The sequence below is a fragment of the Paenibacillus sp. V4I9 genome (genome assembly GCF_030817295.1).
Taxonomy (GTDB): Bacteria; Bacillota; Bacilli; order Paenibacillales; family NBRC-103111; genus Paenibacillus_E.
The window spans coordinates 7915243-7972913 of sequence record NZ_JAUSZE010000001.1 but is presented as its reverse complement, the minus strand read 5'-3'; the positions used below and the strand labels follow the sequence as shown (position 1 = coordinate 7972913).

The following is a 57671-nucleotide window of genomic DNA, read 5'->3' as shown; positions in this document are numbered from 1 at the left end:
GGTGTGAATTCAAGTCCTAACGCCTCTGCTTCCTTCCGATCCCGCTCAGTTAGAATACCTAGAATTGTAGCCGATGCAGCCGCACCAATCGCCGTGCGTTCAAGCAGCTCTTTGCCCCGTGTGAAAGAATCCACAGCAGTCGCTAGACCAGAAACCGTGCAAGCACGACCGCGAAGAGCATCCGCATCTTCATTCATAATCAATTTGCCGTTATCGATAACCAGCACGTGCTCGAGCAATCGGCTAACTTCGTCGATGAGATGCGTGGAGAGAATAACCGTCCGCGGAAAATCGGCATAGTCTTCAAGCAAGCGATCATAGAATAGGATTCTTGCCACAGCATCCAGACCCAAATAAGGCTCATCGAAAATGGTTAATGGCGCTCGACTAGCCAGACCAACCACAATACCAACAGAAGAAAGCATCCCTCTGGATAGCTTCTTTATTTTTCTTTTCAAGGCAGACGGAAATCTTCAATCAAGGCGTGCGCATAAGCATGATCCCAGTTCGGGAAAAGCGATCTCGCAACTTCAATTACATCTATGACACGGAAGCTATCTGGGTACTTCTGGCTTTCTTTAATGAAGCAAATTTGATTGAGCACACGGCTATTCTCGTAAGGTTCTTCCCCAAATACCTTCAACTCGCCGCTTGTAGCGAACTGCTGAGACGAGATCATATGCATGATCGTTGTTTTGCCTGCACCGTTTCTGCCTAGCAAGCCATAGATTTTATTCGCTTCAATCGTGAAACTAACATGATCTACTGCCGTCACTTGGCCATAGGACTTGGTTAGTCCTTTCACTTCCACAATGTTGGTCATCACGCTTTCTCCCCTCTGCGTACCATTTCCGTCAATTGCTCTACGGTAATCCCGAGCTTCTCGGCTTCTTTCACCATCGTCACCACATATTGCTCATAAAATAGTTCTTTCCGCTTCTCCATCAGCTTCGTTCGCGCTCCCTCCGCTACAAACATGCCAATCCCTCGTTTCTTATACAAAATCCCTTGGTCCACCAACAAATTAACACCTTTCGCTGCTGTCGCCGGATTAATTTGATAAAAGGATGCAAACTGATTCGTAGAAGGCACTTGCGATTCCTCCGGCATTCTTGCTTCTATAATGTCGTCTTCAATACGTTCTGCGATTTGCACAAAAATCGGGCGGCTATCGTCCATCATTAGTCCCATTTCTCTCACCACCACATTAGTTAGTTACTCATGTAATTAACCATATAACCAACTCACTTAAAAGTCAACACCTAAAGTGATATTTGGGCTGGGCGGCAAAATAAATAAATTCCCTTGGAACTGGGAATACCAATAGGGTGCGTGTTAAGCGAAGATGCGCATATTTGTGAATCAACCAGAGATGGTTTCTGTTCTGAGTAACCCTAACTTGCTGCCACAGATAGCAAAGTTGTACTTTGTACAACTTTGAGTGGGCGAATCCGCGATTTCTCGACAAATGTTGTAAAAAATACAACAATTTAGTCCAAAAATAGCTGAAGAAAAGCTATTTTGTTGTACAAACTACAACAATTACTTGGTGAGAAAAAATGGACAAAAATGTTGTACACCCGTACAACTTCCCCTCCTAAAAGTCGGGAAAAGCCGGGGAAAGACAGGGAAAGACAGGTACCCTGACTTCGGTTTCTATTCGTTCACTCCTAAACAGAAAACAAAACCAGAAACCCATTACCAGAAAGAAAATCACACTAATTGAACTTGAATGTTTCCACAATCTCAACAGCACAATCTATCACTAAGCAAGCTAAATAAGGACAACCGACAAGTCTAATTGGAAGGTGCAATGGAAATGAAATCTTTAAATCTGCGAATACTTATTCTTAGTTTTCTTCTACTGTTGACCCCAGTGCGAGGCACAACCTTTGCTAGCGACAAGGTGGAACAGCCGCTGGCTGCACCTTTGTTTTCGTTCTCCGTGATGAGTGATGTTCACATCACTTCTTACGACCAAGTCGCTCAGCTGAGGCTGAGTCAAGCGCTGGCCGATCATCACGCGCTGCGCCCAGACAGCAAGCTGCTCGTCTTGAACGGCGACCTCACGAATGGGAGTGAGGCCGACTATCGCAGCTTGCTGGGGCTGCTCGGCCGCCAGCACCATGCCCCTGTGCATGCGACCATGGGCAACCACGATTACTACGGCGTATGGCGCACGCCGGAGGGCGGGTTGGATACATCGAAGATGAATCCAACATGGTCAAGTAAGCAAGCGGTCGCGTTATTCGACCGCATGATGGGTTACGATAAGCCGTATCACGAGCTTATCGTGGAGGGCTACCGCTTCCTTTTCCTTAGCGGGGAAGCGTACAGGGACGTGAACGCATCCTACGGTGAGGATGCGTTCCTCTCGCCCGAGCAGCTCAGCTGGCTGCGCGAGCGGCTAACGGCCGCGGGCTCGGCGGACGCCGGTAAGCCCGTGTTCGTGTTCCTCCACCAGCCGCTGCCGCAGACGCTGGATGGCACGGATCTGGAGCTGGGCGTCGTCCAGCACGAGGAGCTGCGGGCGCTGCTCGATGCGCACCCGAACGTCATTCTGTTCAGTGGTCACACCCACTGGAACCTGGAAACGACCAGACAAGTGAAGCAGCTAAAGTTCCTTGCCGCTTCCAGCGCCTCCATCCGGGAGGTATGGAACGCGCAAAACGTACCCGAGACACAGGCAATAAGCCAGAGTCTCGTCGTGGACGTCTACAAGGACCGCGTGGTGATCATGCGTCGCGAACACTTCAAAAAGCGATGGATTGAGCCATCCATCGCCAAAGGATACGACGTGAAATAGGCATCTGCCGTCTCCGCAGCTGCCTCTATAAAAAAAACCGAAAAGACTGCCGACGAGGCTAGAAATAGCCAAATGTCTGACAGTCTTTTTGGTTTAATCCTTTTCATATCTATTCTCTTTATATCATTCCTATTTAAATTGCTTAATAAGGCGCTTAGCCGTCCCATTCGGTGTCTCAATTACTTCGTACATATTGACGACAACGCCAGAATCAACCTGCTCATTTTTCAAACCGGTGACGACGACTTTTTGCTTGCCGCTGGTTAATTTCCCGGTACCCGTCAGTGTTGCTGTTTGAGTGCCAACAATGCGGCCAAGGGAATCGACCATATCGAATTCAATTTTTGAGAAGTTCGAATCGATAATCACCTGATCTTCATGGGCAATGTCCAAATCCAGATTAAGCTGGTAAGAGTAAGTCCCGCTGTTATAAAGCCAGCTTATCGAGCTGTCATTCACTTTGAGTGAGAAAGGATACAAGGCAAGCGTATCGCTTTCCGTCTCCTTCTGCAGCGCTACCCGATAGGTTCCGACAGAAACATATCCCTCGGATACAGACTTATCGTCATAAACGTTCAATGCGAATGTCTCATCATCTGATTGTGATTTATTTGGAAGCAGGTAGGAATAGCTCACCACATAAGAACTTCCCGGTGTAATTTGAGTCGCAACTGCGCTTTGGCGAGAGCCCGTGTAGGTATTGCCATTGCTGTCGATCAGCTCGTTTTGAAGCTCGGGAAGGGCAATCGTACTTGTTCCATTGTTCGTAATTTTGTATTTGGCTACGGCTGTTTTGTATCCTAGATCATCGTTCTCGTGAGCATGCAGCTCCACTAAGGAGACATCCAGATTTTTGTTGACAACAGAGCTATTGTTGAAAATCAGTTTGCTGCCAAGTTCATAGTTCACAGCTGTTGTAAAGCCGCTTTGCGCTTCACTTGCCCCCTTAAGCAGGAAGACGGCAACAGGCATTTGACCGGTCGCTGCTGCTCCACTGCTGCCAGACGTTGAGCTAGCAGAGGACCCCGCCCCTGAGCCTGTCGATGTTGTTCCAGAAGCTGCACCTCCGCTCGATGTACTTGCTGACGAGCCAGATGCCGAGCTGCCCGAGCTGCTCGCCGTAGCCGTCTGCCACAGCACCAGCTGAGCCGCATTCGGATCAACCCCCGTTGGCAGAGTAGCGTTGAAGTAGTACGAAGCCGTCTCCTTTGGAGCCAAGTATCCGCTGCGGGCGGTGTTATCTGTCGATGTCACGGACGTGTCGGCGTCGCCGAATTGATAAGAAGCAGAGAAGTATGGCACGGAGGCGATCGCCTCGCCGTCATTGCTGAGCGTGACAACGGTCTGCACATGTACACCGTCTGCTTGAATCGAATACGTCGACGTATTCGCCTTCACGGTGACCTGCTCCCCCTCCTGCTGCCCAGCATACACTTGTTTGGTGCCAAGCGCTGCTGTTTGAAGCGAAGCGTTCAGACTTAGCGTGCCAAGCGAGACATCCTCGCTTTGATTCAAGTAATAATATTCCAGCGAGAGGCCGCTGGTCGGCATTTGCCGGGAAACGAGTGTTTTGAACGTCATCGTATCCGATTGATTCGGCAGGAACGTTGTATCGGAACCGCTAGCAACCGCCGCTGTGTATTTCAGTCCGTTAGCATCCACAAGTCTAACTTGTAGACCGGAAGGCAGCTTAACACTGCTCGAGCCTAAGTTTTTTGCTGAAACTTGCGTGTACATGTACCATTTTCCATTCTCCGTTACGCGAACGCTTTGGCCCAATTGAAAAGCAACGGAGGCGTCATTTGAGAGCGTACTGTCGAGTGCATGCAAATTAATAATTTGCTCAGGCACCTTTATCTGTCCCTCCTGCACGACCGAGGAAACAGGAAGATCGCCTAGATGATTCATGAAATCGGCTTTGCCGAAATCCCAGCGGAACACATCAACCTTTAGTTGATCTGCTGTTTCACCTGCTGGCAGGTTAGCGTAGAAGCGGAAGCTTTGATCCTGCCCAGGGAGGACACTCGCACTCTTTTTCTCACTTAATTTAGCCGTGTAGCTATGTCCTGCTTGATCCGTAACCCGTACCCCATATTGGTTAAAATCTATCGATTGGCTTTCCCCGTTATGTAAAAGAACGGAAAACTGAAGAGAAGAGGACGAAAGCGCCGCTTGGTTTAACGTAAAATAGGAGGAGTTCGAGATATATATCCCCTCCGATGCCGCATGAGCAGCGGGAGCCATCCACGATGCAGCTGCAAAGCTGCCAGTTAACAGCAGGGCGAGACTTGTATGTTTGAGTGAAATTGATGATAATTTGCGAATCATGTTTTCATACCTCCTGTGGACCTAATCAAAACGCAGTGCGTCGATAGGTTTTAATTTCGATGCTTTGTTTGCTGGATATAATCCGAAAATAACACCAACCAAGGCCGAGAATAAGAATGCGTAAAGCCCTATATTTATAGACAAACTTGTTTGTTGACTAGGGTTGATATAAGGCCACGCTAGAGATAAGCCGATACCCAGAATCAATCCGATCAACCCACCCATTCCGCTAATCAGCGTAGCTTCAACCAGGAATTGCAGCAAAATGTTTCTCCGCTTCGCGCCAATCGATTTACGAATCCCAATTTCCCGGGTGCGCTCACTCACGGTTACGAGCATGATGTTCATGATGCCGATCCCGCCTACCAGGAGGGAGATCGCCGCTACCGCGACTAGCTGATTGGTCAGTGTGCTGGATGCCGTCTGTCTGGCGCTAATTAATTCGGAAGAATTCAAAATGTTATAACCCGTTGTACTTTTAAATTTATTAAATAAATACATTTCTAACGTTGTTTGTACCCGGGTCACATCATTGCCAGAAGCCGCTTCGACGTAAGCGGTCCGAATGTTACCCAGTTTAAAATCCCTGCTCATGGTAGGGAGAGGCACAAAAACCGAGCTATCGAGCGACGTTCCGCTTGTATTGGAGCCTTTCGTTTTGAGCACACCGATAATCGTGTACATATATCCGTTCACATTAATTTCTTCGTCAATCGGGTCATCCGTACCGAAAAACTGCTTGGCCACATCACTGCCTATGACCGCAACGTGATTGCGGAAGTCCAGATCGGCTTGAGCCAAGAAGCGGCCGCTAGCGACCGTCCCCTTTTGCAAACTGAGATATCGATCATTAGTCCCAATGACATTGTAGGTCTCTGTTGTCCGGTCGTATTTGATACTGGTACTATTTCTAGTCATCGTTGGCGCAATTGCACTGATTCCCGATGTATTCTCAAGCTGCATAACCTCATCATAATTCAGCTGCGTGGCGCGTCCGTTCCCCATCAGGTTAACCGTCAGCAGGTTCGTTCCCAGCCCTTCGTACTGCTTTTCAATCGCCTTGGACGTGCCTTGACCTATCGAAACTAGCGTAATAACTGAGCTAACGCCAATGATAACGCCAAGCATGGTCAGCACCGTACGAAGCGGATTCGAACGCACTGTGGCCAGCGCCATTTGAAAAAGCTCCCAAATTCTCATGAAACCGCCCCCTCTAACTTACGTGCAGGTGTGGGCAGCATTTCGTTTCTTTGATCGCTAATAATTTCTCCGTCACGTAGTGTCACGACGCGTTTGGCATTGTCCGCAATGTGATGATCATGGGTGATCAAAACAATCGTGTTGCCTTGCCGATTCAGCTCCTTAATCAATTCCAGCACCTCAATGCCGGTCTTCGAATCCAGTGCGCCAGTCGGCTCATCTGCTAGAATTAATGACGGTGATATGGCCAAAGCTCTGGCAATGGCTACCCGCTGCTGCTGCCCGCCAGACAATTCACTGGGCTTGTGATGTCCTCGTTCACCCATCCCCAGCTTCTCCAGCATCCGCTGCGCTTGTTCTCTCCGTTGTTTAGCTGGAATGCCTGCATAAATCATCGGCAGCTCTACGTTCTCCGTCGCAGTAAGCCTGGGCAGCAGGTTGAACTGTTGGAAAATAAAGCCGATTTTCCTATTGCGCAGCTCAGCAAGTCCATTGTCTGACATCTTCTCGGTCGCAACGCCGTCTAACGTATAGGAGCCAGAGGTAGGACTATCCAACAGCCCAATTGTATTCATTAACGTTGACTTTCCCGATCCACTGGGACCAATGATGGCAACAAAATCTCCTTCCGCAATATGCAGGGTAATGCCGCGCAAAATTTGCAATTCTTCTGCACCCCGAGCATAACTCTTCGTTACCTCGTTTAGTTCAATGATATTCATCGAATCACTCCTCTCCGTAGGGGCTAGCTCACGGCTAGCGGGCCGTGCCTCCACCATTTTGCGTTCCGCCACCGCCTGTGCCACCAGCTCCACCAGGGAAGTTGCCTCCTGCGCCACCCGGAAAACCACCTGCACCCCCAGGGAAACCTTGCTGTTGTTGATTCGTCGTTGTCGCTCTGCGCACCGGCATCACGACCTCGTCGCCTGCGTTCAAACCGCTTAACACCTCAACCTGCGTCTTGCTGCGAATACCCACTTTGATCTCGTGCTGCTCTTCGACGGTGCCGTCTGCTTTCTTCAACGAAACGGTAGACTTTCCTCTGGTTGTTGTCACCACTTGGATCGGAAGAACGAGAATATCTTTCTTATCTTGTATAAAAATTTCAGCCGTCGCCGTCATCGCATATTTCAAATCAATCTGATCGGTATTCGGAATCGATACAACAGCATCATACGTTGTGACCCCATTCGTCGTTGTTCCTACATTGGAAACGGAAGTCACTTCACCTTGGAACGTCTTGCCGGAGATAGCATCAACCTTCACGGTCACTTTCTGCCCCACTTTCACGCTTGTTAAATCGAGCTCATCTACGGCAATAGCCAGCTGCATCGTGCTTAGGCTTGCTACGGCTCCTAACGTTGTGTTGGCATTAATTTGCGCACCTACCGGATAATTGCGAAGTACATTGCTTTTACTATTGGCAAAATCAGCCGAGAACACGCCATCGAACGGCGCTTTGATCGTCAATTGATTTACTTTCTGCTCCGCATCGTTCACACGGATTTTCTGGCTTTCGATGGCAGATTGCTTGCTAATGATATTGTTTTGAAGATCGTCATTGAACAAGGTAGCGACCAAATCGCCCTGTTTCACCGCTTCACCATCTTTAAATTTCATGCTTTTAATCGTACCACTTGCCTCGGCGAAAATAGGAGATGTGCGCACATACTCAAGTGCCACCTGCTCGGACGAGTCGATTTTACCATCGCCGCTGCCGATGCTGCCCTTTACCTTAAGGCCCGCCGAAAGCGTTCCATCATTGCTAACCAGAACCTCCACCGTAACCACTTTGTTCCCGTTAGCATCCGCTTTAATTTCACGGCCTATCGTATCCACGGCTCCGACTTTGGATAGTAAATAGCCATCAACACTAAGCTCTACAGGGTCACCTTTTTTCAGCTGCACAGCTTCTTGCAGGGAGAATGGCAGCTTCACTTTAAACTGCGATGTATCTGAAATCGTGCCGATCTTCGTTGTTTTATTGACTTGACTGCCTACATCAAGATTGGCTGCTAATGTAATCTTGCCAGACATTAAAGCTGTAACACTCATATGATTTTGTTGGTCCTGCAGCTCTGCAAGCTCCTTCTCAAGCTGCTGCAAGCTCACCTGGGCTTCCTTGAGAGTCGTTTCCGTTGAAGGCACCGACAGCTCGACTAGCACATCGCCTTTCTTGACCGCCTGATTTTGCGTCAAATTCATCGTTTTAATGATACCATCAACCGGGATCACGATATTTTGCTTGTCCTTTGCATCCAGCTGAGAAGTTCCTGTTACCGTCGATGATATTGCTCCTTTGGTCACTTTCATTGTTGTTTGCTGTGTTGCTGCAGACGCTGGTTGCGCCTTGTTATGTACATAATAGTAAGTTCCCGCTCCACATAGAATGGCAGCTAGGGCCACAATGACCCATCTCTTCTTCCAGCCTAATTTCATCCTTTATGCCCCTCTCCCAGTTACCCAGACTACCCACTGCCTAGGTCATAACAATCTCTACTAGACTTAGTGTAAATGGGATGGCTGAAACCTGTCTGAGCGTAGGCTGAATGTAAGTTGAACATAAGCTGAGCGTTTGCTGAAAAAGATTAGGTCGCGCAAGTCGTTGACTGACGGCTGGGCGGTGTGAGCTCAAGTAGTATCTAGCGGCCAACTTACTCATCGTTTAAGCACGTTTTACATCGCTAAAGAAAAGTTCAAAAGTTCTTCCACCACCTGCACACTTTAGCAATGCAAAATCATCACTACAGCGCGAAATTCGGACACATTGGTACCTCACTGGGACGGCAAAAAAGCCGCCCGCATAGCGAGCAGCTTCCTCAAATTCATTTTCAGTTCGTTGCAGCCGGAGCTGGTGTTGGTGCTGTTGTATTGGCAGACGGTGTGCCTGCTGGGCGCTTACGATCAGTGCCTTTTTGCTCAACATGCTTCTTAATGGAATCCGTCATTCCGTCTTTGATTTTGCTAACGAGATCATCTTCACTGATGCCTTTAGCTGTAGCAATATCCAAGATCGATTTGCCCGCTTCCAGTTCCGTTCTCAGCTCATCTTGCGTGATGCCCAGAATTTGTGTCAATACCTCAGGGTTTCCGAATTGACCGCCACCTGGGCCGCCATGACCGCCGCCTCTACCTTCCCGACCACCTTCAGGACGCGTGCTTTGCACTTGTTTCGTCAATCGGTCAGATAAGCCCGACAACATTTGGTCTGCTTGCGCTTGCGTAATCTTCCCAGCTGTAACCTCAGCGTTGATAGCTGTTGTTTCTGCGGCAACTAACTTAACTACATAGTCTGCTTCCGTTAAACCTTTTTCCACTGCAAAAGCCGATAATGTTTTACCAGCTTTCAAAGCATCCTGCACAACACTTTGCTCTACGCTTAGAATCGTTGCTGTTTGCTCTACCAGATTACCTCCGTGACCTTTGCCCATGCCACCGCGACCGCCCTCTCCGCCAAGGAATCCGCCTTTGAACCCATTCGCTTCAATACGCTTCGTCAACTGATCAGTTAGACCTTTGAGAACATTATCAGCTTGCAATTGCGTTATTTTGCCTGCTGTTACATCAGCTGTAATCGAAGCGGTCTCTGCTGCGACTAGCTTTTGCAAAAAGTCTGCTTTCGCAAGTCCTTTTTCCTCAGCAAATGCAGCCAATGTTTTGTCCGCTTTCAACGCGTCTTGTACGACGCTTTCCTCAACGCCCAGGATTGTCGCTGTTTCTTTTACCACGTTTGCGCCCTTGAAGCCACCGCGATCTCCGAAATCTCCACGACCTTTGCCTCCTGGTCCTGCATTTTGAGTTGATGCGCTCGTTGACGTGCCTGTCACCGTATCTGCAAATGCTTGATTATGTAAGGCTCCAACAAAACCAACTCCGAGTACAAAAGAAGCTACCAATGAACCTGTAAGAATTTTTCTACCGATGTTTTTCATAATTTGTTTCCACCTTTTTCTTTATTTTTTTTGTTTCTTCCTTACAAAACCAAGTATAGACGCCTAACCTGAATCTCATCTGAGTGTAAACTGAAGGTTGGTTGAGAGATTTCTGAGGATTGGCTGAAGAGGAAAACGCCTATAAGGTGGCTCGCAGATGTAATTTGGCTTGTTATCATCGACCAGCTACCATCACTTACCCCGAAACCAAATAAGAGTCTCTGGAGACTCTTATTCCCCACCTTTAGCCACCTTTTTGCGAAATAGAAGCTTCTGGAGGCCCTTATTTTCGCGGAATAATCCACACACGCCGTGTTCAGCACCAAATAAGAGCCTCTGGAGACTCTTATTCCCCACCATTAGCCTCATTTTGTAGAAATAGAAGCTTCTGGGGGCTCTTATTTGCGCGGAATAATCCACATACACCGTATTAAGCACCAAATAAGAGTCTCTGGAGACTCTTATTCCCCACCATTAGCCACCTTTTAGCGAAATAGAAGCTTCTGGGGGCTCTTATTTGCGCAGAATAATCCACACACGCCGTGTTCAGCACCAAATAAGAGCCTATGGAGACTCTTATTCCCCACCATTAACCACCTTTTTGCGAAATAGAAGCTTCTTGGAGCTCTTATTTTACATTCTTATAAAATAAAAAAAGCCCTACCCCGACATCACGTCGAGATAAGACTCCTCACATTCTATGGAAGCAGCAGCACTTTAAATGTACTGCCTTCACCTACTCTGCTATGAACCTCAATCGTTCCGCCATGCAGCTCCACAATGGAACGGGTAATGGATAATCCCAATCCTGCACCGCCACTCCTTCGTGCCCTAGAAGAATCAATTCGGTAGAACCGATCAAACAAATGAGGGAGATGTTCAGGTGCAATACCTGGCCCATTATCATGAACAGCAATTTCGACACCTGCGTCAGTCTTTGCTAATGAAAGCCCTAATTCACCGGTCAAAGGATGCGTATGCTGAACTGCGTTGTGAAACAAGTTGAGAATGACCTGCTTGATTTTATCCGGATCATACAGACAACGGACCTGGGGCTCCAGCGTAAAAGTAACTTTTCTGTCTCCTGCCAGTAGACGAAGCTGGGGCTCCATCTCATGCAGCATCTCATCGAGCAGACCTTCCGACTTCTGAAAAGATGGCGTACGATCTAGCCGAGCAAGCAGCAGCAGGTCTTCAACTAGCTTATTAATGCGTACAGATTCGCCGTGCATGCTCTTCAGCGCTTTCAGCAGTTGTTCCGGTTGTTGATACGCTCCACGAAGCAGTACTTCCAGAAAACCATGAATGGAGGTCAGCGGTGTACGAAGCTCATGCGAAGCATCCGCAGCAAAGCGGCGCATTTGTTCTTTTGCCTCTTTTTCCGCCTCAAAAGAAAACTCCAGTCTCTCTAACATACTATTGAAAGAAGTCGATAACCGGTCAATCTCCACTTGCCCCTGATGCGCAGGGAACCGCTCGCCCAGATTACCTGAATCGATCTGTTTCACTGTATCCACCATATTAGAAAGTGGCACCAACGTCCGCCTTAACACGGGCAGAAATCCAAGCAGCCCTACAACCAATGCTGTCATGGACAATAGTAGAAAGGTGAACAACTGACGAAGCAGCAAATCTTTAATCGGTGCTGTATTTGTATTCGCTTGAATTATTCCTTGTACGCCTTGGGATCTCTCTCGAACCTGATGAAAGACAATCAACTGTTCATTGCCATCCTTATCCTTCAAGATTCGGTAGTTCAGCTTCTCTTTCGATTTCAATAATTCCTGATAATCCTCCTTCGTAAGCTGCAAAGGGGAGGATCCACTTTCTGAAGACAACTGCTTGTAAGTCCCTTCACTATCGATCAAAGCAATGGATAAATCAGGAACAAAAATTCGGGAAAACTCTCCTCCCGTATTGTCCGAATGGTTACCACCGCTAGTTTCTCGTCTTGGCATAAAAGGATTCTGGCCTCGATCTGGAAAGTCCCCTGCTCGCTGCCACGTATTGGGAGGTAACGTCGCAAGCTGGTTGCGAATCGTTTCCGCCTTGTTCTTATACAGAAATTGCTGCATGAAAATATATTGGAATACACCAATCAGCAGCAATAGCACGGACATCACCAACAAAGACCGCGAGAGTAACTGGAATTTCAGCGAACCGGTAACAAAATGCTCGGCAAACCGGCCCCACCTTTTCATGTTAAATCCATCCGATAACCGGCGCCGCGAATCGTGCGGATCAGCTTATGTTCTTTATCGCCAAGCTTATCGCGCAAGGAGCGAATGTACACCTCGACGATGTTCTCTTCGCCACCAAAATCGTAACCCCATACTTTATCGAGAATCATCGATTTGCTTAATACAAGTCCATGGTTAATCGACATAAATTTAAGCAGCTCATATTCCGTAGGAGATAGCTCCAGCACGTTGTCATGCAGGCTAATTTCCTTGCGCCGGTCATCCATGCGAAGCGGTCCAATGATCACTTCACCGAACAAGTTCGGGAAATGATTACGAATCCGCGCATAGATACGGGCAAGCAGCTCCTCAAAGCTGAACGGCTTAATCATATAATCATCGGCCCCAAGCGTGAGTCCTTTGACCCGGTCATCGACTTCATCCTTAGCCGTCAGCATGATAACAGCGACATTTTCCGTCTTCTTAATCATTCGACAAACCTCGAATCCGTCCATCCCCGGCATCATCACATCCAGAATAGCGATATGCGGCTGAAACTTATTGCATGCTGTAATCGCACTAATCCCGTCCTGTGCCGTCATTACTTCAAACCCTTCATTCGTCAAACCTAACTCCAGAAATTCTAGAATATGAGGCTCGTCATCGACAAGCAGAATTTTGATACCTTTTAATTGGCGCATAGTTTTAGTCCCCCCGAAGTTCATTGTACACGTTTTCTACAGTCAGTATCCCATATCCTCCCTAAAAGCAATCTGAGCGGTTGCTGAAAGGTTGCTGAATGTTCGACTTCCAAACGAATAAGCCGGACCCTGAGCGGACCGGACTTTGTATCCCTGCCTATTTCATTACACGACTCGCCTCCGCAGCATTTCTTTGGGCTGTGCTTTCGTCGCTGGCAATATGCGGGTACCCAATCCCGCTGCTGGTATGACGGCTTTTTTAATTTTCATCTTATACCACTCCTTCATACGATCCTCTTGATTCTTCGTTCTTTTTTCTTCATGCCGTGACAATCGCGAACGATATATAAAGGGCGGCCTTTGGATTCATCGTAAATGCGTCCAATGTATTCACCGACTAGACCAAGAATGATCAGGATAAAGCCGCTGAAGAAGAGCTGCATAATGGCAATTCCATTCCAGCCAGCCACAGCGCTTTCTGTGAATAGTTTGAGATAAATGATGACCACTAAGTAAGCCAGCCCCGAAATAGAAAGCATACCTCCAAGATAGGTAGCCAACTTCAATGGTTTGATCGAAAAAGAAGTGATACCGTCCATGGACAGCTTGAGCATTTTCTTTAGTGGATACTTGGTTTCCCCAGCGACGCGCTCATCTCGCACATATTCGATGGCTGTTTGGCGGAAGCCGACCCAAGAAACAAGGCCGCGGACGAAGCGGTTTTTCTCCGTTAACCGGCTCAATTCATCGCAAACTTTGCGATCCATGAGGCGGAAATCGCCTGTATCCACAGGGATGGCAATATCCGTAGATGCCTGTAAGATGCGGTAGAACAAATGCGCCGTCTGCTTCTTGAAGAAGGTCTCACCCTTGCGCTGCGTACGCTTGGCGTAGACGACGTCATAGCCCTCTTTCCATTTCGCAATCATCTCTAGGATGAGTTCTGGCGGATCTTGGAGATCGGCATCAATGACGATGACCGCATTTCCGCTTGCATAATCCATGCCCGCTGTAATGGCGATTTGATGACCGAAGTTACGGGAGAAATTAATGAGTTTTACGCGTTCGTCTGTTTCAGTGATGCCTTGGATGATCTCGGCTGTATGGTCGCGACTTCCGTCGTTGACGAACAACAGCTCATATGAAGCGTCGGTTCGATTCATCACTTGCTTCAACCGCTGATACGTTTCTTGAATAACAGCTTCCTCATTGAACACAGGAATGACAATAGAATATCGTACATACTCAGTCATAGTGTTTCCTCCTTCATTTTTGCTTTGAATTATAGGGAATCAACATTGATTTCGTAGAGCGTTCCGGAGCCATTCAAGCCACCGCCCATAGGTCCGCCTTGTCCGTCTCGACCATCTTGACCATCTCGGCCTTGCGGCGTTTGTGTAGTCTCCGACTGGTACTCACTCTTCGGAACTTCGGTACTGTGCTCTTTGATCCATGCCGTTAATTCCGAACTGGTACCACCGCCGCCACCAAAACCGCCAGAAGAGATCAGGAAGTATTTAATTTCTTTGTTCTGAACCATTTCTTTCAGCTTATCTACCGTGAGAATGGGGTCGGAGCCTGAAAAGCCGCCCATCGCCATCACCGCTTTGCCGGTTTGTATAATATAAGAAGAAGCTTCTGTCGCTCTAGAGACAGCGAACAAATACTGCTCTCCTGTGTTGTTTTTGGTCACGTAATCTAACAATTGTGTATTCACTTCGCCTGATCCCCCCAAACGGGAACCGCCCATTCCTGAGCCTTGCTTCAAGCTCGGTCCAGCTTCAGGAAGCATGCTGTTTCCGCCATAAAGGAGCGGTGTCGCAGCCCAATACAGAGGCGCTTGAAGCAGGGCCAACAATCCGAGAATTGCTGCCGTATGAGCGAGCTTTTCTTTCTTAGCAGCGAGCACAAGGATCAGGGCTGCAGCCGCTCCGGCCACGCCTACACCGATTGCCCATCCAACGCCAATTTGACCATTATAAGGCGTGATAATATACAGTTCGAAAGCTGTCGTCACCGCGATTGCTGCGGGTAACAGCCACATTGAACCATCCGTTCTGCTGCCGTCTTGGGTTAAATTATCGCCACTTGCTGCATTCATTCCATCTTGGGTGCTGCCATCTCCTTGCGGCATTTGACCACCGTCCGGTCTAGCGCCACCTCCGCCCCCACCTGGCCCTTGATTACCCGTCAAGCGGGATACACCGTTATAACCAAAGGCAAGCTCCAGCACAGAGTTCGTCTGACTGCTTCCCATATAGGGACGTTTGTCCGCCGGGATCGAATCTACGATGACTGCCCATGATAACGATAGGGCGATAAGTGCAGCCGAAGCGCCTGTAAGTACCTTCAGCTTGCTTTTCCAGTTCACTTTACTAGCAAATAAGTAGAACAAATAGAAAGCCGGAATGACCATGTAGGCTTGAAGCATTTTCATATTAAAAGCCACACCAATCATGCCAAAAGCCGCTACAATCCACCCCCACTTGCTGCCGTGAATACCGCGAAACAGCATCCATGTCGCTAGTACGAGCGTGAAAACCAGCATACTGTCCACATTATTCGTACGGCTAACCGCCGCGGCGATCGGGGTACAAGCAAAGGCAAGAGCGGCCAATCGGGCTGACATTTTGCCAAATGTAGGTTTAATAAGGAAGTACATCAAAAGCACCGAACCAACACCCGCCAACGCTTGAGGCAAAATTACACTCCAACCATGCACCCCGAATACATAAGCGCTTATCGTCTGAATCCAAAACGTAACCGGCGGCTTATCCACCGTCACATATCCGGCCGGATCGAAGGAAGCAAAGAAAAAGTTATGAAAGCTTTGCAGCATACTCGTTACAGCCGCGGTGTAATACCCATTCACTGTCTGGTCCTGCCAAATGTTAAACATGTTCAGAAAACCCGCTAATAATGCTATCGCTACGAGGATATAATCGATTTTTCTGCTTTTTGGTGTATTCATCTTTTATTGCACTCCCCTTTATAGCTTCGTCGATGGAATCGTCTTCCGTGTCCCTCGTTTACAGGTACAACTTTACCCACCCATCCTGAATTCCAGCTGAATGCGCACTGAGCGTTTCTTGAAAGCATTCTGAGACATTGCTGAATAAGCCAGATCGCAGCGTTATAGGCTAGCGTCTAGCTTGATTTTTCAGTAATCTTTCAGCCAATTATCAATTGAATCTCAGTTAACGCTTCTATAATAGGTTCATAACTACAGGACACGAAAGAAAAGAGGAAACCTTATGGAGCGTATCACACAGTACTTGCATCCGTTTCATTTCCAAACTAGGGAGTCTAATATCGAGATGCTGCTCCACTGTGAAGAGAAAGATAGTACTCTCATTAAGAAGCTGGCCATGGATTGGTTTCGAAGTGTGGAAAAGCGTTTCAGCCCTAATCTCGCCGACAGTGAAATCAGCCTACTGAATACCTTAGCCGGTGAAAATTGTATGGTTTCTTCTACGATGTTAGAGGTGCTTTTTCTAGCTGAGGCTTATCAAGAAATAACGAATGGGAACTATATTCCTCTCCTGCAAAAAGGTGCGCCTATGGGCCTTGAGAAAGCTGCCACATTAGAGTGGGAAGTAGATCCGGCTATGAAATCAATTAAGCTTCCCACTCATACAAACATGGATTTAAGAGGGATCGAAAAAAGCTGGTCTATTAAACGGTTAGCTGAATATATGCAAAAGAACATGTCGCTTGATCAAGGCCTAATCTTAGCTGGAGGGGATATCACGGTATGGGGCCGCAGCTCTCAGAAACTTGACCCTTGGGTCATCGGCATTCAAAACCCTTGGAACGCGAACGCCAAACTGGGCGCCATCGCCATACCGGAGGGCTCCCTTTCCACTTACAGTCCATTTGAGGATAAAACGTCGTCCACCCCCGGCAGCGATGTCGTCCAGTGCACCGTTGCTGGCCAAGATATGGTTGAGTGCCAAGTGTGGGCAAGAACACTGTGTATTCTTGGCGTCGAAGATGGGCTTGCATTGCTTGCCAAACGTACCTCTGATTGCGAGGCTGTTGTGCTCTCTACGAACCAGGAGCTGCACTACTTTGGAAGAGAAGCATCTCTTAATAGAAGATGGCTGGACATGCACATTGACCATCATCACTATCAGGACGTGGCGTCTTGAGGTATTACGAGTAAACACACGTCCCTGCCATTATTTTTTTCGATTCCGCCCTTTGTCCACATTTAAATGCACTTTATCCACAGAACCCTTACAATTTATTCACAAAATAGTCTGTTTTATCAACATGTTATCCACAACCTGTGTGCATCTTTATTTTAATTTCTTGTTAAAACCCATATAAGCTCAGAATATCCGCTGCAGCAGATGCAGCGTAACGAACAACAAAGAGCTCGAACATTGATTATGACAACATAGAGCGTCATAATCGATGTTCGAGCATGTCCGTTCGCAATATCCGAAATCAACGCATCAATTGAAGAATACGTTTCATTAAACCTTTAAACACTCTGCTTCTACCGATTTTAGATATTCCTTTACAGCCATAACGGCATCTTCGATCGTATTTGCTTTAATATTAATTATTTCTTGTTCATATTTATTCATAGCATGTTCATAGCGTGGATCATAGTAGTGCTCTAACAGGAGGCTAACAGCATGCTCAAATTGTTCTTCCTTAAGAGCTATTTCGATACTTTTGGCGATCGGGGTGTGGATCCGATCCTTTATATGACTATAAGCTTGAAGCAATTCTTGCTTGTTTTCCCAAGGTCGGTAATCCTCAATAATATGACGAGCACGTTCATCAATGGGCATTTCAATAAATAGTTGTGTACCGGAATCCTTTTTGCTAACAATGAATTCTGGAATGACTGCTTTTCCAATTCGTTTGCTTTCTCCCTCTATCAGAATATAGGGTGAATCCTCCAATTTCAGAAGGTTAGTGACAAGAAGGGCTTCGAATGTTTTCTGATTGTTTGCTTGGAGCCCGACATGTCCGAAAATGGATCCCCGATGCCCAGCCATTGCTTCTAAGTCCAATACCGGGTATCCATCTTTCTGGAGGCGCCTTAGAATAGCTGTTTTTCCAGCTCCGGTATTACCAGAAATTACACATACCCGAGGTTTGAAATCCATCTTCTCAAGTGTATCGACTACCCATTTACGATAGGCACGAAAGCCTCCTGTTAAGCGGTAAGTCCGGATGCCCATTAATGATAGAACTGTCGCAGTCGTTTTACTACGCATTCCGCCGCGCCAACAGAAAACTGCCTTTTGCTCTTTTATCTGCTCAAAAGTCTTCACAAAAGCCGGCAATTTTGCCGACACGATTTCAAGCCCTCTATCCTTGGCGACCTGAACACTAACTTGCTTATAGTTAGTACCAATTTCTGCACGTTCGACATCATCAAATAATGGGATATTAAGGCTTCCTGGAATTGTAGAGTCCTGATACTCCGAGGGTGAACGAACGTCTATCATCACAATCTCTTTCTTGTCCCTAAGGGATAACAACTCTTCTATGGTGATATCTTGAAACAATGGGGTTTCGCTCCTTTAAATTACGACCATACTTCTAGGATGTTCTTCCGTCGTTTCGCCGATAAGACTGGCTTCGACCCCAGCAAGGTTCAGTTTACGCAAAAAAATATGTGTCATTCTCATTTTCTAGATATGTTATAATGATAACCTATTTAACTTGTCAAAATCTAATGTCTGGAGAATAAAATGACACATACCAGTAATTCACCACCTCACGTAGAACCAATCAACAAAAGGGTTGTACTATATGTTATCGTTTTTTTAATAATCGCTATTGTTGGCTTAACGTACGTGAAATGGTGGCCTTACTATCATAAAGCATTCGATGCTGCAACTAAACATTCTATAGGATCGTCCATAATTTCCGGTAAAAATCCTACAGCCCCCTCCCCTTCTTGGCAAGCTGCATGGGATTATGCGCTGACTTACTACAAATCAGTTTGGAAGGCAGCGGTATTAGGCATTATCCTTGGTTCATTGTTACAGGTACTTCTACCGTCTACTTGGCTTCTGAGGGTGCTTGGTAAAACTTCTTTCAGAAGTACTCTAATCGGAGGATTTTCCTCCATACCAGGTATGATGTGCACATGCTGTGCAGCGCCTCTTGCAGTAGGATTACGTAAAAAGAATGTATCCGTAGGCGCAAGCCTAGCTTTTTGGCTTGGAAACCCAACCATTAACCCGGCAACCTTGGTGTTTATGACCTTTGTTTTGTCTTGGAAGTTCACCTTAATCCGACTCGTATTTGGTTTAATATTAACCTTTGGTGTAAGCTATTACGCCAACCTATTTGCTGGAAAGACGAAACTTCCAGAGAATCTAACTGTTAAACCAGAGGAAATAACAGAAGAACAAGCTGGCTCATTCCTACAAAGATGGTTGAAAAGTATTTGGTCGATGATTCTTCATATTGTTCCAGCCTACATCATCGCTGTACTTTTATTAGGAGCAAGCAGAGCTTGGTTATTTCCTGCAGTCGGGGAAACTGCCGGAAATAGTATTCTTCTTATTATCGGTTTTGCTATTGCAGGTATGCTATTCGTAATCCCTACCGCGGCAGAGATACCGATTATCCAATCTTTAATGACCTTTGGCCTTGGGACAGGTCCCGCAGCTGCATTATTGCTTACACTGCCTTCCGTCAGTTTGCCTTCTCTGCTAATGATTTCGAAATCATTTCCTAAGAAAGTCATTCTGTTTGTTATCGTTTCAGTAGTAGCGCTTGGTATATTAAGCGGCATAGTCGGTGTTATTTTTCTTTAAGACGCCTTGCATGCTATGATGGTGTCAAAATATGCGATCTAGGGGCTTTATTGAATGACATATGATGTAATTGTAATTGGCGGCGGTTCCGCTGGGCTCATGGCCAGCATTGCCGCGAGTATGGATGGCGCGAAGGTGCTTTTGGTGGATAAAGGGGACAAACTGGGGCGAAAGCTCGGGATATCAGGCGGCGGCAGATGCAACGTAACGAACAACAAAGACATGGATGAATTAATCAAGCATATTCCGGGTAACGGGCGCTTCTTATACAGTGCTTTAACCCATTTTAGTAATAAGGACATCATTGATTTCTTTGAAAATCTCGGCATCCGCCTGAAGGAAGAGGACAACGGCCGCATGTTTCCCATCAGCGACAAGGCCAAAACCGTCGTAGACGCGTTGATCGGCCAAGTTCGCAGACAGGGTGTCGAGATCCGGACGAATAGTCCGGTCAAGCAGGTCTTGTATAAGGACGGCAGCGTCCAAGGCGTTCGTCTGCACTCCGGCGAAACGATGAACAGCAGAGCTGTCATCATTGCTTCCGGCGGATGCTCTGTGCCGCATACCGGCTCGACAGGAGACGGTTATGCTTGGGCCGAAGCTGGTGGGCACACCATCACGCAGCTCTTTCCGACCGAGGTTCCGTTAACCTCGAAGGAAGCTTTTATCCGCAGCCGTGAGCTGCAAGGACTTTCCTTGCGGGACGTGACACTCAGCGTGTGGAACGCCAAAGGGAAGTCAATTATTTCCCATCGCGGCGATATGCTGTTTACTCATTTTGGCTTGTCAGGGCCGATTGCGCTGCGCTGCAGTCAATTCGTAGTGAAAGAGCTCAACAAGTCAGAGCGCAAGGAAGTACTCTTAACCGTTGACCTCTTCCCGGATCAAAGCACAGACGAAGTTTACAATCAAAGCATGGCTCTTGTCAAAGCTGACGCCAAGAAAGCGATCAAAAACGTGCTTAAGACTCTTTTGTCCGATCGATTAATCCCCATAATGCTAGAGAAGTCTGGCTTAGATGACCAACTTACCTACGACAACATCCCAAAGCAAAAATGGCTCGAGCTCTGCAAACTGATGAAAGCCTTCCCTGTTATCGTCAAAGGAACACTCTCTATAGAGGAAGCCTTCGTTACAGGCGGCGGCGTTCAGCTTAAGGAAATCGATCCTAGCACGATGCAGTCGAAGCTGGTGAATGGGCTTTATTTCTGCGGTGAAATCCTCGATATTCACGGCTATACGGGCGGTTATAATATTACCGCGGCATTTTCTACTGGCTATATGGCTGGCAAAAATGCTGCTCAGCAGGCATAAAAAAGAAGGACCCGCATCCAATGATGCAGGTCCTTCTTCCTTTTGTTCATCGATTAAGCGGTAGCCAATTCGAGGTCGTCTTCTTCGTCTCGATCAAATGCTGCACGATCAAATTCTCCCTCAGACTCAGCCACAAGCAATGCCGTAACTGTTGTTCCTGTAGCATTAACCGCTGTTCGGCCCATGTCGATCAGTGCCTCAACCCCAAGCACAAGACCCATACCTTCCAAAGGCAAGCCTAATGCTGTAAGTACAACTGTTGTCGAAATCGCAGCTGGACCTGGAACGCCGGCCACACCAATGGAAGAAACAACACTAACCAAGATAAGAATAAGGTATTCAGGAACGCCAAGCGGAAGATTGTAAACCTTCGCTACGAAAATGGCCACAACCGCCGGCCAAACCCCGCCGCAGCCGTTGAAATTCATCGTTGCCCCTAGCGGTGCCACGAAGCTTGCAATACGCGGTGATACACGAAGGCGCTTCGTGATTACTTCCAAATTCACAGGCAGCGTTGCATAGCTGCTTCGTGTTGTGAATGCGACAGCAATTGTAGGATAAGCCTTTTTGAAGAATTTGATTGGGTTTACTTTTGCCACGAAAAGAACCAAACCACCGAAGATCAACACGAAGTGAATAATCAAAGCTACATAAGAAGTTAAGATAATTTTAGCCAGAGGAGCAAGTGTATCCAAACCATATTTGGCAGCCATCGCTGCGATTAACGCGTACACCCCATAAGGTGTCAGACGGATAACATATTTAACTACTTGGTGGATCACAGCTGTTGCTGATGTAATAAATGATTTAACTGCTGCTACACTTTCCGGCTTTTTCGAGCCGACATGTACAATCGCTACAGCAACAAAAATCGCGAAGATCAGAACCGGTACAACTTTCCCAGTCGCCATATCGTTAATTGGATTGGAAGGTACCAAGTCCAGAATAACCTGTGAAAACGTAGGGATTTCTCTTGCTTTAAAATCTTTCGGTACAGCCTGTGCAATTCCGTTACCCGGATCAATCACCAAGGCGACAACCAAACCGATCAACGCCGCGATTCCTGTTGTTAGCAAGAACCAACCAATCGTTTTCAAACCCAGTTTACGCAGCTGACCTAGACTGGATAACGATGAAATACTGTTTATGACTAGAATAAGTACTAATGGCATAACGAGCATTTTGATCAAATTTACATAGATCGTTCCGATCGTACTCACACTTTTAAATTGGAGCCCCAGTTGATTAAAAGCTACCCCTGCTACTAAACCAAGTCCTAAACCAATGAAAACACGGTTACCAAAACTAACTCTTTTTTTCGCCAATAAGACGAGGACCCCGATAATGATAATTGATACGACTAAGCTGACCCAGTTGGATTGAAATGCGGTCACTAAATTGTTATTCATTAGAATCATCTCCTTAATTCCCATGATGTTACTCGGTTTTATGGGATAAGAATATGACATTAGATGGAACATGTCAATGGTTAATTTTCAAAAAAGACGAAAAAACCGAACTATACCCCGGAAAAACTGAGATTTAATACGGCTTTTAGACGTTTAATTTATATTGTAAAATGAAATTCACATCGTATGCTGGTCATGCACAATTGCAACTAGATACCACTGAGTGCCTGAGTTTTCGTAAACAAGCCGCAGACTGGTCCAATCCATCCCCTGAAACTGCGGATCTAGACCGGGATAATGATACTCCACCGTAATCGCTGAAGTCGTCGGATATACACTAAACACATTATTAATCATATTCCCTTTGCCAAGAATAATGTTATAGCTGATTTGTGGTGCGGCTGCAAAATCTTCGTTATATACGAATTTATCCCAATAGTCGGGAAAAGTGAGATCAATGGGGTCACCTGAACCATCGTAGTCGCCCCAGTGTGTAGTGCTGGTATTTGCCCAAAGGGCTGCAAGCCCGCTGCCTAGAACCTGGATGTCACTCGACACATGAATATAGGAGTACGGTGAGAATTGTACACCTTTCTTCGGATGGATTAGCTCTGCGAGCTTTTTCAGATCCTGCTCCTTCAGCGCTTGTATCGTTTCTTTGGCTCGGCTTTCGATTGCTTTTTTCGCGTCGGCTTCTTTGGCGAACGAAGTTGGACTTGGTTTGATACTAGGCGTAGCAGTGGGGAGAGGCGCCTGTATAGTTGGAGCTGGCGTGAGTGCTGGTGTTGGGGAGATTGGCATCGATGGTGTTGGAGCTGGAGATGCTGTTGGTGGTACCATTGATGTCGGTTGTTGGCTGCTGCTGCTTGTGCTTGTGCCTGTGCCACCTTTTGTTTGCTCACCCACACATCCAGTCATCACACTCATTATTGCTGCCACCAAAACCATCTCCATCATGCGTCTCATCCGACTCACTCCTCCACAAATTTACTTCCTTATCTCACCAGACGCAGTAATGAGGGTAAAGGTTACGCATTCTGAGGTATCTACAATAAAAAGGCGTATGCCTAGAAAGAAGTGAACGAAGTAAAAGAAGTGAAAGAAGTAAATAAGCTAAAATAATCGGCTTACTCAGTCCTTGGGCGAGAGTGTTTGCAAGGTTGATGCAAAGCAAGTTAATTCCCTAGACGAAGATGTGTAACATTCGATTGCTTATCCGTGTAATGTTGTAGTTCGTAGACTGTCGATTCATTCTTCCAATCTTGTTCTAGATTGAGGTGTCTTAAATAAGGATCAATCGTCAACTATGCTGGGTTGAGGTTGCTGGATGAATGAATGATGTTGTAGAAAGTGCAACTGTATAAAATATAACATTGGTAGCCACTATAGCCCATTTGCCCTCACGAAAGCTGAATGACTCTAAAATCAAATTTTGGAAAAGCAATTCCAGCCATAAGTGGCTCTATATCCTATAAGAAGGCTAAATTGTTATACAGCATACAACATCCTTAGCTTGCCTTCCTATTCCGCATTTCTATTTTCTCCAAAAAAAGCACTAACCCAGTTCGGGTTAGTGCTTGGGAACGTCCACGGATGAGTGGACACGCGGGATTGTGAAGGTAGGTGAAGCTGGTCCGCCTATAAGGATGATTTTCATCCTTATGGCAGAGCGCTCGGCCGCGGGCGCGAGGTAGCGATGTTTTTCATCGCTATGGCTATGCTTTCGCGCGCCTCACGCCAGCTCGTCCCTCTCACTCTCCCGCCTCGCTACACAAGCCCGCCCACTCGCGCGGAATTCGCTCACTCTAGCGCAGCTTCCGCGCCGCTTCCCCCGCTCCATTTCACAACCGGATACCAGCGCTGAAATGGTTGTAATCGTCAGTGGACGGGTCAAAAGCCGCCTCTTCCTCGCTCGGCACTGCGTCGGTTACGGACGATGCGTTCGCCTCAGCGTAGCTCTCGGACCAATCCTCATTCACGGTATGGGCCGGAATGCGGATGGAACCCTCCAGATCGTATGCCATGCTGTATATCGCTGGCTCTGACTCAGCCTGCGGACGATCTACTAAGCGCCCGCCGTGCGACTGCGCAATTTCTAGCGCAGACGTTATCTCCTGTGCATCAAGATGGATGTGCACCGTGGACATCTCTCCACCCAGTAATTCCGGCTTGTAGCCGAGCTCGTCCAGCGTATCAAGCGCAAGAAGCGCATCCCGCTCCTTATCAAATTCAAAAAATATAGGAACAAAGCTCTTCATCGCATAGCATCCTTTCTTCCTCAACATGCAAAGTATGCCATTATCATCTGCATATTGTTCCCACATTATTCTACTCTGATGGCTTCTTGCACGAATGCCAGCAGCTCCGAATGATATTCTGGCACTGCAGCCACCAAATACACCGCCTGTGCCATCTCTTTCCCCCCTACTGAGCTTGTACTTACACCTGCATTTGCACTCGTACCCGAGCCCCCAAGCATAGCTACCGGATTACCCTCGAAATCCGTCACCTTCACGCCGGCCTCCTGTGCAAGCAGCAAGCCCGCATACAAATCCTCACCTTCGGAGTTGTACAGCACGACACCGTGCAGGTCGCCCCTCGCGAGCATCGCCCAGGTCAATGACGGTGCCCACATGCGCAGCACTCTTTTAACCGAATGCTCTAGATGATGCCTTAGCCCTAAGGCTCTATGATCGTTCTTGCCAACCCCATGGCCTTGAATCCATGAAATCGTGGACTTGACCAACGGACCTTTCGGCTTCGCCTCAAGCTTAATATCCTCCTGCCAAGCACCTTCGTCCTTAACAGCAACATAATTTAGACCCAAAGCCGAATCACGGATTACCCCTAGGACAATTTGTCCCTGATAGCTCAAAGAGATGCAAACCCCATAAAGCGGTATGCCCAAGGCAAAATTATTCGTTCCATCCAGTGGATCGACATGCCATACCCAATCGCTGGCAGCCCCTCCTTCACCTGCTTCTTCACTATATATACGATGACTCGGAAATACCGCCAGGATGTCCTCCACAATCAAACGATCCGCCTGCACATCCACTTCGGTGACCAAATCGCCTCGATCATCCTTATGCTGAATGGTCAGCTTACCTCCGAAACGCTCTCTTGCTAGTTCTCCTGCTTTCGTTGCCGCTTTAACAGCAACCTCACTTGCTAATGACCACTCGTTACGATTCATTCACTTAGGCTCCCTCAAGTAATCTAGTACTCCTTCACATATTTTACCATATCCTCCCTGCGAAAGTTGTCGCAAACGCAGACTGCTGCATTGACAAGCAGCCTCTACATAAGTGATAATATAGCAAAATCAGAAGCGATATAAGCAGTCGAAAGGGGCAATACGAGTATGGTTAAGCATCATCAACATAAGATTTTGGATTGTACGATTCGGGACGGCGGTTTGGTGAACGATTGGGATTTTAGCGTGGAATTTGTCCAAGACATGTATCGCGGCCTAAGTGCAGCCGGTGTAGAATATATGGAAATTGGTTATAAAAACTCGGAAAAGCTGCTTAAAGGCGGAGCATCCGGTCCTTGGAGATTCTTGAATGAATCCTTCCTTCGTGACGTTATTACTAAAAAGACTGATACGAAACTATCTGCTCTTGTAGATATCGGCCGTGTCGATGAGAATGACATTTTACCTCGTGAAGACAGCTTACTTGACCTGATCCGCGTTGCTTGTTACATCAAAGACGTTGATAAAGGCCTTGAGCTTGTTGAAAAATTCAATAACATGGGCTACGAAACGTCACTTAACATTATGGCGCTTTCCCACGTAATGGAAAATGAACTGGTCGAAGCTTTTGAAGAAATCAATAAAAGCCCTGTTGACGTTGTCTATATCGTAGACTCCTATGGCAGCATGGATCATAAAGACATTGACTACCTCGTAACGAAGTTCCAACGTCTGCTTCCTGAGAAAGAACTTGGCTTACATATGCACAACAACCTGCAGCTTGCTTTCGCAAACACAATTGCCGGTGCTTCCAAAGGCGTGACTTTCCTTGATTCCTCCGTTTATGGAATGGGCCGCGCAGCAGGGAACTGTACGACGGAACTACTTCTTAGCTATTTAAAAGGAGCACGTTACGACATTCGTCCCGTACTTGAAATTATCGAGAAACACATGATTACTATGCGTCAAAAATGGGATTGGGGCTACCTCATTCCTTACATGATCGTTGGAGCGCTTGATGAGCATCCGCGTACGGCTATGGCTCAACTTAGCTCAGATGAAAGAAATAACTTTGTAGATTTCTACGACCGTTTGACTTCCGTAGAGACAGCTCCAATTGTTCATAAAAACTAATAATCTCAATTGAAAAAGACCCCTTATTGACAGTTCTCGAAAGGCTTCGGCCTTCTGACTATCGATAAGGGGTTTCTCATATGCCCTAACCTTAAGATTATTTGATGATTTTGGCTGATACGACGTAGTCTTCTGCATACGCACGGTCAATAAGGAAGATGAAATCCTCTTCGTCTCGGCGATACGGGTTTTTTTTGCGGAACACTTCAATATACTCACTCTCAATTAACTCGGTACAATTCTCGTCTGCGTAGATCAATCCGTCTTCTAAACGTTTTAGCGCCTCAACCATAACCTCCCGCGATTTGAGCTCCCCTTGAATCTCCACATAGACTCTTGCGGTAGCATCGTGGTCTTGCAGTAAAATCGCTACTTTCTGGTTGGATTTGATGCGCACCTTCTTTTTCGGAGATATACTCATCTGTCCTACTCCTTCATTAGTCTTCTATGAGTTATTTTATGTCACAAAGGATGAACGCGGACTAGGCTAATGAACGCTAACGAGATATTCCCCCAAAGACTGGGCTTTTCACATATGTATGTAAATGTTCTGAAGAGAGAAAATAAAGAACGAATCGACACCGCTGACCATCAGAGAGCCGTTAGGAGTGAAATCTATCCGCCATGAGCCGCATATTGCTAATTGAGGACGAAGAACGCATCGCCAGGGTGCTTCAGCTGGAGCTGGAGCATGAAGGCTATGAGGTACATACAAGAGCAGATGGGCGCTCTGGACTGAATGCAGCCTTAAACGAGTCGGAGGACTGGGAGCTTATCTTGCTTGACGTCATGCTGCCAGAGTTGAGCGGTCTTGAGGTGCTTCGCCGCATACGGCAGGTAAACGCTGCCCTTCCCATTATCCTGCTGACGGCACGCGATGCTGTCCCAGACCGAGTCAGCGGACTTGACCAAGGCGCTAACGACTATGTAACGAAACCTTTTGCCACGATCGAGCTGCTCGCCCGCATTCGCAGTCTACTTCGCCAAAGAAGCTTGCAGGACCAGTCAGCAGAGCAGCCTCATTTGCTGAAAGTGGATGATCTGAGCATGGATTTAAAGAGTAGAGCCGTTACCCGAGAAGGTACACCGATCGAATTAACCCCTACGGAGTTTGATTTATTGCGCTTTCTTATTCAGCACCAGGACGAAGTGAAGTCGCGGGAGCAGATCATTTCTGAGGTTTGGGGATATGATTTCGTAGGAGATACGAACGTAGTTGACGTGTATATCCGATATTTGCGGCAAAAAGTGGACAAGCCCTTTTCCTCCAAGCTCATTCAGACGATACGCGGTATCGGCTATTTGTTGAAGGTTGAGCCTTCTTCAAGCAAAGAGGCGGATGATTCATCTGGTGAATCTGTCCCCAAAGACGGGCAGACGCCCTCATGAGCCTTAAGCTGAAAATCACATTGTGGGTTTCTGCAGGGCTGATGTTGATCCTTTTTTTCAGCTTTACTTTTGTCTACTATATGTTCATTCGGGTTACGACCAAGGGCGAAGTGGAGCTGCTGAAAGAGAAAGCCCGCACCTTGATTCTGAAGGATTTACCTAGCCATCCTGAGTTTTGGCAGAATAATTCGCAGATGGAAGAGCTCCTCATTCCGCAAGAAATGGTGCGGTATATTGCTCCTGATTCGAAGGTTGTTTACCAAATATATTCCGACCCCAAGCTGCTCCGCTTTTCTGCCAATTATGTAGACAAAGAAACGGTCATCTTAGAAACAGCGCCCGAAGGAATTTTTATATTCGTGAAAACGCCTGTGTTCAAAGAAGGGCATCAGGTTGCTATTTTAGAAATTGGACGCAACCTGAGGAGGTTGGGCGAATACTCCCGCATGCTCATCTCTATTCTTTTATTAACTTCCACAGGTGCGCTGATACTAGCTCTCCTTGGGGGTTATTTCTACACGAATGTGCTCTTTCGTCCGCTTCAGCAATTAGTTACCATTATGCAAAACATTGAGAAAAGCGGCTCATTTAGGCACATCCCCATGCCCGAAAAGCTCACGAATGATGAGTTAACGATGCTTGGCGCAACATTTAATAGAATGATTGATAGGCTGCAGGAAATGTTTCAAAAGCAGGAGCAATTCCTTGCGGATGCCTCACACGAGCTGCGTACGCCGCTCACGATCATTGAGAGCTACGCTAGCTTACTGCGAAGATGGGCTTTCCGGGATGATAAGCTGCGTGAAGAAGCACTCGAAGCCATCATCTCCGAATCAGCCCAGCTGAAGATTCTCACACAAAATCTGCTTTCCCTTACAGATACGGAGCGAGAAGACTGTGAACAAAAGAGCACCTTCGACCTCCTTCCAATTGCCAGGCAAACCGCAGCCTCGCTTAGAGTCACCTCTGGCAGAGAGATTGAGGTGCAGATTGAGCAAGACCTAAAAGAGCTTCATATGAACGGAGATCCTTATAAGATCAGGCAGCTTCTCATTATTTTGCTAGATAACGCGCTCAAATACAGCCAGCAAATGGTCGTGTTGAAAATCGGCGTCACAGAGAACAAGCAGGTTACCATCGAAGTCATTGATCAAGGCATTGGCATCGCAGAAAGTGACTTACCGCACCTTTTTGACCGCTTCTATCGGACGGATAAAGCAAGGAATCGCAAGCAAGGCGGAGTGGGTCTGGGACTAGCTATTGCGGAGCATATCGTTCAGAAGCATGAAGGGACCATTCAGCTCAAAAGCTGCTTAGGTCAAGGAACTAGCGCATTGATTACGCTGCCAAAAACGTGTCAATAAAAACATTATAATGGGATTCTCATCATATTCTCAGAATCCGCCTTAACACCTTTCATACCAATGGTCACAGGGTTGCAAGGTAAATGTTAGGTGGAATTTCATCTGGTATACTTGGGCTTAAGTGGACGAACACCCCACAAGTTAGCTCAGTAGAAGAGTCATGCAAATCAAGCTTTCTAATGAAAGCTCAGCATAGGCTTACAAAACTCTAAGGAGGCAAACCAGATGAAAAACCAACAACAAACGTGGTACAAGAAACTAGTCGTAGCGGCATTGACCGTTTCCATAGGACTTTCAGCAGGTATGGTGAGTGTGCCTCATCAAGCAGGAGCAGCAGAGGCTATTGATGCGTCAATCACAGCAACTTCTCGTGCCAGTCAAGTGATTTCGATCGGTAAAAACTATTTGGGAAGACCTTATCAATTCGGTGCAAAAGCGGGTCAAACGCGAACATTTGACTGCTCTTCCTTCACACAATACGTGTTCAAACGGGTTGGTGTAAACCTGCCGCGAACCTCTAAACAGCAATCCCATGTCGGAAGCTATGTATCCAGAAGCAACCTTCGCGCAGGCGATCTCGTGTTCTTCTCTATTCCGGGCAAACCCGGTGTCATTAACCATGTAGCCATTTATATGGGTAACGGCAACCTGCTTCAAACATACGGTGCAGGCGGAGTCCGTATTACTAACATTCACAGCGGAACTTGGTCGTCTCGTTACATGACTGCTCGCCGGGTCCTATAGTCCAACAAGGATAACCCTCAGCCATAATGGCTTGAGGGTTTTTGTTTTTCACCTTGGAGTCTGCAAGTCAAAGTGTATTCCGCCCTCCTGACTCGCTAATAACGGATGTACGCCTCAACATAGTTCTCCCTTAAACCTCGCTTGCGCACCTTGATCTGCAGCAGACGTTGTTTGTAGCTCACTCTAGCCGTCCTTGGTTGCACAAGGGTCGGAAGCTTGATGATTCGGTTCTTACCGCTTAGAAAGCCAGTCAGCTTGATTTGATTGGATTTTACAAACACCTGCAACGCTCTTGGATCTTCATCTTTGGCAATCTTCACCTTAATAATTACGTGCTCATGTGTCTCAAAGATTTCTGAGCCCGCATATCCAGAAAGATTGGCATCCAAACCCGGCATCGCTTTTTTCAGCATGTCCTGTACATATCCCTCGGCCCACGTCATATTATCTAGAAAGGTCTGCCCTTTTTCACCGAAAGGCAGCTTTTGCCCAAGGAACTTCTCAACATGCTCCCACTTTAGCCAAGGATGACGATTAAACCCGCTCAAGCCTATCACCTCATTTTCACTAGCAGTATATGTGCCTACTCCCTGATGTGACACCCAAATGAAAAACAGGGCACCTCTAGGCGAATACCCTCATATACTATAGTTGTGATAAGCGCAAGGGGGATCGACTATGCCGTCTATCGTAGGGAATGTCAAAATCATTAGCGTGGGGTCGGGCTCCGTCGTCCACTTCGGCGATTCCTTTATCATCGCACCTAACAGCTCCTCCAAAACTTTTGCCGGGGCAGGCTCATTTAATACCGGGGATTTCCCTCGCATCTATAATGCCTATAGCACCACCGTAACCAACGATTCCGACCTTATCGAGAACAATGCCAGTGGAGTAATCATTTAATTCCATTCATTTATTAACCTGAGCGAGGTGTTCATCCAAAATGAACTTGACCATCCATCAGACCATTATGATTCAGCATTTAAAAGTGGACTCAGTGGCTAACTCCTCCGTTCTGCAAATTGGCACCGCCGGATCTATCCGATCATTGTCCAATCTTTACAATACAGGCGGATTCGTTGAATCCGCTCCAGAGCTTGGATCAAGCGCAATTAACCCAGTCTCTTTGGTTCCTTTACCAGCGCCAACTTGATATAGACATTGTTCCTAGAAGTCACGAGGTTACAACGGATTGAAGCCGGAAGGAGGTGCCTTTCCTAGATGCATAATTGTATTACTTGGCAGCAATGGGCCCAGCAGGTCTCCGCCTATATTGAAATGCAGAAACAGCGAATCGATAAGCTCGAACAAACCGTAACCAAACTGCAAACGGACCTCAACGCCTTGAAAGATCAGAAGCGCGTCCACATCGATAAAATTGAATATAATTTCGATCAACTCAAAGTCGAAAAGCTAGACGGAACATTAACAATCGGTATCAGTCCCAGCTCGCTTGACAATATCGATGACCTCTCTGTAAATGGTGCCCCGATGGGCAAATATGCTGGAGCTGATGCGAATGCATTTTTTCAGGGGCAAGGGCAGGGGCAAGGGATAAGTTCATGGCAAGGAATAGGGCAGAGACCACAAGGACAAGGGACGGGGGATCAAGGGCAAGATCAGGGGAAAGGAAGTACCTCTGGTTTTGGCATTCAGCAGGAGATCTCCAGCGGGATAGAACAATATTTGCAGTATGGTGTTCATGCCGATATGCAAAATTTGGAGAACAAATATCAGTATCCACTGGACGAGGATTACAAAGCCCTCATTATCGATGATATCCGTAAACAGTTAGACACACGTATTCAGCATTATGTCAATCAGTACCGCGGCGTTGGTTTCAAAGAACCGATGGAGGCCGTTACAACCAGCATCTTTGAGAAAACAAAACAAGACATAATCAGTGCAATTGAGAGTTACATATCCAGTTTACCAAGGAAGGAAGGCTAAAATATGCTGAACTTACATGTAGAAAACAAGCAACTTTTCGTAGGTGATGTGCGAATCATCGGGGTAGCCAGTTCTTCAATATTTCTCATTGGCGATACAGAAGTCATTTCATTGTCCTCCATGTTCGACACGCCCCCCGAATCGATCATCATTTCTCCATTCGTACCACTTCCAGCGGAGGAATGACCCATGGTTCGCCTATCCATCGTCGGCAATGTCTATATGAACGACTTAGGCTCGGGCAGTGTCATGCATGTTGGCGATAACATCAACACAGCCCTAAAAACAAGAGTCTTCGCTGTCCAGCGCGAAGTTCCCTTCTATTATGGGAATGAGGGAAGCTTCAAGGCTTATCCCTTTTATCAAAGACCCTTTCCCATCCCCCAGCCACCAGAACCCTTCACAATGTGCGTGGATAACTTAGGCTCATTTATTCGTGTACAGAACATCCGTATTCTAGGCGTTTCCTCATCCGCTCTGCTGCAGATCGGCTGTAATCGTATCACCAGTGCTGAAACCCATGTCAAAAATATCCGCCAATTTGTCACAGATAAACCCGGCCCCAAAGAAAAGACAACCTTCGTCAAACTGGGCAAAGAAGAAGGCATCGGTTTCTTCGAAGCAACTCCCAAACGATAACTTAGGAGACTGTCGATTCATTCAACCAAACTTGTTCTACATTGAGGTGTCTTAGATCGGAATCCATCGTTGCCGGATGAATGAAATCCAAATTCTAGGTTGCTCGGTTGAATGATGTTGTAGAAAGTGCAACAATTGCTGCCTAGATCCCTCCTCTTTCCCATCAATGTTGCATTATGTACAACAATTGGGCCCTATTCAGGCGATTTTGCCACAAATGGGTTCAAAATGTTGTACGAACTGCAACTTCAAGTTGCAAAATAGCCTTTAGGTGTCGGATTGTTGTAGAAATTACAACATTGGTAACCACTGCTATCTGCTTCTTTTCTGGTCCTGACGGTTCAGCTACGGATAAGCAAAACAAAGAACCGCACCCCACTCGGCAAGCCGGAGTAGGGTGCGGTTCTCTGCTAGAGCCAGCTCACTTCGTGAGCAGCGGCTGGGCGCGGCTGAGCAGCGCCGCCATCTCCCCGCGCGTCAGTGACGCGCGCGGGCGGAACGTGCCGTCCGCGAAGCCGTCGACAAGGCCATTGCTGCTCATCGCAGCAATGGCCCCTGCCGACCAGCTACCTGCCGGCACGTCGGTGAAGCCCTTCGCAGCGGCTCCCCCGCCAGCCTGCGAAGTCAACTGCAAAGCGCGGGACAGCAGCACACTCATCTGCTCCCGCGTCATGATCTGATCCGGCGCGAAGCGATCGCTGCTGATCCCTTGGATCAGCCCGCTCTGCTTCGCGAGCCGGATATCCTGCCACGCCCAGTGGGTGGCAGGGACATCACTGAACGAGGCGCTGAGCACTGATGACGCCTCGCCTTTCAAGCCCAGCACGCGCACGATAATCGTCGCGGCTTCCGCTCTCGTGAGCGCCGCGTCCGGCGCGAACCGGTCAGAGGCTATGCCGAGCATCCAGCCTCGGTTCGCAGCGGTAAGCACGTCAGCTAGCGCCCAATGCTTCTGCATGTCGGCGAAGTAAAACCCATCGGACCATAGGCTGTAATAGTCCCATGTATCAGTCGTCTCCTGATTCAAGCTCCAGCTTCCAGTCCCCTTCAAGTTATACTTGCCTACCAATTTCAGCTTTTCTTTGAGCGACTGTTCGTTCTCGAACCACACTGTGTAGTCGCCGGGGCCTAGCTTATTGCCATATACGCTAGACGCTGCATCGGTTGGACTTATCGTGAAAGTAGCCACAGGTGATTGGCTAGCAGCATCATACCGCACAGTCCCTTTATAAGTATCAATTAGCTTCATTAGCGTCTGAGCGGATACACCTGAGCCATTAGCGGCAGCATTTTGATTCCAGTACCGCCCGTAGAACGGAACACCAAGAACTATTTTATCGGCTGGTGCTTGCGCTACTGCGTATCGAATGGATTTCTCCACAAAGGGTAAACTTGCCACAGGTCCCGGGGTCGGATCTCCAGGATAGCTTTCATCATAAGCCATGATCATCAAGTAATCACTCACCGCGGCTAACGCCTTGTAATCATACAAAGCAATCCAGCTATTCGTCGCCCCTGTAGGATTGGCTGCTACAGCGACTGATACTTCCATCCCGCTCGGGAGTTTATCGCGCAGCATTTTGACCATATCCGTATATTTATCCCGGAAAGCGGCATCTACATTCTCGATATCCATATTGATGCCGTCCAACTTATGGTCTTCGATTGCCTCAACAATTTGATTTACAAGCGCTTCTCGATTATCAATGGCTTTCTCACCAAGTGTCCTATCGAAATCATTACTAAAAAAAGGGACAACCCTCTTCCCTCGCTGGTGCATGTCAGTAATGAACGAGTCCTGTAGAGAATCAGATAGTTGCAAACTACCATCTACATTGATATGAAAGTAGCTAGGCGAGACGACATCGAGTGTTTGACCGCTTTTATCCACTTGCGAGGTATAGGAATTTGAATTGCCAAAGAAGAGATAAGACATCGTAAATTTCCCTTGAGACGAGCTAGCTTCAGCCTTAACACTAGGTTCTGAACTTGTTGCTATTGTCAAAAGCCCCGCCGCGGCTACTATAATCACGAATTTGCTCCATCGATTTTTGGTTTTATTCATCGGCACCCCCCCATTTCTAGCATCTAGCTACTTCCTCTATTCTGCTAGAAAGAAATTGAATGTGCCACGGTAAATATTGGGCATACCAAAAAACCGTTACTTTAGAGCATTCAGCTCCGAGTAACGGTTTCTAATAAAACTGGTAGTGGTTACGGCCTTTGCCCTTCACTTTATATAGGGCAATATCTACTTCTTTCATCATACTAGTCGCATCGGTTTCTTCCGAGCGATACATTGTTATCCCCATACTGACTGTTGCGCGAAACTGCTGCCCCTGGATGTCCCATGGCTGTTCAAAACACTGAATGATGCGCTGGGCGACACTTTCCACATGTTCCTTACAATCCACCGCGGGTAATAAAATGGTGAACTCGTCGCCTCCCATGCGGGCGAACATATCAACCTCACGGAGACATCCTTTGATGCGGTGTGTGAAATCCTGCAAGAATGCATCTCCTACATCATGACCCATCGTATCATTAATCACTTTGAAATCATCTATGTCTAAGTATAAAAGTCCAAACGGTCTCTTCGTTCGATTAGCTTGCAAAAGCATTTGCTGCAGATGCTCCTTAAACATTCGCCGATTAGGCAAACCTGTCAGAGGATCATGAAAAGCCATGGCGATAAGACGGCTCTCTTGATTTTTGCGCAGCGTGATATCTGTAAGAACGAAAGAAATCTCGGCTAGAACACCCTCATCATTTCGAATTGGAATCGCTGTACACTCGAACCAGATGATATTCTTACTAACACCTCTCGCTCGAAATTCTAGCTTACTGCTGCTGCAAGTTTGCAAGGTTTTGATAAACATTTTATGTAAATCCATACCATATTCAGAATCGATAAAATCCACCATTTGCTGAAAGTCACTAGGTATAAATCCTATTACCTCACTAAAACTCTTCGAGGCGTAGGTCAATTTTCCATAAACATCAAAAATGCTAAACAGATCCCATGCCTGCTCGATGAATTGGCGTACGAATCTATCCTTCTGTAACGATGAATGTTTGGCAATATCCGAATCAGCCTTATGACTCATTACTTCGCAGCCCCTCTCGTGCTTTCTACATAGAGACTTAGGTAGATTAGCATGGGAACATAAAGATTCAATTAAGTTCATCCAAACTTTTCGTCAATCGAAGTCGAAATATGACTATTTTCATACACTTTTCACATTTATCGGGATATAGAGGCAGATCAAAGTACCTACTTCGGAGTAAGAACCGTACCAAATCTCTTTATCTGTCAATAAAAGGATAGAAATGTCTAGGAGAATCGTTCTATAATGAAGGTAACATGTTAGAGCGGGAACACCGTTCTTTCTACCACAGCTGTTCCGTTACTGAGGAGGATTTCTAGTATGGCAGGAGAAACTATTTTAGTCGTTGATGACGAGCAAGAAATTGTCCAATTGATTCAACTCTACCTAGCGCGGGAAGGCTATAAAGTCATCAGCGCCAATAACGGTCACGATGTATTTGAGATCGTGAAGGAACACAAGCCCGATCTTATTATTCTGGACATTCTATTGCCAGGACTTGATGGTATAGAAGTTTGCCGACAGCTTCGCAAAACGAGCAATACGCCGATCCTGTTCATCTCCTGTAAGAGCGAGGATATCGATATTATTCTCGGATTAAGCATGGGCGGCGATGATTATATGACGAAGCCTTTCAGCCCTAGTCAGCTCGTCGCTAGAGTCAAAGCTCATTTACGTCGAAATTCCATTCGAGAGCAGCATCAGGATGATCCTCAGTTGGTGAAATTCCCTGGCCTCGAAATCGATCTGGTCAGCCACATCGTTCGCGTGAATGGACAGACCATCTCGTTATCGGCCAAAGAATTCGATTTACTTTCCTTAATGGCTAAAACCCCTAATCGGGTGTACAAAATCGAGCACCTGTTTGAACTTATATGGAGCCTGGACAGCATGGGCGATCCACGAACACTCATTGTACATATTAGTAACCTGCGTAAGAAAATTGAATCTAACCCAGCAGAGCCTCGCTACATTATTACGGTTCGTGGTGTCGGATACAAATTTAACGGTTCGGCCGTTTAGAACAGTCGGCTAAACCATACGGTGAAATAATGCTGCAGAGGAACCGCTGCTGCCCCTATGACAAGTGCTGGAAGCATGTTGGCTACATTCATTTTTTTAATTTGGAGAATGTTGAGGCCTACGCCGATAACCAGGACGCCACCCACAGCTGTAATTTGGACGATCATAGCATCTAGGGACGCCTGGCTAAATGCCATCGCAATAAACGTCGCTGCCAGAGCGATGACCCCTTGCATCACGAACACGGACACAGCCGAGAAGATCACACCTATCCCAAGGGTAGATGCGAAGATAATGGATAAGAATCCGTCCAGCAATGATTTGGTATATAAAATATCATGATTATGCCTAAGGCCGCCATCGAGCGGACCCAGAATCGCCATAGCTCCAATGCAATAAACCAAGGTGCATGTCACGAAGCCTTCCGAGATACTGCTTGTAGGATGTGCAGAAGAATCTTTGCGCAGCAGCGCCTGCAACCAGTCACCTAGCTGCCCAAGTCTGTACTCGATTCGCAGCAACTCTCCAATGATACCTCCAATAACTACACTCATAATGACCAGTACGATTTGATTCGACTTTAATGCCATAGTAATGCCCAGCACAGTAATGGCGAGCCCAAGGCCCTGCATAACTGTGCTTTTTATGCCTTCCGAGATGCGGGGCAGCATCATTCCTAATAATCCCCCAATAATAATGGCGATTGCATTCACAATCGTCCCCCATAAAGCCATGCTGATTCATTCCCTTTCTGCCTTCTAGTCTGTGACAACCTTCTCATTCTACATGATTCTACTCATAATTTCCTCCATCGTTGGAAATGGTATGAATAAGCAACAGGAAAGGAGGAATACAGCATGTCTAATGACAAATCGATGGATCCCATGACTGGCGACACGGTTGAGACGGACGGTATTTATGCCAATGAAGCAGGACGAGAGGTTACGCTCAAGCGCGGCGACGAGTTTCCCGCCGATCTTACTTTGGGTCGAACGACTTGGGAATTGAAGGGCTTCGCCGATGAAGCCGTAATTGATCATGACCAGTCTGAGCTTAACCCTATGCGCAAGCGCGTGGACGCGAGAACCTAATCATAGAACCGGGCTGTGATTCATGCAGCTCGGTTTTTGCCTGCGTATGATATACTAAGGGGATGATATCCAAGCGTTGGGGGAACAAGCATGAACGGAAAACGAATTATCATTGTAACTGGAGGGACACTCGGGGATTGGGCCCTTGGAGACATTCATGAAGATGACGTTCTCGTAGGGTCGGACCGTGGTGCCCTTTATCTGATTCAACATGGCTATACGCCGCATATTTCACTCGGTGATTTCGATTCTGTCACTCCCGAAGAGTTGAGCCGTATTCGCTCTTCCAGTCTCACTTTCATCGATTGCGATCCGGTCTTCAAGGATTTAACCGATACCGAAATGGCCTTTAACTGGGCACTGGCTCAGCAGCCAGATCATATCGTCCTGCTTGGCGCGCTCGGCACACGCTTTGATCACTCGTTAGCCAATGTACATCTGCTTCGCAAAGGCACAGAGCAAGGCGTCTCTTGTTCCATCGTCGATGCCAACAATCAAATCATTGTCATTAACCAATCCGCTCGTATATTACGGGGGAGTTATACACATATATCCTTGCTGCCGCTTAGCTTGGAAGTAACCGGCATCACGCTGCACGGTTTCCAATATCCGCTTCAACAAGCGACTCTTCAGATTGGACAGTCCCTTGGAATTAGTAATGTACTTAAGGACTCGGAAGGGCTCATCGAACTCCAAACAGGCTTATTACTTGTTATTCAAAGTAAAGATTAAGCAAAAAATTTTAAAATTAGACAATCTCATGTGAATCCTATAGTGGATAACTCTGTTACAATAAACTGTATGCCATAAATTAATTAAGATATTGAGGTCGTTCAAGCATGCAGCATGTACAAGAGAATCCGGTAAAGAACCTTCACCATAAGAGTGTGCAATCCGTCATAACCCAATTTGCAGCATTACATGTACTTACGAACCGAGAAGCCGAAATTATAGGTCTTATCGCGCTCCATGGCTACAGTAACAAAGAAATAGCTGATCATTGCAACATTAGCGAAAAAACAGTTAAAGTCCATATTGATAAAATTATGGATAAAGTCGGGACTCGATCGATGCGCAAGCTTCTAGCTGCCATCATCAGCAACGCGGTTTAACACACGCGCCAAAAACTGCTATTCGAACTGGAGACAGTTTGGATAGCCGTTTTTTTATATTAGGGAATCTATCTAACCGGCTAAACTAGGTATATTTCTCCCAACCTTTGCTTACAAATAGAGTAATAGATTATTCCTCTAGAAATGGTTGGTGTGCCTATGAACTACCAAAGAAAGAGAATCCTTATTTATTCGGTACTAGCCGGTCTATTTACTATACTTCTCCTACTCGTATCCATTGGCCTTAGCTCCTCGGGATACCGGTTATGGGGATCTTCAGCAGCTCCAGCGTTGGTCGATTATCAGGTCGATGCTCAAATCGACGAATCTCCATCCCAAGCTCCGGTCGAGGTCTATACCTTTGTCGAGGACAAGCCCGTTCCAAGCTTAGAAATAACGCCAGATCTTCCTCTCATAGAGGAACCCAAATTGCCTGCGGCCTCCACTGTTACATTGGATACTTACGTTCCCGTTCCCGCTCCTGTTCTCGCTGCCACTCCCTCGGCTGCTTCCGAAATTAAGGGGACTATCCAATCTACAACAAAACCAGCACCTATGCCGTCCAAAATCAGCATCCCCGTCCTCAACTACCACAGTGTCACGATTGACCCAGGGAATGTTGTCGTTATTTCCCCAGCCAAGCTCGAAGAGCAGCTGGCGTATCTTCACAACCATGGTTTCACCCCAGTCTCTCTCACTACTTTTATTAGCCTTATCGAAGGAAAAGGCGTCGAGGCGGCTCCAGAGAAACCAGTGCTGCTAACTTTTGATGACGGATACATCGATAATTATGAGCAAGCGATGCCTCTACTTACCAAATATTCCTTCCCAGCTACCCTCTTTATTTCACCAGGTACGAGCGATCAGGAAGGTTACCTGAACTGGGAACAGATCAAGAAGATGCAAGAAGCCGGCTGGGACATTCAACCTCATGGGATGACACACCCTCATCTCCCTCAGCTTTCCGCGGATCAACAAGCCTACGAAATCTTGGAAGCCAGAAAGCAAATCGAGGAAAAGCTCGGAACCAAAGCTGATGTGTATTGCTACCCTTATGGCGAATATAACAAAACGACGTTGAAGCTTCTTAAGGATCATGGATTTCGTTATGCTTTTACGATTGAACAAGGCTATGCGACAAACCAGCAGTCCCCTTATCTGCTCAAAAGACTTTTTATCAACGGAGAAGAAAGCCTGAAATCATTTATTCGCAAGCTTTCTACACACGATTAGGTAGCATTATTTTCAAATTCATCAAATGAAAGGCAGTTCAAATTAATCATCAATATAGTATAATGGACCTATCAACCATGAGGAGCAGTAAGTATGTCACAAGCAAATAAGCGCTCCAGCTTCCGACTCAATCTTCAAATTCCTTTATCAGCCTTGTTCAAAATCATTGGTATCAAAAACAAGGCAGCTGACACCAAACATTCTAAGATTATGATAAGAGATATTAGCTCAGGCGGTATACGTATTCACACCCCATTGAATCTTCCTATCGATATGAGTTTACTGCTGGAGTTCACTTTTCATCTTTTTCATCAAGAGATCAAAGTATTGGGTGTCCTCACACGAAAAACGATGCTGAAGCCATCCCTCTATGAATATGGGATTGAGTTCAGCATCGCAGATCCAATTATGGAACAGCAGCTTACCAGTCATCTGATCTTATTAGGTGCTCGTTTAAAACATAACAACATGCTGGCTAGCTGCAGCTTCTGTTCCGATGAAGATATGGCAGATATTTTCTCTGCCACCTATGATATTACATAGCAGCTGCAAGCTTTTGTACAAATTGTTCCAAGTACTGCTGATCGATGTCATCAAATCGGCTCTTGATAGGACTATCAATATCCAGCACCCCGATGAGCTCATTTCCTACAAGGATCGGTACTACGATCTCCGATTGTGATGCCGCGTCGCAGGCAATGTGTCCTGGAAATGCATGCACATCTGGAACAAGTAGCGTTGCCCGACGTTCAGCTGATGTACCGCAAACGCCTTTGCCCAGTGGAATTCGTACACAAGCCGGAAGTCCTTGGAACGGCCCCAGCACGAGCTCCTTCTTGTCACTTGTCTCATCTAATAAATAAAAACCTACCCAATTCACATCACTCAGAAATTGTCCGAGCAGTGCAGCGGCGTTAGCCAAATTCGCAATGCGATTAGGTTCGTCATGTATCAAAGCTTCAACTTGCTGAATCAGCAAGGCATAATTATGTTCTCTTGTTCCCTCATAACTTGATTTCGTAAACATCTCTCGTCATCCCTCTTCCCCAAATCATTTACCTGTTTATCATACCAAAAAATAACCTTCCTTCCCAAATGTAAAAAAAGGGCTGGTTGGTTCACACCACTGCGATAAGCTCAAAGCAAAAAGGACAGTCGGCATCGTATGCCAACTGCCCTTTTTTATCTGTTGCTCCGCATCAACCTTGACAACCACCCACGTCCCCAAAGGACGTGCAGTCGCTTATCCTTACTGCCCGTAATAAGCGTTCGCGCCGTGCTTCCTTAGGAAGTGTCGATCCAGCAGCTTTTGGTCCATTGGCTCTACCGAGGGGTTCAAGTTGTAAGTACGGTAGGCAATCTTCGCGACCTCTTCCAGTTATGTACATATGATTTCATATTATACACTTGTATGTACATGTTATCCAGATATCCGTGATATAAAGTTTTTTACAAACGACTTGTATGTACAGCTTCTAAACACTTTATATGTATATTTAGGAATGAATAATTGAAAAAATAATCGTTTTCCCATCTGGTTCTAACCGAGTTTCAACAGAGTAGCTCCCGATTTGTTTCGTTGTGGTTTCGAGAACACCTTTAGCCGCTGCGCGTTCACAAGCATCAGTAAACTGGCGATAGAAGATGTCTGCGTCATAGCCAAAAAGGAAATCCGTGAACTTCCGAATGCTCTCCGTATTGCGGGCTAGTGTCCCGTTTTCTAGGTGCACAGTCACTCCGTAGGTTATAAACTGCGGATCTAACCATAAGGACACTTCATTGCTGTTGCGTACCTCGGTGGTCGCACCGCTCATCGCCAGCCCTTTAGCCTCGGCATCTCGGAATAAGCGCAGCGTTGTTTCTTCAAGGTCATAATTTGCACCTCGCAGCTTGCCCGCTTCCTCCATCACATCGTAGGCTTGCAGCATGCGCTGATTGGGGAATACCAACTTCTTATAGCTGCCATCCTTCGTCGGCACAACTTTGATGAACGCTTCACTTCCGCTGTTCACACTGATGCGCTTCGACTTCGTCTGCAAACGAGCAATGATTTGCAGCGCTTCAGCCCGGGTAACCGTTCGTCCAACGCCGAAGTAACCGTTCGGGTAGCCTTCCATAATTCCCTTCGTCATGGCCTCGCCGATAAATTTCTGCTGTCTGGCCGTCGCACTTTGAAGATCACCGAATTGTGAAGCTGCTTTGAGACTGTACACTTCATCTTCCAAATACTCGGTTTCCTTGAGTAAATAGTACAGAATTTCGGCCACATCTTCGCGTTTTAGCATTGCCTTGTAGTCACTGAACTGACCTTTGCTTATAAAATGAAGATCACTGGCCAAATCCAAATAAGGTTTTGCCCAATATCCGACCGTGTTCGGTTTGAACGTGAAATCCCGATAATCCTGGTGCAAAATACTTTGGTTGCTCGCGCTAAGCGTTTGCAGAAAGCTCGGTTTCCATTTGCGCTCGCCATTCGGATATTTATCTGTAAAAGCGAGCAATACGATTTTCACAAATTGATCAGCAGTCACAGAATCATCTGGTCGAAAAGTCCCATCAGGAAAGCCATCCAGTAACCCCTGCTGCACCATCTGACTAATCGTCTGCTCCGCCCAATGGCCACGAACGTCCGTCATACCAGCTGCTTCACTCTTCCCTTGTACGACACCTATTGTCATTACGCAACATACCGTTGCAATTGCAAGCCATTTATTGAGCTGTAACATCTTATTACTCTCCGCTTCTCCATGAGTTTTTGGCATCGTTTACACCAGTCTTTAGGATAAGCCTTCTACAATGCTTTGAGAACAGGCTTAAAGCCTAGTGATCCAAGGTGCCAAGAACTATCCACCAATGGGACTATAGCCATAGGGATAGGTATGAAAAAGGACCGTGCTTCTACACATGTAGAAAACACAGTCCTTGCCTTCCAATGAAAAACGGCTCATTTAGCCGACCTTTTTCCCAGCACCCACGGTTATAACTGAATTATAATAGCGCAGCCAATCTGTTATGTACAACATTTTGGTCAGGAAATCTGGCGCATTACCCTGCAGACTCGCATACTTTTCCTGCTGCAGCAGTTTATGCATTTCCCAGCTTTTCACAAATATAGCTTTAATGAAAGCTTCCTCCGTTTGGGGCTTATGTAGATCCGTTCCGCGCGAGAGTTCGATTTCCTCGATAATAACGCCTCGATAATAAGGATGTACGTTCACTAATTGTCCCATATCAATGTAAGCGAGACCTGTAAATTCGAAAGGCAGCCAAATTAAATTCGTCTTCCTGTCTTCCAGTTTAACTGTATAAGCTAAGCCCAAGTTCAGAGCAATCGGCTGCGGAAAGTTCTTAATTTGACCAGACCGCAAATGATCCACTATATGCTCAACGAAATTCATGGTGTTCTCCCTCTCCGAAGGACCTGATCTTGCATCCAGTGTCCTTTCTTCATATTGCGCGTTAATGCCTTCTATTGTCAAGACACCTCATGAACAAGCATACTTTCTCATCCTCTTTAAATATGTGGTGCTCTTACACTTTGAACCAAATCAGCTTGATTACTGTATAGTATGCCTACCATGCTTTTTAAAGATAAGGCAATCTTTTCGTTGGTCATATTATCCGTTTGTTCATTTCTCTCCCTTAAAGCAAATCTCCTCCAGATTTCGAGCTATAGCCATTTTTCAAATTACACATAGAAGTCCGACTCATCTGCCAGTTCACTCACGAATCCTATAAGGCATGTTTTTTTTTTATAAAAATACGAACTTTTTTGTACTTGTAACGTCTAATTCAGAGAGGTGAGAGAATGGAGACGACCGGTGTCCATGTATTTGATTACTTAAAGTACGTATCTGAAACAACGGATCAGAAAGTGATTCTTCGTAATATAATGGAAACTTATGGGAATGACGTATGGAATTATGCATTTAGCATTTGCCGTAATTCAGATTTAGCAGATGACATTACGCAGGATGCTTTCTTAAAAGTATATCGCAATCTTACTACATTCCGCGGTGAAGCTTCGGTCAAAACCTGGCTGCTTACCATTACACGTAATACCGCATATGACTACTTACGTAAAGCATTTTGGCGCAAAGTTACACTTGTTGGCTTCATTCAATCTGCAGGCACATCACAATCGGCAGAAACAGAAGCGATGGAGAAATTATATGCTAGTGATATATGGAAAAAAGTGATATCTCTGTCCCCAAAATACAGAGAAATTTTAATTTTGCATGCCCATTATCAGCTCTCAACGAAAGAAATGGCTGCCATCCTTAACATCTCGGAGGGAACCGTTAAATCCCGACTTCACCACGCCAGACTCAAGGTGATCAGTTTGAAGGAGCGTGAAGCGCTTGAAAACTCCTGATCCGGATGATTTACATAAGCAATTGGAATCAGGACCGCTTAAGCAATCTGGCTTTACTTCCAAGCTTCAGGGTGAGATCGAGGAAGCCATTGAGCGGAAGGAACGAGCGAAGCCGAAGGTAAAGCCCCTACTCTGTTTCGCCGGACTCGGTGCAATAGCTGCTGCGTTACTGATCTTCCCATGGCGTACAATTCATACTCAAAGTGATGCAGCTCCTGCAATGGATGCTTCTGTTACGACGGCAGCGTCCACTAGTTCGTCCCCTGCCCCAATAAGCACCGCACTGCTTATTGGGCTAAGGACCGAGCGTGAATCTAACAATACGGAGGCGCAGCATGCTTTAGGACCCATTCGTTACAGTACCTATCGAACAATGCTTATCGCACCAGTTCGCGGCCAACTGCAGAAGACGTCCGAGGGCACGGGAATTCTCATGCCTTATAAGCAAAATTTTTGGAAAATCGATTCCTTAGTTCACAAAACAAAAACAGACGAGTTCCACTATTTATCTGCTCATTTAGCTGATCAGCCCGTGAAACCAGAAGTGTTCCCCGATCAAGCTGATGAACAGTTAAATCGTGTGGAGACCCTGTTATTCGCTGGGAATCAATATGTTTCCATCAGTGAGTCAGAGGAGGCTTGGCGAGGTAATGCCCCTTATCAAGCGGAACGCATCTGGGTTCGTACCCTCCCACAATTAAAAGAAGGGCATACTGTGCAGTTCTATAACAAACCGGTGGACAAGAACCATGTTTCGATCACCGATTTATATGGCAGCAGCAGTAGCAGTAGCAACATCCTTGCAAATGTACCGACCAGCTCTACCAAATTGCTTGGTGAGATTACAGGCCAAAGCTGGACCGTTCAGCGTGAACCAGGCCGCTGGGTCGGCAAGGTCGCCGAGACGCCGCGAATTAGCGCAGTGACGCCTGATAACTACGTCCTGCACGACTTCCCGCGCGAGCTGCCTGATAAAGTCATCAATCACGATGATCTTTGCTGCTCATGGAGCACCATTCAGTCTTCGTGGCCGCTAGCGACTGATGCGTTAACATCGCCGATGAATGATATGATCGTCATCTTCGAGAACGGCAAGCTCAAGTTCTACCCTTACGGGCAAGCGCCAGGGAATGATCCACAACTAACCTTGGACCTTCAGCCCGGCGAGAAGCTCGTTATGGCGCAGTGGGCAACCGATCACTACGTACAAGAGTGGATCGATAAAGTCGGCCGTTATTTGAGTGATGATACGGCTGAATCAAGCATCAGTGACGAAATGGATAATGGTAGAGTCGAAAAAACCCGCTAAGTCCTGTGACTTAACGGGTTTTCGTTGTTTACCAGCCCCTGCGAGCGCGCAAGCTCGTGATGTGGGCAATATGATGATTACCATGCCATGCGTAATTGCCAACGTTCCAATCCAGTCGAATCGTCTTCCCTGACTCAGGATGCACGAATGCACGTGCAAACTGCTCATGCTGCATATCGTGCAGAACAATCATCCAGCGGCTGTGCAATGCATCAAGCAAGGTAAGCGATAGCTCCACCGGAGCAGACTTGCCATCGCTAAGCTCAGCCCAGCGCTCCTCGTAATAAGGTCTGATCGTCGGCTCTTCCTCCGTCAATGCCAGCTTAAACCTCGTGTAGCTGTTCATATGGCTGTCTGCGACGTGATGAACGACTTGCCGCAGCGTCCACCCTCCTGGGCGGTAAGGCGTATCCAGCTGCTCGTCAGATAGCCCAGTAACCGCCTCACGCAGCTTACTTGGCGTCGACTTGATGTCAGCCATCCACTCTTGCAGCTGCTCCCCTGAAATTTCACCTTCGTGTACAAACAATCCAATAGGGTAGCGCAAATCATCCATATGACCAAACCTCCAGCATCTTTTCCTCTATTATAGCGGAGTTTTGCTAGGCTGCCCATCTGCGCTCATCCTATCCCGATCATCTCCCACTCGGAGAAGACGGCCGTTGCTGCTAAAAGCTTGGGTTGAAACGAGATAAAACCGACCCTTAGTGGAGGCTAACAAAGCTCCAACAGGATCGGTTTCATGATATTAAGCATATTCCGAAACTAACGAACTCACCTTTACTGCACAAACTTTAAAACCTGGCATTTTACAGGTCGGATCGAGCGCGTCATGTGTAATTTTATTGACGTTCTGCGTATCACCCCAATGCATCGGAACGAATATGGTGTCTTCCCGAATGTCGCTGCTGAACCTGCTGCGTACATAAATCGTGCCGCGTCTGGATTCCAACTTGACGAGAGTAGCATCTTCGATGCGGTACTTCTTGGCCGTCTTCGGATGAATCTCCATGAAAGACTCCACGTCATGCGCCGCCAAAGAATGACTTCTTCTTGTCTGCACGCCAGTCAAATAATGCGTAAGCACACGACCGGTTGTGAGGTATAGCGGATACTCCTCACTGACTTGCTCTTTCGGCAGATGATTCTCCACAGAAGTCAGCAGAGCTTTGCCTTCCGGAAGCGGAAATGACGATTCAAACAACCGCTTCGCACCGGGATGCTCCAGCTCCGGACATGGCCAGTACACCCCCTCTTCCTTCCGTAAGCGGTCATACGTAATGCCATAGTAGTCTGCTGCACCGCCTCGACTGGCTAAGCGAAGCTCATCAAAAATGTCTTCGACGTCTGCGAAGTTGAAGTATTGACCTTTGCCCAGCCTATCTGCCAAATCACAGAGAATCTGCCAGTCATGCTTCGCTTCACCCGGCGCAGGCCGGCCGGCTTCCCTCAGCAGCACGCGTCCTTCGAGGTTGGTCAGTGTTCCTGCGTTCTCCAGATAAGCGGAAACCGGTAAAATCAGATCCGCGAGCAATGCTGTCTCTGACATAAGGAAGTCGGCTACGACAAGGAAATCGAGCTTCTTCAGCCCTTCTTCGACGAAGTTAGCGTTCGGATTGGAGACGAGCGGATTGGAGCCCATAACGAACAAGGCGCGAATCTCCTGCTCGTAGACTTTCTCCATCATCTCGTATGCGGAGACGCCTTTGCCAGGCAGATCACCCGGATCAATCCCCCAAACACTCGCAACATAAGCGCGATCCTCAGGGTTCTCTATCAGGCGATAGCCCGGAAGCTGGTCAGCCTTCTGTCCATGCTCTCTTCCGCCCTGGCCGTTCCCTTGACCGGTGACAGCGCCGTAGCCGCAGCCCGGTTTGCCGATTTTCCCTGTCAGCAGAACAAGGTTTAGGAAGTTGCGAACCGCCATATGCCCGTCTGTTTGCTGCTCAACGCCTCTCGCTGTGAACACCATGCCTGTGGCCGCTTTACCGTAAGCCAGCGCCGCCTTGCGGATCAACTCAGCAGATACGCCGGTTAACTCAGCAATTTCACCCAGATCAAGCGATTCCAAGTGAGATTGCAGTTCCGCAAAGCCTTTGGTACGCTGTTGGACGAAATCTCGATCAATCAACCCTTCTTCAAGCAGAATCTTGAGCATACCGTTAGCCAATGTCGCATCCATACCCGGCTTCACTCTCAAATGCAGATCCGCGATACGGGTTGTACCGGTTTCCCTCGGGTCGATCGCTATGATGAAGGAGCCCTTCTCTTTTGCTCTTGTAAAATACGGCATAAGTGTCGGCTGACACTCCGCAATATTCGTCCCTGCCAGTATCATGCAATCGGCCATTTCAATGTCCGACAGCTGATTTGTCAGACCACGGTCGATGCCAAATACTTTGACACCAGCCGAAGCCGCTGCCGACATACAAAACCTGCCGTTATAATCAATATATTTCGTCTGCAGTGCAACACGAGCGAATTTACCCAACAAATAAGCAGATTCATTCGTCAGAGAGCCCCCTCCGTAAAGGCCAACTGTATGATTGCCATACTGACCACGAAGCTCAGTAAACTTGCTGACGATTTGATCATATGCGTCCTCCCACGATATACGGACGAATTGACCATCCTTCTTCATCATCGGATGCAGAATGCGCTCTCCTGTAAGTACGTGCTGGTAAGCATTCATGCCTTTTATACAAAGTCGCCCTTCCGAAGCCGCATTCGGTTTCGGAACGACCGAATAAGTCGGACGCCCCTCTGCGGCGCCTCGTTCTTCGATCACCTGCATTTTACACTGTACGCTGCAGAAAGGGCATTGAGTATCCATCACACGAAGAGAACCAGTACCACCTTGTTCTTGTTCTAATAATTGACTCATACGCTCAGCTCACCTTATCAAAGCAGCCGTCGGCTGCGGATTTACTTGCTTCTGTTTCGTAACCTGGAGCTCCACATTCATTCTCGCGATCAGTTCAGCACGGAACAGGAGATTGAACAATCCTTCTCGCAGCTGTGTAATGCCTATGCGTTCGATCCACTGTGCTGTCGTTTCACCGTAATTTGCCTCTTCGCGATACCATTGGAGGAAAGCCGCCGACAGCTCTAGAACCGCGTCTTCTGAAGATTCCATACACAGCAGCTCTCCTTGACGGAGCTTTGCTCCCCCACTGCCGCCAACGTAGATTTCCCAGCCACCCGGCACGCCAACAACGCCAAGATCCTTGACAAGCGTCCCCGCGCGGTGCAGAGGGCTTGCTGAGACAGCTGCGCTCACGACAGCCGGCATTTGCAGGCGCTCCAATCTGTATTCGAGGCTGGCGCCCAGCCCGATGGAGTCCTGCAGAGCGCTTGGATCGTATCCGATACCAGTGCATGTCGCAACGGAAGCGATGGTTTTGCCATAGGCCGGAGTCGCTGCATCCGGCTGTCCAAGCTCCGTACCGACGGAGCTTACATACCCTGCATCGATGCCCAGGAGATCCAGATGCGCGCCGCCGGTCAGCTTCACCAGCGGAATGTTGTACTTGTCGACCACATCCGCGATTCGCCTTAGCTGCTCGGCGCTCGTAACGCCGCCGTACATACGGGGCCGGGCAACGTACGTGCCGTCGGCGAGCAAGCTCGCCGCTGGAGACGCCGGAGCCGCTCCAGCACCCGCGTCGTCTGTCACAGCGCCAAGCGCTTGGCCGACGTAGTATTGCAAGGCCGGACGACACACTGCGCAGCCGTCCGCCTTGTTCCAACCCAGCGCGTTCATCGCTTCGCGCACCGTGGCAAACCCTGCGCTGCCCACAGCCGCGCGCAGCTCGTCATGGCTGTGCGTTGTACAGCCGCAAACCGTCTCCTTCGGCGCTGCCGGCGCATCCTTGCTCTGCAGCGCCAGCTGCAGCATCGCGGATACGAGCGGCTTACAACCGCCGCATGTGCTCGATGCGCGCGTGCAGGCGCGAACGTCTTCGACACTTTCGCAGCCATTCTCGCGAACCGCATCCATGATCGCGCCCTTCGTTACACCATTACAGGAGCATACGGTCGCGTTAGGAGACAGCGATGCCGCATACGCTTCATCCGCACCTCCTCCTGCTGCTTCTTCCTCCAGCACGGACACTTCCGCTTGCTGCTTGATGTAACCAAGCAGCTTGTTGCCCTCGCTGCTGTCTCCGAACAATACCGCTCCGACAATTTTGTTGTCGCGAATGGCAATTTTTTTATACGTGTTATGAACGCCGTTGATCTCTTTGAGTGAAGTGGTAATCTCGGAATCGCGAATTTCTCCGGCCGAAAACACCTCAACCCCGGATACCTTCAGCTGCGAATACAAAATTGAGCCTGAATAGCCTTCGGTATCAACGCCGCAAATTCTCTTCGCCAGCACTTTACCCTGATCATATAACGGTGCTACGAGACCGTATACCATTCCACGGTGCTCCGCACACTCCCCAACAGCATACACGTTAGGCACATTCGTCTCCATGAAATCATTAACAACAATCGCCCGATTCGTTTCCACGCCGCTGTCTGCCGCAAGCTTGATGTTCGGACGCACACCTACCGCAATAACGATAAGATCGGCCTCTACTTTGCTTCCATCCTTGAACTGCAGACCTTCTACACGTTTTTTACCGATGATTTTTTCCGTCTGCTTTTCAAGCAGAAAGCGCATCCCCTGCTTTTCCAGCTCCTTACGCAGCATATTCGCCGACGTCGGAGTCAGCTGACGCTCCATTAAATAATTGAAAATATGCACTACATGGACTTCCATGCCCAGATTAAGCAGACCACGCGCCGCTTCCAAACCAAGCAGACCGCCTCCGATAACGACGGCTTTTTTATATGATTTAGAAGCTTCCAGCATTTTGTTGCAATCGTTAATATCCCGGAAAGCTGTCACGCCCGGTTTATCCGCCCCCGGCAGCGGAAGCATGAACGGCAACGAACCAGTGGCGAGGATGAGTTGATCGTACTCAACAGTACGCCCCTTTTCACTGATTACCTGCCGCTTTGCCGTATCGATGCTGACAACCGGATCACCTGCATACAGTGTTATGCCGTTATCTTCATACCATTGCCAGTCATTAATGGTAATATCATTTACCGTTGTGTCGCCCTGAAGCACCTTGGACAGCATGATGCGGTTATAGTTCGGGTGCGGCTCGCCGCCGAAAATCGTAATCTCGAAACGATCGGGAGCTAGCCCCAGAATTTCTTCCACGCAGCGTACTCCGGCCATACCGTTACCGATTAAGACAAGTTTTTGTTTCCCCATATATGCTTGACCTCCACGTTTCCATGCTGAAGTTCCATCCCCGCCAAAGGGATCTTCTCTACTTAAACTGCTGTCGCGCCCTGTTTGTTGATCACCATACGTTTAGTCGCATGATTCATATATAGACAACCGCATGCAAAGAGCATAAGCATGACGAACCCAAGTGTATATGCGCCTGATAAATCTTTAATAATGCCGAGTACGATCGGCGGAAAAAAACCGCCGACACCGCCTGCGGCGCCAACGATACCCGTTACCGCACCCGTATTGCCTGAAGAAACCTCCGGAACCATTTTAAACACAGCCCCATTCCCTACTCCGAGTAAAGCAGCTGCGACCAGACAGCTCGCACTGAACCCGGCAAATTGATGCAAGGACGCCGACATGGCGAGCGAGGTAATGATGATACCCCCAAACACAACCACCAGAACTCTGCGTGAACCGATACGGTCCGCCAAATATCCGCCTAAGGGGCGAATGAGCGTGGCAATAACAACAAATCCAGCCGTTTTCACGCCCGCTTCCGTTGCCGACAACTGAAATAAATCTTTGAGAAATGTTGGCAAGTAGACGCTGAAAGCCACGAAACCTCCGAATGTCAGAAAATAAAAAATAGATAAATACCACGTCGATGGTTCTTTAAGCACAACCATTGATTGTTTGAACGTCTTCACCTTGGACGGTGCAGGTAAATCCTTCGTTCCGATCCAAAAGAGCGCCGTTACGATCACAATCATGATCGCTAGGCTCCAAAACACCCATTGCAAACCGTAAATGTTAAAGACAAAGGGCAAAGCGTAACTCGCCGCCGCTCCGCCCAAATTGCCGAGTCCGGCTAATCCAAGCACGAAACCCTGTCTCTCCGGCGGGAACCATCTGGATACATACGTCAGGGAAATGGCAAAAGTCGTCCCAGCCATCCCGATAAACAGTGCACACAGCAGCAGCAGCCAATAAGAATGGACCCATCCTGCTAGCAGCAGAGGAATCACAAGAAACAGCATCGTTGATGCAAATACTCGCTTACCGCCGAAGCGATCCGTATAAATCCCCATCGGGATTCGCAGGATAGATCCTAGCAAAACCGGCGTGGCGATCAGCACACTTTTTTGAATAGTACTGAGATGAAACAGTTCCTGAATTTGTCCGGCAATCGGGGAAAATACACTCCAGATGACGAAGGAAGCCATCATAGCCATTGTTGATAACCCTAGCGCAAGGGCGGATCCATTTGGTCGCATAATTACGGCACTCTCCTCGGCTAGGATGCCAAGATACTTTCCTCTGCAATATGCAGATACATATCTCCGCTCTCATCCACTTCCACCTGGAAGCTAGTTACACAGCCTTCGTCCGGCGCTTGGACGACTCCGTCGTGCAAATCGATCTTCCAATCGTGCAGCGGGCAAAATACGTGATGATCACACACGATGCCTTCGGAAAGCTTACCCGCTTTGTGCGGGCAGCTATTCTCAATGGCTTTGATCGCACCGTCCGAAAGCTTGAACATCGCTATTTCTAAGGCGCCGATCCGAACCACCCTTGATCTTTTTTCCGCAATTTCTGAAATGTTCCCAACGTGAACCCGTTTCATATGCTTCATCCCCTCTATTTCAAAATAGACTCTGCCGACTGTTCTTCTATCGGAACGAACGTCTTGCGCAGCTCTTGCTGTTCAATGATTTCTTTCCAAGGATCTTTCATCAGATCGAGCGACTTCTCAATGCGCTCTATTAGAGCGGCGCGATCTTCTTTATTCTCCAGTGCAGCTTTGATCGTATCTAAACCGACACGTTCTACCCACTCTGCAGTCCGTTCGTTGTACTTCCCTGTTTCGCGATAGTACTGCAAGTAAGCACCGGACCATTCCAGTACTTCTTCTTCGGTTTTCACTTTGCACAGTAAATCGGTTCCGCGAAGCTTTGTTCCTCCGTTACCGCCGACATGCAGCTCCCAGCCTCCGTCAATCGCCACAACGCCAAAATCCTTGATCGTGGCTTCCGCGCAGTTCCGAGGACAACCCGATACAGCCATTTTAACTTTCGCCGGCGTGCCCAAACGCTCAAACTTCTTCTCCAGCTGAATACCCATGCCGATAGCATCTTGCGTTCCGAAGCGGCAAAACGTTGAGCCTACACACGTTTTCACTGTACGCAGCGACTTACCATATGCATAGCCTGAAGGCATATCGAGATCAGCCCACATGCCTGGTAAGTCTTCCTTCTTCACCCCGAGCAAATCGATACGCTGACCACCTGTCACTTTCACGAGCGGTACTTCGTATTTCTCTGCGATTTCTGCGATTTTTTTCAAATCCTTCGGCGTTGTTACACCTCCGTACATTCTCGGAACGACCGAGTATGTGCCATCCTTCTGGATGTTCGCGTGATTGCGTTCGTTCACAAAACGGGACTCTCTTTCGTCCTCATGCTCTTCCGGCCAAACCATGGCAAGATAATAGTTGAGCGCCGGGCGACATTTGGAGCAGCCTTCTGTATTCGACCATTCCAGTACATTCATGACTTCCTTCGATGTCGTCAATCTCATACCGCGGATCGCTTCCACCACTTCATCACGTCCGAGTGTCGTACAGCCGCATATGCCTTCTTTCACGGTTTTCACACCGTCTGCGCCGAGTACGTATGTGAGCACATCAGCTACAAGAGGCTTACAGCCGCCGCAGGAACCGGATGCTTTGGTACATGCTTTTATCTCATTGAGGCTGGAACAGCCTTTCTCTTGAATAGCCTGAACGATCGCTCCTTTGGAGACGCCGTTACAGCCGCAAACAATTTCGTCATCGCTCATTGATGCAACCAAATCTAGGCCGGATTTCGCTTTACCTCCACCTTCACCGAGCAGAACCGTCTTTTCTTTGCCTGTTACATCTTCTCCGTTACGAATCATCGCAAACAGGCGAGAGCCGTCACTGATGTCACCGAACAAAACAGCACCGATGACTTTGCCGTCTCTAATGACAACCTTCTTATAAATACCTTCGAAGTCGTCCTGCACGCGTACAGCACGGGTATCAGGTTTATCCGCATATTCACCTGCCGAGAACACGTCAACGCCCGATACTTTCAGCTTGGTCGATACGACGGAGCCTTGATAACCTCCGGTCTCTATGCCTGCGAGCCGTTTGGCAAGAACCCCGCCTTGCTCGTAGAGCGGAGCGACTAAGCCGTACGCTACACCGCGATGTTCGGCACATTCGCCGACGGAATAGATGTTAGGCACGTTCGTTTCGAGAAGGTCATTGACGACAATACCTCGATTGATCTCAATCCCGCTGCCTTTGGCAAGCGCAATGTTAGGGCGAATCCCTACGGCCATGACCACGAGGTCCGCTTCAACTTCCGATCCATCGGTAAAACGAAGTCCCGTAACACGTTTTTTCCCGAGAATCGATTCGCTGTTTTTCTTTAACAGGAACTTCATGCCTTGGCGTTCCAATTCTTGCTGCAGCAAGAGAGAAGCTGTTCTGTCGAGCTGCAGATTCATCAAGTATTCGTTAATGTGTACAACCGATACTTCCATATTCAGATTTAGCAGGCCACGCGCTGCCTCCAGACCGAGAAGCCCGCCGCCAATCACGACCGCCTTCTTGTATTTCTTAGCGGTTTCGATCATCGTCTCGCAATCTTTGATATCTCGGAAGGCGATGACGCCTTCTTTGTCCGCTCCAGGCAGCGGAAGCATGAAAGGCAGCGATCCAGTAGCGATGATCAGTTCATCGTAAGGGACGCTGACACCCCCGTCCGATCTAACGAGCTTGCGTTCCGTATCAATTTTGTTAACCGTATGCCCCGTATATAAGGTGATGTGATTTTCTTCGTACCAAGACCAATCATTGATAACAATGTCCTTCATATCGGCATCGCCGGCCAAAACCGATGAGAGCAGGATGCGATTATAGTTCGGGTGCGGTTCGCTTCCGAAGATTGTAATTTCGTAGCGGTTGGGCGCAAGCTTTAGCATTTGCTCAATACAACTGACTCCAGCCATTCCGTTTCCTACCATAACAATTTTTTTCTTCATTGTGATTCACGCTCCTGTATCGGTTGTATTGTGACATTCAATGTTAGTTAATGTATGAATTCTTTTATTTCCGTTACATCCTGTATTTTTGCGTCAAATTATCTAACATACGAACAATTACTAATAATGTACCTCATAAATTCGTATTTTTCAACAAAAATTTGTAGTTTTACTTAGCGAAACAAACAAATACTTTTTAATTTAACGAACATTTTGATCGATTTAGTGATTTATTGTTCGGTTTTAGAAATAAATTATAGTTATATTATGGAATATACGAACAATGAGCTAATTCTATGTGTTATCGAAAACGCTTTAATGTTATATTAAATAACATATCGGCATTATGCTGGACATTCACCTATTTCAAATTGCTATCTATACATCCAAAGTACCCCAACATATTATCCTCATGATTTTGTCAACTACATGAGAAGGCAAAAAAGGACCTCTCTGCTGACATTTCCGCACAATAGGCCTGGGTTTAGATCTGAGAAGGCCGAATCGGGCTTCTCAGCGGGGTTTTGCTGACGCCAGCGTTGCGAGAGTGCATAGCCTATTGTGGTAACAGAAAAAGGTCTCACAACCCGCAGTACCTGCGGCTGTGAGACCTTTCCTTCATACATTTTAAACCTTATAAACATCAATGAATCTTTGAGCGAATCGGGGATCCCACTGGGTCCCCTTTCCCTCCGCGAGAATGGCCAGCGCCTTCTCAATCGGCATCCCTTTCCGATAGGGACGATCGGAGGTCATGGCATCGAAGGCATCGGCTACCGCAATGATGCGGCCGAACTCGGGGATATCCAGGCCCTTCAGGCCATCCGGATACCCGCCGCCATCATAGCGCTCATGATGAGAGCGCACGCCTGGAAGCAGAGGCGCCATAGCTTCAGCGGGCTCGATTTGCTTCAAAATCAATTCGCCGAGCACAGGGTGCAGCTTGATTTGCTCGAACTCCTCGTCGGTGAGCCGACTTTCCTTCAGCAGCACGTCGTCGCGCACACCAATTTTGCCGATATCATGCAGCAGGGCCGTCTTGTTCAGTAGATCGAGCTCCTGCTCGTTCAAATCTACAGCTCGTCCAATCAACAAGGAATACTTGGCGACACGCGTCGAATGACCTGCAGTATAAGCATCCCGGGCATCGAGTGCAGCTGCTAATGTGGAATAGTAGCTCTGCAGCAGTTGGTTGTTCATCTTTTCACGCGTTTCAAGTCCCTTTACCATGTGGTTGAAACCAGCGACTAGCCGCGAAAATTCATCTGAATATAAATCTGAGGCTCTTACCTGCAGATCGCCGGATTGAACTTCTTTCATTGCCCTATATAAATCTCCAATTGGCTGTTGGATGTCTCTTGCCAGCATGCGCGCCCCTAAGGAGGAAAAACCGACTCCAAGCAGCAGAATAATACCCGCCCATTTCCAATAATCGACCGTCATCTCCGAGGACTGTGAAATCAAGCGAATTTGAGTTGCTAGACTAAACAAAAAGAGCGGCATAGTTCCAATTAGGAATGCGCTTAGCTGAAACTTTCGTTGAATCGAAACGATTACTCTCCCATCCAAGGAAACATCTTCACCGTATATACGTTGTCCCAATTCCCGAATATGTATGAGCACCGGCCTGATGGCCTGAGCTGTCGTGAAGAACTCTAGTAAAGCATGCATGCTCGCCACAAGCAGTGCACCAATACCGGCAAGTCCAATGTAAAAAACCGGAAGAGATAACCAACCTCTCGCAATCCCGATGCTAGCCATCGTCATAGCAGGGATCGATAAGCCAAGAAAGTGCGGTCCCATGATCCGCATCACGGAAAGCGCCGGAAATCGATGCGTTTGCAAATAGGCTTCTCGGATGGTTGCCAGATCTGGAGCCTCCTGCTCCAGCATCTCGCGAATCGGCTTCATGTGCCTACGAAACACCACGATTTCTGCAAGCATCATCACGCAAAGCGAGGTGATCATAACGAAGAATACGCGCACCATTTCCGCATTCGAAATCGTTAGTGTTGTAGAAATGATGAC

The 57671-nt window shown here is 47.4% G+C and carries 51 protein-coding genes and 3 pseudogenes (2 of these 54 only partly in view); 21 read left to right on the top strand and 33 right to left on the bottom strand.

The annotated features are described in order from the left end of the window. Positions 1–823 (bottom strand): annotated as a pseudogene (locus QFZ81_RS36750) (ABC transporter ATP-binding protein) (it extends 73 nt beyond the left edge of the window). After that, complete coding sequence (locus QFZ81_RS36745; RefSeq protein ID WP_307435581.1) at positions 823–1191, bottom strand: GntR family transcriptional regulator; 369 nt, start codon at positions 1189–1191, stop codon at positions 823–825. Before QFZ81_RS36745 ends, QFZ81_RS36750 begins: the two are co-directional and overlap by 1 nt. 628 nt (positions 1192–1819) lie before the next feature. Here QFZ81_RS36745 and QFZ81_RS36740 point away from each other — a divergent pair. Further along, positions 1820–2806 (top strand): metallophosphoesterase family protein, encoded by a 987-nt coding sequence (locus tag QFZ81_RS36740; protein WP_307435584.1) that lies wholly within the window; start codon positions 1820–1822, stop codon positions 2804–2806. Between the two features lie 129 nt (positions 2807–2935). Here the strand turns inward: QFZ81_RS36740 and QFZ81_RS36735 are convergent, their stop codons facing one another. The 10 genes and pseudogenes from QFZ81_RS36735 to QFZ81_RS36690 all read right to left on the bottom strand — a co-directional run bounded on the left by QFZ81_RS36735 (position 2936) and on the right by QFZ81_RS36690 (position 16118). Beyond that, positions 2936–5134 (bottom strand): hypothetical protein, encoded by a 2199-nt coding sequence (locus QFZ81_RS36735; RefSeq protein ID WP_307606711.1) that lies wholly within the window; start codon positions 5132–5134, stop codon positions 2936–2938. Between the two features lie 21 nt (positions 5135–5155). Next, on the bottom strand, positions 5156–6334 hold the full coding sequence (locus QFZ81_RS36730) for an ABC transporter permease (RefSeq protein ID WP_307435590.1): 1179 nt from the start codon (positions 6332–6334) through the stop codon (positions 5156–5158). Continuing rightward, positions 6331–7056 (bottom strand): ABC transporter ATP-binding protein, encoded by a 726-nt coding sequence (locus QFZ81_RS36725; RefSeq protein WP_307607134.1) that lies wholly within the window; start codon positions 7054–7056, stop codon positions 6331–6333. The genes QFZ81_RS36730 and QFZ81_RS36725 overlap by 4 nt, the downstream gene beginning before the upstream one ends. A gap of 34 nt (positions 7057–7090) precedes the next feature. After that, positions 7091–8773, bottom strand: a complete 1683-nt coding sequence (locus QFZ81_RS36720) for a permuted SH3 domain-containing protein (protein ID WP_307435593.1) — start codon at positions 8771–8773, stop codon at positions 7091–7093. 392 nt (positions 8774–9165) lie between these two features. Continuing rightward, a complete protein-coding gene (locus QFZ81_RS36715) occupies positions 9166–10266 on the bottom strand; it encodes a hypothetical protein (RefSeq protein WP_307435596.1) in 1101 nt (366 codons plus the stop codon). A gap of 698 nt (positions 10267–10964) precedes the next feature. Next, positions 10965–12467: a sensor histidine kinase gene (locus tag QFZ81_RS36710; protein ID WP_307606709.1), complete on the bottom strand. Its 1503-nt coding sequence runs from the start codon at positions 12465–12467 to the stop codon at positions 10965–10967. Beyond that, a complete protein-coding gene (locus QFZ81_RS36705) occupies positions 12464–13147 on the bottom strand; it encodes a response regulator transcription factor (protein WP_047678898.1) in 684 nt (227 codons plus the stop codon). Before QFZ81_RS36705 ends, QFZ81_RS36710 begins: the two co-directional genes overlap by 4 nt. Before the next feature lie 183 nt (positions 13148–13330). Continuing rightward, positions 13331–13417: pseudogene (locus QFZ81_RS36700) on the bottom strand (UTP--glucose-1-phosphate uridylyltransferase); the annotation flags it as partial. Between the two features lie 14 nt (positions 13418–13431). After that, a complete protein-coding gene (locus QFZ81_RS36695; RefSeq protein WP_307606706.1) occupies positions 13432–14400 on the bottom strand; it encodes a glycosyltransferase family 2 protein in 969 nt (322 codons plus the stop codon). A gap of 29 nt (positions 14401–14429) precedes the next feature. Then, entirely contained in the window at positions 14430–16118 is a 1689-nt protein-coding gene (locus QFZ81_RS36690; RefSeq protein WP_307606704.1) for an ArnT family glycosyltransferase, read from the bottom strand. A 283-nt stretch (positions 16119–16401) separates the two neighbouring features. Between QFZ81_RS36690 and QFZ81_RS36685 the strand changes: the two genes are divergently transcribed. Then, complete coding sequence (locus QFZ81_RS36685; RefSeq protein WP_307606702.1) at positions 16402–17298, top strand: FAD:protein FMN transferase; 897 nt, start codon at positions 16402–16404, stop codon at positions 17296–17298. Positions 17299–17628: 330 nt separating this feature from the next. On the opposite strand, the gene mnmH is transcribed toward QFZ81_RS36685, so the two are convergent. Then, positions 17629–18678, bottom strand: a complete 1050-nt coding sequence (mnmH, locus tag QFZ81_RS36680; protein WP_307435612.1) for a tRNA 2-selenouridine(34) synthase MnmH — start codon at positions 18676–18678, stop codon at positions 17629–17631. A gap of 186 nt (positions 18679–18864) precedes the next feature. Here mnmH and QFZ81_RS36675 point away from each other — a divergent pair, with 186 nt between their 5' ends. Continuing rightward, positions 18865–19941, top strand: coding sequence for a permease (locus QFZ81_RS36675; RefSeq protein ID WP_307435614.1), 1077 nt, complete (start codon positions 18865–18867; stop codon positions 19939–19941). Positions 19942–19995: 54 nt separating this feature from the next. Then, entirely contained in the window at positions 19996–21255 is a 1260-nt protein-coding gene (locus QFZ81_RS36670; RefSeq protein ID WP_307435616.1) for a BaiN/RdsA family NAD(P)/FAD-dependent oxidoreductase, read from the top strand. A gap of 53 nt (positions 21256–21308) precedes the next feature. On the opposite strand, the gene QFZ81_RS36665 is transcribed toward QFZ81_RS36670, so the two are convergent. The 4 genes from QFZ81_RS36665 to QFZ81_RS36650 all read right to left on the bottom strand — a co-directional run bounded on the left by QFZ81_RS36665 (position 21309) and on the right by QFZ81_RS36650 (position 25860). After that, positions 21309–22664, bottom strand: a complete 1356-nt coding sequence (locus tag QFZ81_RS36665) for a dicarboxylate/amino acid:cation symporter (RefSeq protein ID WP_307435619.1) — start codon at positions 22662–22664, stop codon at positions 21309–21311. Between the two features lie 177 nt (positions 22665–22841). After that, positions 22842–23630, bottom strand: coding sequence for a hypothetical protein (locus QFZ81_RS36660; protein ID WP_307435622.1), 789 nt, complete (start codon positions 23628–23630; stop codon positions 22842–22844). Positions 23631–24505: 875 nt separating this feature from the next. Further along, complete coding sequence (locus QFZ81_RS36655; protein ID WP_307435625.1) at positions 24506–24988, bottom strand: hypothetical protein; 483 nt, start codon at positions 24986–24988, stop codon at positions 24506–24508. Beyond that, on the bottom strand, positions 24988–25860 hold the full coding sequence (locus tag QFZ81_RS36650) for an inositol monophosphatase family protein (protein ID WP_307435628.1): 873 nt from the start codon (positions 25858–25860) through the stop codon (positions 24988–24990). Before QFZ81_RS36650 ends, QFZ81_RS36655 begins: the two co-directional genes overlap by 1 nt. A 168-nt stretch (positions 25861–26028) precedes the next feature. Between QFZ81_RS36650 and QFZ81_RS36645 the strand changes: the two genes are divergently transcribed. Then, complete coding sequence (locus QFZ81_RS36645; protein WP_307435631.1) at positions 26029–26994, top strand: aldolase catalytic domain-containing protein; 966 nt, start codon at positions 26029–26031, stop codon at positions 26992–26994. Positions 26995–27091: 97 nt separating this feature from the next. On the opposite strand, the gene QFZ81_RS36640 is transcribed toward QFZ81_RS36645, so the two are convergent. Beyond that, the gene (locus QFZ81_RS36640) at positions 27092–27415 is read right to left on the bottom strand and encodes a hypothetical protein (RefSeq protein ID WP_307435633.1); all 324 of its coding nucleotides are present in this window, start codon (positions 27413–27415) and stop codon (positions 27092–27094) included. Between the two features lie 203 nt (positions 27416–27618). Between QFZ81_RS36640 and QFZ81_RS36635 the strand changes: the two genes are divergently transcribed. The 3 genes from QFZ81_RS36635 (at position 27619) to QFZ81_RS36625 (ending at position 30491) form a co-directional block, all read left to right on the top strand. Further along, positions 27619–28383, top strand: a complete 765-nt coding sequence (locus QFZ81_RS36635; protein ID WP_307606700.1) for a response regulator transcription factor — start codon at positions 27619–27621, stop codon at positions 28381–28383. Next, complete coding sequence (locus tag QFZ81_RS36630) at positions 28380–29747, top strand: sensor histidine kinase (protein WP_307435639.1); 1368 nt, start codon at positions 28380–28382, stop codon at positions 29745–29747. Before QFZ81_RS36635 ends, QFZ81_RS36630 begins: the two co-directional genes overlap by 4 nt. Before the next feature lie 225 nt (positions 29748–29972). Further along, complete coding sequence (locus QFZ81_RS36625) at positions 29973–30491, top strand: C40 family peptidase (protein WP_307435642.1); 519 nt, start codon at positions 29973–29975, stop codon at positions 30489–30491. Between the two features lie 95 nt (positions 30492–30586). On the opposite strand, the gene QFZ81_RS36620 is transcribed toward QFZ81_RS36625, so the two are convergent. Beyond that, positions 30587–31039, bottom strand: a complete 453-nt coding sequence (locus QFZ81_RS36620) for an Hsp20/alpha crystallin family protein (RefSeq protein WP_307435645.1) — start codon at positions 31037–31039, stop codon at positions 30587–30589. Positions 31040–31169: 130 nt separating this feature from the next. Between QFZ81_RS36620 and QFZ81_RS36615 the strand changes: the two genes are divergently transcribed. The 5 genes from QFZ81_RS36615 to QFZ81_RS36595 all read left to right on the top strand — a co-directional run bounded on the left by QFZ81_RS36615 (position 31170) and on the right by QFZ81_RS36595 (position 33080). Then, positions 31170–31394, top strand: a complete 225-nt coding sequence (locus QFZ81_RS36615) for a spore germination protein (RefSeq protein WP_307435649.1) — start codon at positions 31170–31172, stop codon at positions 31392–31394. A gap of 40 nt (positions 31395–31434) precedes the next feature. Continuing rightward, on the top strand, positions 31435–31644 hold the full coding sequence (locus QFZ81_RS36610) for a spore germination protein GerPB (protein WP_307435652.1): 210 nt from the start codon (positions 31435–31437) through the stop codon (positions 31642–31644). A 68-nt stretch (positions 31645–31712) separates the two neighbouring features. Continuing rightward, positions 31713–32441, top strand: coding sequence for a spore germination protein GerPC (gene gerPC, locus QFZ81_RS36605; protein WP_307435656.1), 729 nt, complete (start codon positions 31713–31715; stop codon positions 32439–32441). 3 nt (positions 32442–32444) lie between these two features. Further along, positions 32445–32627, top strand: a complete 183-nt coding sequence (locus QFZ81_RS36600) for a spore gernimation protein GerPD (protein WP_373462555.1) — start codon at positions 32445–32447, stop codon at positions 32625–32627. 3 nt (positions 32628–32630) lie between these two features. After that, positions 32631–33080 carry a spore germination protein GerPE gene (locus tag QFZ81_RS36595; protein WP_307435658.1) on the top strand — a complete coding sequence of 150 codons (450 nt, stop codon included), beginning with the start codon at positions 32631–32633 and terminating at the stop codon, positions 33078–33080. Positions 33081–33501: 421 nt separating this feature from the next. Here the strand turns inward: QFZ81_RS36595 and QFZ81_RS36590 are convergent, their stop codons facing one another. Both QFZ81_RS36590 and QFZ81_RS36585 read right to left on the bottom strand, forming a co-directional pair. Further along, the gene (locus QFZ81_RS36590; protein ID WP_307435661.1) at positions 33502–35145 is read right to left on the bottom strand and encodes an S-layer homology domain-containing protein; all 1644 of its coding nucleotides are present in this window, start codon (positions 35143–35145) and stop codon (positions 33502–33504) included. Positions 35146–35275: 130 nt separating this feature from the next. Further along, positions 35276–36187 (bottom strand): sensor domain-containing diguanylate cyclase, encoded by a 912-nt coding sequence (locus tag QFZ81_RS36585; protein ID WP_307435664.1) that lies wholly within the window; start codon positions 36185–36187, stop codon positions 35276–35278. 321 nt (positions 36188–36508) lie between these two features. Between QFZ81_RS36585 and QFZ81_RS36580 the strand changes: the two genes are divergently transcribed. Beyond that, the gene (locus QFZ81_RS36580) at positions 36509–37210 is read left to right on the top strand and encodes a response regulator transcription factor (protein WP_056833708.1); all 702 of its coding nucleotides are present in this window, start codon (positions 36509–36511) and stop codon (positions 37208–37210) included. Here QFZ81_RS36580 and QFZ81_RS36575 read toward each other — a convergent pair. After that, entirely contained in the window at positions 37207–37944 is a 738-nt protein-coding gene (locus QFZ81_RS36575; RefSeq protein ID WP_307435671.1) for a DUF554 domain-containing protein, read from the bottom strand. The genes QFZ81_RS36580 and QFZ81_RS36575 overlap by 4 nt on opposite strands. 123 nt (positions 37945–38067) lie before the next feature. Between QFZ81_RS36575 and QFZ81_RS36570 the strand changes: the two genes are divergently transcribed. The 5 genes from QFZ81_RS36570 to QFZ81_RS36550 all read left to right on the top strand — a co-directional run bounded on the left by QFZ81_RS36570 (position 38068) and on the right by QFZ81_RS36550 (position 41189). Beyond that, positions 38068–38301, top strand: coding sequence for a hypothetical protein (locus QFZ81_RS36570; RefSeq protein WP_307435674.1), 234 nt, complete (start codon positions 38068–38070; stop codon positions 38299–38301). A 90-nt stretch (positions 38302–38391) separates the two neighbouring features. Continuing rightward, the gene (locus tag QFZ81_RS36565) at positions 38392–39033 is read left to right on the top strand and encodes a thiamine diphosphokinase (protein ID WP_307435677.1); all 642 of its coding nucleotides are present in this window, start codon (positions 38392–38394) and stop codon (positions 39031–39033) included. A 107-nt stretch (positions 39034–39140) separates the two neighbouring features. Continuing rightward, positions 39141–39413 (top strand): helix-turn-helix domain-containing protein, encoded by a 273-nt coding sequence (locus tag QFZ81_RS36560; protein WP_307435679.1) that lies wholly within the window; start codon positions 39141–39143, stop codon positions 39411–39413. Between the two features lie 159 nt (positions 39414–39572). After that, positions 39573–40646: a polysaccharide deacetylase family protein gene (locus QFZ81_RS36555; RefSeq protein ID WP_307435682.1), complete on the top strand. Its 1074-nt coding sequence runs from the start codon at positions 39573–39575 to the stop codon at positions 40644–40646. Between the two features lie 93 nt (positions 40647–40739). Continuing rightward, positions 40740–41189 carry a PilZ domain-containing protein gene (locus tag QFZ81_RS36550; protein ID WP_307435685.1) on the top strand — a complete coding sequence of 150 codons (450 nt, stop codon included), beginning with the start codon at positions 40740–40742 and terminating at the stop codon, positions 41187–41189. Here QFZ81_RS36550 and QFZ81_RS36545 read toward each other — a convergent pair. From QFZ81_RS36545 to QFZ81_RS36530, 4 genes and pseudogenes are all read right to left on the bottom strand, one after another. Then, complete coding sequence (locus QFZ81_RS36545) at positions 41182–41673, bottom strand: GAF domain-containing protein (RefSeq protein ID WP_307435688.1); 492 nt, start codon at positions 41671–41673, stop codon at positions 41182–41184. The two genes, QFZ81_RS36550 and QFZ81_RS36545, sit on opposite strands and share 8 nt — an antisense overlap. 222 nt (positions 41674–41895) lie before the next feature. Continuing rightward, positions 41896–42024 (bottom strand): annotated as a pseudogene (araD, locus tag QFZ81_RS36540) (L-ribulose-5-phosphate 4-epimerase); the annotation flags it as partial. A gap of 118 nt (positions 42025–42142) precedes the next feature. Then, the gene (locus QFZ81_RS36535; RefSeq protein ID WP_307435692.1) at positions 42143–43372 is read right to left on the bottom strand and encodes an S-layer homology domain-containing protein; all 1230 of its coding nucleotides are present in this window, start codon (positions 43370–43372) and stop codon (positions 42143–42145) included. Between the two features lie 222 nt (positions 43373–43594). Next, entirely contained in the window at positions 43595–44044 is a 450-nt protein-coding gene (locus tag QFZ81_RS36530) for a hypothetical protein (protein ID WP_307435695.1), read from the bottom strand. Between the two features lie 410 nt (positions 44045–44454). On the opposite strand from QFZ81_RS36530, the gene QFZ81_RS36525 reads away from it, so the two are divergent. Next, positions 44455–45021 (top strand): RNA polymerase sigma factor, encoded by a 567-nt coding sequence (locus QFZ81_RS36525; protein WP_029196193.1) that lies wholly within the window; start codon positions 44455–44457, stop codon positions 45019–45021. Then, entirely contained in the window at positions 45008–46330 is a 1323-nt protein-coding gene (locus QFZ81_RS36520) for a hypothetical protein (RefSeq protein ID WP_307435698.1), read from the top strand. The genes QFZ81_RS36525 and QFZ81_RS36520 overlap by 14 nt, the downstream gene beginning before the upstream one ends. Before the next feature lie 28 nt (positions 46331–46358). On the opposite strand, the gene QFZ81_RS36515 is transcribed toward QFZ81_RS36520, so the two are convergent. The 7 genes from QFZ81_RS36515 to QFZ81_RS36485 form a co-directional block, all read right to left on the bottom strand. Beyond that, on the bottom strand, positions 46359–46886 hold the full coding sequence (locus QFZ81_RS36515; RefSeq protein WP_307435701.1) for a YfiT family bacillithiol transferase: 528 nt from the start codon (positions 46884–46886) through the stop codon (positions 46359–46361). Positions 46887–47078: 192 nt separating this feature from the next. Continuing rightward, complete coding sequence (gene nasC, locus QFZ81_RS36510; RefSeq protein WP_307435704.1) at positions 47079–49214, bottom strand: assimilatory nitrate reductase catalytic subunit NasC; 2136 nt, start codon at positions 49212–49214, stop codon at positions 47079–47081. Between the two features lie 9 nt (positions 49215–49223). Next, on the bottom strand, positions 49224–51602 hold the full coding sequence (nirB, locus tag QFZ81_RS36505) for a nitrite reductase large subunit NirB (RefSeq protein ID WP_307606697.1): 2379 nt from the start codon (positions 51600–51602) through the stop codon (positions 49224–49226). Between the two features lie 62 nt (positions 51603–51664). Beyond that, on the bottom strand, positions 51665–52843 hold the full coding sequence (locus QFZ81_RS36500; RefSeq protein ID WP_307435710.1) for an MFS transporter: 1179 nt from the start codon (positions 52841–52843) through the stop codon (positions 51665–51667). A 20-nt stretch (positions 52844–52863) separates the two neighbouring features. After that, positions 52864–53196 carry a nitrite reductase small subunit NirD gene (gene nirD, locus QFZ81_RS36495; RefSeq protein ID WP_307435713.1) on the bottom strand — a complete coding sequence of 111 codons (333 nt, stop codon included), beginning with the start codon at positions 53194–53196 and terminating at the stop codon, positions 52864–52866. A gap of 14 nt (positions 53197–53210) precedes the next feature. Further along, positions 53211–55643 carry a nitrite reductase large subunit NirB gene (gene nirB, locus QFZ81_RS36490; RefSeq protein WP_307606694.1) on the bottom strand — a complete coding sequence of 811 codons (2433 nt, stop codon included), beginning with the start codon at positions 55641–55643 and terminating at the stop codon, positions 53211–53213. Positions 55644–56270: 627 nt separating this feature from the next. Further along, positions 56271–57671 carry the 3' portion of an HD domain-containing phosphohydrolase gene (locus QFZ81_RS36485; protein ID WP_307606692.1) on the bottom strand. 84 nt of this gene lie beyond the right edge of the window, so only the last 1401 of its 1485 coding nucleotides appear in the window; its start codon lies off the right edge, out of view; it ends in the stop codon at positions 56271–56273.

Excerpts from the sequence above, each read along its gene's own strand:
- QFZ81_RS36515 (WP_307435701.1), bottom strand. The coding sequence starts at position 46,886 with ATGGATGATTTGCGCTACCCTATTGGATTGTTTGTACACGAAGGTGAA.
- QFZ81_RS36535 (WP_307435692.1), bottom strand. The coding sequence starts at position 43,372 with ATGTTACAGCTCAATAAATGGCTTGCAATTGCAACGGTATGTTGCGTA.
- QFZ81_RS36720 (WP_307435593.1), bottom strand. The coding sequence starts at position 8,773 with ATGAAATTAGGCTGGAAGAAGAGATGGGTCATTGTGGCCCTAGCTGCC.
- nasC (WP_307435704.1), bottom strand. The coding sequence starts at position 49,214 with ATGAGTCAATTATTAGAACAAGAACAAGGTGGTACTGGTTCTCTTCGT.
- QFZ81_RS36525 (WP_029196193.1), top strand. The coding sequence starts at position 44,455 with ATGGAGACGACCGGTGTCCATGTATTTGATTACTTAAAGTACGTATCT.
- QFZ81_RS36500 (WP_307435710.1), bottom strand. The coding sequence starts at position 52,843 with ATGCGACCAAATGGATCCGCCCTTGCGCTAGGGTTATCAACAATGGCT.
- QFZ81_RS36665 (WP_307435619.1), bottom strand. The coding sequence starts at position 22,664 with ATGAATAACAATTTAGTGACCGCATTTCAATCCAACTGGGTCAGCTTA.
- QFZ81_RS36560 (WP_307435679.1), top strand. The coding sequence starts at position 39,141 with ATGCAGCATGTACAAGAGAATCCGGTAAAGAACCTTCACCATAAGAGT.
- QFZ81_RS36645 (WP_307435631.1), top strand. The coding sequence starts at position 26,029 with ATGGTTAAGCATCATCAACATAAGATTTTGGATTGTACGATTCGGGAC.
- QFZ81_RS36585 (WP_307435664.1), bottom strand. The coding sequence starts at position 36,187 with ATGAGTCATAAGGCTGATTCGGATATTGCCAAACATTCATCGTTACAG.
- gerPC (WP_307435656.1), top strand. The coding sequence starts at position 31,713 with ATGCATAATTGTATTACTTGGCAGCAATGGGCCCAGCAGGTCTCCGCC.
- QFZ81_RS36725 (WP_307607134.1), bottom strand. The coding sequence starts at position 7,056 with ATGAATATCATTGAACTAAACGAGGTAACGAAGAGTTATGCTCGGGGT.
- QFZ81_RS36735 (WP_307606711.1), bottom strand. The coding sequence starts at position 5,134 with ATGATTCGCAAATTATCATCAATTTCACTCAAACATACAAGTCTCGCC.
- QFZ81_RS36670 (WP_307435616.1), top strand. The coding sequence starts at position 19,996 with ATGACATATGATGTAATTGTAATTGGCGGCGGTTCCGCTGGGCTCATG.
- QFZ81_RS36570 (WP_307435674.1), top strand. The coding sequence starts at position 38,068 with ATGTCTAATGACAAATCGATGGATCCCATGACTGGCGACACGGTTGAG.
- QFZ81_RS36685 (WP_307606702.1), top strand. The coding sequence starts at position 16,402 with ATGGAGCGTATCACACAGTACTTGCATCCGTTTCATTTCCAAACTAGG.
- QFZ81_RS36545 (WP_307435688.1), bottom strand. The coding sequence starts at position 41,673 with ATGTTTACGAAATCAAGTTATGAGGGAACAAGAGAACATAATTATGCC.
- nirB (WP_307606697.1), bottom strand. The coding sequence starts at position 51,602 with ATGGGGAAACAAAAACTTGTCTTAATCGGTAACGGTATGGCCGGAGTA.
- QFZ81_RS36745 (WP_307435581.1), bottom strand. The coding sequence starts at position 1,191 with ATGGGACTAATGATGGACGATAGCCGCCCGATTTTTGTGCAAATCGCA.
- QFZ81_RS36555 (WP_307435682.1), top strand. The coding sequence starts at position 39,573 with ATGAACTACCAAAGAAAGAGAATCCTTATTTATTCGGTACTAGCCGGT.
- QFZ81_RS36640 (WP_307435633.1), bottom strand. The coding sequence starts at position 27,415 with ATGAGTATATCTCCGAAAAAGAAGGTGCGCATCAAATCCAACCAGAAA.
- QFZ81_RS36650 (WP_307435628.1), bottom strand. The coding sequence starts at position 25,860 with ATGAATCGTAACGAGTGGTCATTAGCAAGTGAGGTTGCTGTTAAAGCG.
- QFZ81_RS36715 (WP_307435596.1), bottom strand. The coding sequence starts at position 10,266 with ATGAAAAACATCGGTAGAAAAATTCTTACAGGTTCATTGGTAGCTTCT.
- QFZ81_RS36695 (WP_307606706.1), bottom strand. The coding sequence starts at position 14,400 with ATGACTGAGTATGTACGATATTCTATTGTCATTCCTGTGTTCAATGAG.
- QFZ81_RS36730 (WP_307435590.1), bottom strand. The coding sequence starts at position 6,334 with ATGAGAATTTGGGAGCTTTTTCAAATGGCGCTGGCCACAGTGCGTTCG.
- nirB (WP_307606694.1), bottom strand. The coding sequence starts at position 55,643 with ATGAAGAAAAAAATTGTTATGGTAGGAAACGGAATGGCTGGAGTCAGT.
- QFZ81_RS36610 (WP_307435652.1), top strand. The coding sequence starts at position 31,435 with ATGAACTTGACCATCCATCAGACCATTATGATTCAGCATTTAAAAGTG.
- nirD (WP_307435713.1), bottom strand. The coding sequence starts at position 53,196 with ATGAAACGGGTTCACGTTGGGAACATTTCAGAAATTGCGGAAAAAAGA.
- QFZ81_RS36565 (WP_307435677.1), top strand. The coding sequence starts at position 38,392 with ATGAACGGAAAACGAATTATCATTGTAACTGGAGGGACACTCGGGGAT.
- QFZ81_RS36580 (WP_056833708.1), top strand. The coding sequence starts at position 36,509 with ATGGCAGGAGAAACTATTTTAGTCGTTGATGACGAGCAAGAAATTGTC.
- QFZ81_RS36550 (WP_307435685.1), top strand. The coding sequence starts at position 40,740 with ATGTCACAAGCAAATAAGCGCTCCAGCTTCCGACTCAATCTTCAAATT.
- QFZ81_RS36740 (WP_307435584.1), top strand. The coding sequence starts at position 1,820 with ATGAAATCTTTAAATCTGCGAATACTTATTCTTAGTTTTCTTCTACTG.
- QFZ81_RS36630 (WP_307435639.1), top strand. The coding sequence starts at position 28,380 with ATGAGCCTTAAGCTGAAAATCACATTGTGGGTTTCTGCAGGGCTGATG.
- QFZ81_RS36595 (WP_307435658.1), top strand. The coding sequence starts at position 32,631 with ATGGTTCGCCTATCCATCGTCGGCAATGTCTATATGAACGACTTAGGC.
- QFZ81_RS36600 (WP_373462555.1), top strand. The coding sequence starts at position 32,445 with ATGCTGAACTTACATGTAGAAAACAAGCAACTTTTCGTAGGTGATGTG.
- QFZ81_RS36575 (WP_307435671.1), bottom strand. The coding sequence starts at position 37,944 with ATGGCTTTATGGGGGACGATTGTGAATGCAATCGCCATTATTATTGGG.
- QFZ81_RS36660 (WP_307435622.1), bottom strand. The coding sequence starts at position 23,630 with ATGAGACGCATGATGGAGATGGTTTTGGTGGCAGCAATAATGAGTGTG.
- QFZ81_RS36655 (WP_307435625.1), bottom strand. The coding sequence starts at position 24,988 with ATGTGGGAACAATATGCAGATGATAATGGCATACTTTGCATGTTGAGG.
- QFZ81_RS36625 (WP_307435642.1), top strand. The coding sequence starts at position 29,973 with ATGAAAAACCAACAACAAACGTGGTACAAGAAACTAGTCGTAGCGGCA.
- QFZ81_RS36615 (WP_307435649.1), top strand. The coding sequence starts at position 31,170 with ATGCCGTCTATCGTAGGGAATGTCAAAATCATTAGCGTGGGGTCGGGC.
- QFZ81_RS36590 (WP_307435661.1), bottom strand. The coding sequence starts at position 35,145 with ATGAATAAAACCAAAAATCGATGGAGCAAATTCGTGATTATAGTAGCC.
- QFZ81_RS36710 (WP_307606709.1), bottom strand. The coding sequence starts at position 12,467 with ATGAAAAGGTGGGGCCGGTTTGCCGAGCATTTTGTTACCGGTTCGCTG.
- QFZ81_RS36675 (WP_307435614.1), top strand. The coding sequence starts at position 18,865 with ATGACACATACCAGTAATTCACCACCTCACGTAGAACCAATCAACAAA.
- QFZ81_RS36705 (WP_047678898.1), bottom strand. The coding sequence starts at position 13,147 with ATGCGCCAATTAAAAGGTATCAAAATTCTGCTTGTCGATGACGAGCCT.
- QFZ81_RS36635 (WP_307606700.1), top strand. The coding sequence starts at position 27,619 with ATGAGCCGCATATTGCTAATTGAGGACGAAGAACGCATCGCCAGGGTG.
- QFZ81_RS36690 (WP_307606704.1), bottom strand. The coding sequence starts at position 16,118 with ATGAATACACCAAAAAGCAGAAAAATCGATTATATCCTCGTAGCGATA.
- QFZ81_RS36530 (WP_307435695.1), bottom strand. The coding sequence starts at position 44,044 with ATGAATTTCGTTGAGCATATAGTGGATCATTTGCGGTCTGGTCAAATT.